Source organism: Acetomicrobium hydrogeniformans ATCC BAA-1850, from assembly GCF_000160455.2.
Lineage (GTDB): Bacteria > Synergistota > Synergistia > Synergistales > Acetomicrobiaceae > Acetomicrobium > Acetomicrobium thermoterrenum.
The window spans coordinates 630,001-687,671 of the sequence record NZ_ACJX03000001.1; the positions used below are offsets into that span (position 1 = coordinate 630,001).

The following is a 57,671-nucleotide window of genomic DNA, read 5'->3' on the forward strand; positions in this document are numbered from 1 at the left end:
AACATACTGTTCCGACGGGTTTATTAGGGCTTCCTCCCGATGGCCCAGCAATACCGGTAACAGAGACTGCATAGTCGGCTTTGAAAATTCTCATAGCACCGCTCGCCATGGCAAGCGCACATTCCTCGCTAACTGCTCCAAAACTATCCAATATTTTCTCAGGGACTCCCAAAATGATCTTCTTAGCTAAATTGCTGTAACATACAGCACTTCCCGCAAAAACCGAAGACGCTCCCGGAATTCTTGTAATGGATTCTCCTACCATACCACCCGTACAAGATTCGGCAAAAGCTAAGCTTGCGTTTAAATCTGACGCAAGTGCAATTATGGCTTCTTCTAAACAAGAAACATCGTCGAGAAGCACGTCATCCTCGAGAATTGTTTTAATTTCGCACAGAAGAGCGGACGTTAATTCCTCAGATCCCTTTATGACCAAAGTCACTACATTGGGTTCCGGCAAAAACATAATATAGTGGGGAAACTTTTTAACTAGGTCGCCTAGAGCTTCCTTCAGTTCACTTTCAGGCCATCCTACGACCTTGCATAAAGCAAGGCGTATGGAGGCACCCTTTTTCAGGCCACTCAGATATTGCTGCGCCATAGCCTTAAATTCCATCGGCACTCCCGGTAGGGCTAAAATTTCGGTTTTCCCAGCGTGGATCAAAAAACCTAGAGCAGATCCCACAGGGTTAAAAATCGCCTTTGAACCCAACGGAATGGATGCCTGCTTATCGCGACATCCTTCTAGATTTTTTCTAGATTCCAACGAATGCCGGGCAATGATGCTATCGTAAGTTTCATCATCCCTCACCAGAGGAACCTCTAGAAACTTGGCTACAGCTGCTCTCGTCCTGTCATCGTGTGTGGGCCCAAGACCGCCTGAAATAACAATGAGGTCCACTTTACCAACCCAATAATTCAGTAATTCTATAAGAATTTCCTCTTCGTCTCTAATGACTTCTAAAGCTCTTACATCATAATCTATAAGGGCCAACTCACTGGAGAGCCATGAAACATTGTCTTCCCTTTTAAGTCCTAAAACGAGCTCATCTCCAATAGCCACCAACAACGCCTTTTTTTTCAACATACTTTCCTACCTCGCTAATATGCTTACAAAACCACCATCAAAATAAAGCCACTTAACGGCACATAATATAAGATTGGCCATTACGCCACCCACAAAATCATCGGCCATTATACCCCAACCGCCGGGTGCTTTTTCGCTCCAGGAAATAGGAAATGGCTTGAATATATCAAGGACTCTGAAGAGAAAAAGGCCTGCTATTACATAACCGGTGGGGTGTCCATACAATGCTATCCAAGTACCTATGACCTCATCTATGACAACTTCCTTTGGGTCTTTCTCTTTTATCCTTTTGGAATATCGATCGGAGGCGATAACTCCAGCCAGCGCAATAACAATTATCAGCCACCAGGAAGGCCTTACAATAACAAAAACAGCTGCGGCTACGCATGATGCCAGAGTGCCAGGCATCGACGATACTCTACCTACTCCCCACAAAACAGCAGCTTCTTCAAATAAATTACCCTTCATCGACAACTACCTCGGCTTCCATATCGTGTTCTGTAACTGCATTAATTCTCACGTTTAGAAAGTCCCCACAAGGTACATCCTTCACTCCCTTTATTGCAATAACGCCATCAACCTCTGGAGCTTCTCTAAAGGACCTTCCTAATACACAATCCTCGTAGTTTCTTTCTTCTACGATGACCTTTAGCCTGCGACCTAAAAAGCGTTCCTGTCGGCTCAATGATATATCTGCCTGCAACTCCATCAACATGTCTAACCTTTTCCTTTTGACCTCGTCAGAAACCTGTTTCTTTATGCCAGCTGCCTTGGTGCCCTCTTCCGGCGAATACAAAAAGGCTCCAACTCTGTCTATCTCCATATCCTCGAGAAAGCGCAGAACTTTTTTAAATTTAACATTATCTTCTCCCGGAAAACCAACAATTATAGTAGTTCTCAGTGCAAAATCCGGATCTATTTTTCTTGCGTAGGAAAATATCCTTCGTAAATCCGATTCGGTCACATTTCTATTCATACACGAAAGAATCTCATCATCGACATGTTGGATTGGGATGTCAAGGTATCTTAGGACATTTTTATAGCTGGCGATGCGCTCTAGAAATTTTTCATTAACACGCATCGGATGAAGATATAAAGGCCTAATCCACATACCGTCGGGCACATGTTTTTCCAACAAATCAAGCAACTCAACTAAATGAGAGGAACCGTCCCAATCCATGCCATAGGCAGTCAAATCTTGTCCCACTAGGCAAATCTCCTTTGCTCCCTGCAAAACGAGATTTTCCGCTTCTTCTAAAATTTCATCAACAGGCCTGCTTCTCAGATGACCCCTAATAGAGGGTATGGTGCAATAGCTGCAGCAATTATTGCATCCTTCCGTTATCTTTAGATACCTGCTCCACGTTGTCGTCTCCGGAATAAAACCCCGCGAACAAGGCGAAAAGCTCGTGTCGTTTACGCCGAGACAGCTCAAAACATGTTCCCATTCTTCCGACCTTGCCCATATGTCTACCGTTGGGAACTCCCTTTTTAAGTCGTCACCATACCGGTTCAAGAGACAGCCTAAAACGCCAATTTTTTTAACCTTTCCCAAACCTTTAAGCTCTTCCAGGTGCAGGATGACATCGATACTCTCCTTAACTGCAGGCCCAATGAAGGCGCAGGTGTTCACGAGTATGATGTCGGCTGACTCGAAATCTTCCGCAAACCCAAATCCCTTTGAAGTCATTGCCCCGGCAAGCTTTTCGCTATCTACCTGATTTTTTGCACACCCTAAACTTACTATGAAAACTCTTTCTTTCATTAATCCGCCTTCACGACCTTCCCGTCTGCCTGATAAAGGACTGTAACCACGGAACCTCTGGGCATCTCTACCTTTGTTCCCATCCACGTTACATCCACTGCAGCCACGTTGCCAAAACGCACCTTGATAGGCTCACCAGTGGTCTCAAAGGTCTTCGTCTCGTTTAGCTGAAGAGTTCCTTCGTATATTTTTTCATCTCCCCTTGAAACTCGCACCCAACACCTTCCTCTGGAAGCCTTGATCTCCAATATCTTAGAAATTTCCTTTGCGGTTTCCTCTTTCTCTTTTTCTTGTGCTTTCATCGCTTCCCCGCCCTCGACGTGAGGCAATGTGGCTTGTAAAGAAACATCTTCATCTTGTCTTTCAACAATAATGGATTGTTCTTGATTATCTTCAAAGCCGTTTATTACAGCTAGGATATCCTCCGGCGAGGCGTCTGCGCCAACCCCCGTCTCCACTGACACGACATTTCTCGGCTGTTTAATTATATCTATAACATGCTCCCTGCGAAGATAGAGCAAACTCCCGCTTGCCCCCAAAAGCAAGATCAAGACAGCATATATCCACCACCTTGAGGTTGCCTTGAACCCTTTAGGCGGGGGGGAATAAGTACCCAGAACAGATGATATTTCGACCTGCTCGTCCATTGGAAGAAACGAATCATATTGAGACCACAACTCCGAAAGTCCGAGGTAGCTCAAATACTCCTTAATAAAGAAACGGGCAAATATCCTTCCTGGCAATCGATCCATTTCTCCGCTTTCAATAGCTAACAGATGACTGCGGGGTATTTTGGTATCCTTGGCTACGTCGTCCAAAGATAACCCCCTTTCCTCTCGCGTGCGTCGAAGAATATCGCCTAATTCCGAGATACTTTTGCTCTTGAGATCTTTATCCTTCGCCACCTATTGGAACACCTCCATTATCTTATCCCGCATGGTTTTTAAAGCAAAGGCAGGATCGCTATGGCCAAATACGGCGTTCCCGGCTACAATCACATCACAACCGTAGCGCACTGCGGTATGTACATTTTCCAGTCCTAATCCTCCATCCATCTCTATTAAAAAGTTAAAATTTTTAACTGCCCGTTCTCTGTAGAGCCATCCTGCCTTTTCCAAAACCTGCGGAATGAACTTTTGACCTCCAAACCCCGGATTTACTGACATAACCAAAACCATGTCCAGGAAAGGAAGGAGCGGAGCAACCCACTCCACAGGTGTTCCGGGATTAAGGGCAATACCACATTTTACACCGCTGTCTCTTATGCGTTGTAAAACTCTATGAGCGTGAGGGGTTGCCTCTATCTGTACCGTCAGGTAGTCGACACCTAGGGGAAGAAATAAATCTATAAAACATTCAGGCGGTTCGACCATAAGATGCACATCGATAGGAAGAGAAATGTTTTCATCACTTCTAAGTGCAGCCACCAAATTTGGCCCATAGGCCAAATTTGGCACAAAATGACCATCCATCACATCAATATGCAACCAGTCGCACTGCCCTTTAATTTTTTCAATATCACCCGCTATATCGAGCGGGTTAGCCGACAAAAGAGATGGAGCTAAAATAACTTTTCTCAAAAATACCTCTCCTCCCAGACAAACTCTCCTCCTAAGTATATAGTTACGACCAACTGCTCCGTGTACGGAATGTCGAGCGTTATATATTCGTTACCCTTTACCTCTTTACTCAAAATAGTGCGTTCTCCTCTTTTATCGGTTGCCTTAATGACTAACTCCAAAGGCCGCGATAAAGGAGGAACGGGATATCTAACTTTGGCCTGTTTCGTCTCCGCTTGCTGCTCATCGGTTCCTTTTTGTCCGGAAACATCTGCAGGTTTAGGTTGCGGTTTCTCGGTTTTTACCTCCTCTTGTTGTGTTCTTTCGCCTTCAGGTTTTGCCGGTTCCTTGGCTGCAGGTTTAGGGGGCAAAGCAACGACATCTTGAGAAACCGCAGCTCCAGGAACTCTGACTACTTCCTGAGAAGGTTGTTTTTGAGGAGCTTTCCCGCTGGATACTATCAAAGTGACTTGGCTCCCCCTCGCCACTTGCGTTCCGTCTCTAGGCTTGGTCGACATTACAACTCCCTGTTGAGTCGAAATTGTATCTACATATTCTATATTTTTTGCAAATAAGCCCACTTCGCTCAACACTTTTTTGGCCTCTTCAACGTTCATTCCCGTAACGTTGGGCAAGGGAAAAACGTTATTGTCGCCAACGTTAGGGCCAAGGCTGACCAACACGTTGACACGGGTTTTTGGCGGCACCCTGGCAGGAGCTGCAGGACTTTGGGCAATAACAACTCCAGGAGGAACATTGCTATCGTAAATGCGCAAGACATCTCCAGCAATAAAGCCCGATTCTTCTAGCTTACTCAATGCACTTTCATACTGCATTCCCCTGACATCAGGAAGTGCATGACGCTCGCCACCGCTACTCACTCGCAATATAACAACTCTGCCGCGTTTCACTTTATCTCCTGCTTCGGGCAATTGCCCCAAGACCACTCCAGGCATTTGATAGGAACCGACTTCCTCCACCTTGGGCAACAACCCCAATTGCTGTAGATTTTCCATTGCCACGATGGCACTTTTCCCTACTAAATCAGGCATCGTTACACTACTCCCACCGAAGAAGACAAAATAGAGCATGGTCAAACCGCTACAAACTAATACCAATAAGACAATCAGTAAAGAGAGGCTAATCCATCGCCTCATTTCTTTCCCCCCTCAGCGTTTCATTAAAATACATAAAAAGAAACCATCCACCCAAGGACTCCCGGGCAACAAGTAATAACCAAAGGGTCGCCCCCTCTGTAAAGGGAACCCTCCTCCCTCTATCTCAATTTCTATGATATCGGGGTTAGAGCAAAGGGCCTCGCCTATTACCCTTTCGTTTTCTTCTCTAAAGACGCTACAGGTGCTGTAAACGACAATTCCCCCGGTAGTTACCATGCCGATAGCACGTTCCAACAAATCCCTTTGAAGATCCGAATATGAGGATAACTTTCCCGGAGAAAGCCTCCATTTGCCTTCCGGATGCCTGCCCCAAGTCCCGCTTCCGGAGCAGGGAGCATCCAACAACACTATTTCGGGTGCCTCTTCTGGCGCTAATTTGAGAGAATCTCCAACCTTCCATATGGATCTGTTCTGCACGCCCAACCTCCGAAGCTCTCTGCGTCCCGCATATACTCTGTTTTTTGAAAGATCCCAGGCTTCGATTGTCACGTCTTGCGCTCTTTCCAAAATATGTCCTGCTTTTATGCCCCGTCCGGCACACATGTCCAATATCTTCCTTTTCCCCAGCGACGAAGACAGAGACAGCACTTTATCGGAAACAAAAATTGACGATTCAGTTTGAGGCGTCCACAGGCCCTCGTTGTAGCCTAGCATCGAAGGAGGATGTCCAAAAGAATTGCTTCTGAGAACATAGTTAAAATATGGAGACCTCCAGCTTTTCACACCCTCTTCAAAAAACTTCTCGCCCATTTCCCCAGGATCAGTCCGAGGAGACAACCTAAAAGAGAGATAGGGTTTTATCAGCTGTGATACAAATAGCTTCTTGGCCAGATCCTGCCCCCAACTCTCCATCCATCGCCTAGCTATCCATTGCGGTAAACCCCAGAATAAAGCCTGATTTATTTGGTTTGGGCTATTTTTCAACTCCTCTAACTTCTCTCTGCCATCGGATGCAATCTTGCGAAGGACGGCGTTGACTAGAGCGGCATCGGCCGGATTCTTCTTTTTAGTCGCCTCCACAAAGGCATTTACCAATGACTGCGGAACGAAGTGTTTAATCTCCAACAAACCGGCACAACCCAAGATTAAGATGTCACGAGTTTCAGCCTGCAAAGTCTCAAAGGGCCTTCTCAAAAAGGATCTTAGTATCTCTACCCAAAGATTGTAGCGGCGCATTGCACAATAGACCAATGTAGAAGCCAACTTGCGTTCACCTTCAGGCAAATCTTCCCCGAATCGTCTCAGAACCTGTGAGAGAAACAAGCCTTTACGAGTTTCCTCCCATATCGCTAAGGCCGCCTCAACACCCTTCACTAATCCACCACCTCAACGCTTAGGCCATCTTCCGGCTGTCTCGTCGAAATAAACAGCTCCGAAGGCATCATAAATTTCATCCCCAAAAAATTCACCGGATTTGACCTAACCTCTATCCCATCTATCGTCATGCCACTGACGTCTTGACTTGTTGTAATATAATATTGTGCAATTTTGCTAAAAAAAGCACCAAATGCATGGGCACAAAGTATTGCCAACAATATCGAAAACAAACTTAAATGCCCGGTAAGGAAAAGAAATCCAACAAATACGGCAGCAGCCACTGTGTTCGTCACAACGATAGTTGTCCCACACCTTGGATGCACGGCCAATTTTCTCTCGCCACGACTCATCCTGTACAACCCTTCCCTCGCTGCTGCCAACACTAAATGAGGATCCATAACGCCTTTCAAGGTAAATCCGTTCTCATAAGCCATCCCCGCAATATTGGTTGGACCATAATTCTCTTCAATGACGTTAACGGTGGCATGTTCCAGGGCATGGTTTCGCCTGACTTTTTTGTTAAACAATATACGCAACAACTGTCCCGGGCCCACGATTAACCATATAAAAGATTGAGCGGCAAAACCCAGGGGAATAAATACCAATAGAAATATGAGGAAAAAAACCAACAATAACCCAAAAGCCCAGGGAGCCACGAACAACAATATTAAAAATAACAATAAAATCGGCATGACCAGATCCTCCGCGTCGGATAATATAAGGGGTGGCAAACCACCCCTTATATTATCACAAATTAATTGCGATAAGCCCAAGAAAAGAAGACTTACCTTCTGTCCACCATATTCCTAAAAGCCAACAGACGCAAAAGCTGAGCCATCGCCATTACAGTAGCTGCCACATAGGTCAAAGCAGCCGCATTTAAAACAGCTCGTGCACCGCCAACTTCGTCTTGCGCCAACAACCCAGTATCGGTTAGGTAGCGCAAGGCCCTTGCGCTGGCATCGAACTCGACAGGCAGGGTGACAAGATGAAATATAATCACAGCGACGAAAAACAGAATGCCTATATCCATCAATACGGGCGCTCTAAAAAGCAACCCTATAAAAAAGAGCGGAAATGCTAAACCTGTACCCAAATTCGCCACCGGGACTATCGCATTTCGAACTTTCAATGGTTTGTAAGCATTGGCATCCTGTATTGCATGTCCAACCTCGTGAGCTGCCACTCCTATCGCTGCAATGCTTGGACTCGAGTAAACGCTCTCGGATAAACGCAACACCTTAGTCCTAGGATCGTAATGATCGGTTAGCGATCCAGATATTCTCTCTATAGGAACGTTTGAAAGCCCGAAACGATCCAATAGCGCCCTCGCGGCTTCGTAGGCCCTTACTCCCTTTCGTGAATATACCTTCGAAAATTGATTGAAGGCACCCTGTACTTTTATTTGTGCCCATATCGCCAAAAGAAGCGCAGGTATCAGAATTATAAAAGTTGGATCGAAAAACAACGGGAAATACATTATCGTTCACCTCCTCCGCGAACCAGTTCCCCCTCAGATATTATAATGGAAGATGTCATATACCACACCTCGCTAATTACTCCTGTAAAATTTAGCCATCGTATCCACAACGTATTCTTGCTCCTCAGGCAATAATTCCGGATACATCGGCAAAGATAAACTGTTTTTGCTCAACGCTTCGGCTTGGGGAAAATCTCCCATTTTGTATCCCAAAGAGCTGAATGCCGGTTGCAAATGTAAGGGCAAAGGATAATAAACCCTTGTCCCAACCCCATTTTCCGTAAGATATTTCATCAACTCGTCCCTCTTGTCGCATCTGACCACATATTGATGAAATACGTGATATCCGTCAGTGTCTTCATGGGGACTTTTAACGAACTCTGAAATGCCATATGTATCGAACAATATTCGATATCGCTCCGCTATGATCCTGCGTTGTTTGTTCCACTCGTCAACATGAGGCAACCTGCATCTTAAAATAGCGGCTTGGATTGCATCTAAACGACTGTTCATGCCCAATTCCTCGTGAACATATTCACCGCATAAACCATGAACTCTTAACTTTCTAATCCTGTCTGCAAGGTAATCATCATTGGTAGTTACTAAACCGCCATCACCATATCCGCCCAGATTTTTCGTAGGATAAAAGGAAAAACACCCAAAGGTCCCAATAGTCCCACAATACCTGATATCGTCGTCTATCTTGCGCCATGCTCCAAAGGATTGCGCGCAATCTTCTATTAAATAAATCCTTTTATCGCGCAAAAGGCCCTCAATTTTCTCGACCTGAGCCATATGACCAAACAAATGAACCACTATAACCGCTTTCGTCTTAGGTGTAATATGATCGTATATTTTGTCGATATCTATGTTGTAGGTTACAGGATCGATATCGACAAAGACGGGCCTGGCACCAAGCCTGGAAACCACACTAGCAGTTGCAAAAAAAGTATAGGGCGTCGTAATAACTTCATCACCTTCTCTTATTCCCAAAGCCATAAGAGAAAGCAGCAGGGCATCGGTACCGGAAGCACATCCCAGGGCATTACTTACGCCCAGATAAGAGGCAACTTCTCTTTCAAAACCCTCAACCTCTTCTCCCAATATAAACCTTTGTGATTCTAATACTCTGTTAACAGCATCTTTCAGCTCATCCTTCAACATTTCATAATTTCTTTTTAAATCAAAGGCCGGCACATTCATCATGTATTTATTATCTCCTTCCCAATATGAAATTAAACCATCTTTTTCCCATATGAAAATAAGAAATTTGACGTATTGATCATATGTTCCTCCATATTTTTTTCGGCCTTAGATACATCCCTTTCCCTGATCGCTTCCAATATTTTCTTGTGCTCGGAAAGGCTGGACTCCAGGATTTCATGTATTGGAGAATCGATGATAGCAGTATATATACTAATCCGCGCTATGCAGTTCTTTATAAAACTTTCTAAGACTTCATTGCCGCTAAGATGAGCTATTATGCGATGAAAGTCTTCATTCACTGCAAGATATTCTTCAAACTCGCCTCTCCGGATCGCCTTTTCTTCTTGCGCGATAACCTCTTCCAACTCTTCCAGGTTTGTTTCATCCATATTCTGTAAGGCAAACCTTATTGCCGTTGTTTCCAAAACACTACGCACTTTAAAGGTATCCTCGACATCCTTTTGAGATGGCGATACCAATCGGGCACCAACGTTCGGAATTATTTCCAACAGGCCTTGGCTTGCCAATCTGCGCAGAGCCTCTCTTACAGGAGTTCTGCTCACACCTAAGGCAACGGCGAGATTAACCTCAGCTAGGCGCTCTCCCGGCTTCATCTGTCTCATCAATATCTTATGAAGCAATTCGTCATACACATAATCCGATGATGTGGTATAAAGTTTTTCTTCTCTCAACATGGTTAATTCCTCCCAATTTGGATCCAAGATATACGAGATTGCATTATACGATAAACTAAATAGAAATGGACATATCGCCCGCCCTTTACTGTATAATGCAACCGAAATCCGAGATTTACCGTATTGTATCAGAGTTTTGAAATGTACACAACCCTGTATTTGAATAAGGAGAGCTGAATGTGAGGCAAATAATCTTAATTTTATCTATAGCTGCAACGTTCTTTATCGGTTATGCCGTGGCTGGCATAAGCACCTTTTTATATGGTTCCGGCAGAAGGGATCTGATTTTGATAGGATTATTGGGCGGAATTTCATGCGGCACCCTTGCCTTAATGCTGTGGAAGAAGCTCGTCATTCCAAGAACTACAGAGAATAGAGAGGACAAAAGAAATATCCGATAGCCTTAAAGAGCTGACAGAAAGCCTGACTGCTTCCACATCTTCCCCTTTAACCGAAAACGCAACCCCGGGGACAACTGAAACTCCTTGGGCCACCGCTTTGAGAGCCGCCTTGCTACCTTTAAGGCTTGGCAAATTAAGCCATAGGTAAATACCGCCTAAGGGCATCTCAAAAAGGGCTTGAGGCAGCATTTTCCTAAAGCCCTCGCACAACGATCTCATTCGCATGGAGATTTGATTTCGAACAAATTCCAGCGTTTCATACAACCCCCCTTCTTCAAGAAATGTAAGCACGAAATATTGGACCAAAGATGAAACAGAGCCGTAAAAAATCCTTTTTATGTCGAGGCAACTTTTCATCAAATTTTCAGGCAAAAGGAGGTAACTCATTCTGAAACCCGGGAAAAGCACTTGGCTGAAGGATCCCAAATATGCTATCTTTTCGGCATTTTCCATGGCCTTCAAAGCGGGCACGCTCTCCTTGCCGTACCTCAATTCCCCATAGGTATCATCTTCTATTATCAAAAGCGACTTCCTTTTTGCGATTTCCAATATCGAACTTCGCGTCTCTAAAGAAAGCGTGCGCCCCGTAGGATTGTGGAAACTCGGTATCAGATAAAGAACATCGCCCTCGGAGGCATCTTTTAAACTGTAGGCCGGATCGTTCAAAGATATGCAACAAACTTGCATTTTATTCTTCGTGGCCAACTCTACGACAGGAGAGTAGGTTAGTTCTTCGACAAATATATTTCTTACGCCCTGTTCTTTAATCGCTGCAATCAAAATGGCAAGTGCCTCCAATCCGCCGGCAGTAACCAGCACTTCATCAGATCGTGCTGGAATCCCCCTTAAAGCGGCATGCTTGACCAGTGCCCTTCTAAGTTCGGGAACTCCGGCCAAAGGCGCCGGCAAAATCAAATCTTTACCTACATTCAAAGACAGGTCTTTCAACATCTTGGACAAAAAACGTGTCGCAATCAGACTTTTATCGGGTAATCCAGAAGCTAGGTCCCATATAACTTTTTCTGAGCACATCACTTTTTCTCTTGATACACCGGCAACATTTTTGCGGCGGACATAACACCCGCTCTTTTTCTTCAACTCGACATAGCCCTCTGCTTCCAGAAGATGCATGGCTTCATTTACGGTAGTCCTGCTTACGCTCAAATCCTCGGCCAATTGGCGCGTTCCCGGCAGTTTATACCCCTCTGGAAGCGTACCGCTTTCGATCATGCGCTTCAGATGAAACGCTATCTGGTGATAAATAGGAGTTTTAGACCCGCGCTCCAGAGGTATCTCCAACATAACAACCATCCCCTTGAATAAATCGCCTGTCGATGTCAAACTAATTATGCTTGGAAGTATGATCTCTTAGATATAGCGACATTATATGTTTAATCATGCGATTCTCTCAATATATCGCATAAAATATATAACACCAAGACATGGGAGGAAATATGGACAAATTAAAAAAAATTCACGATGCCCTTATTTTCGACATGGATGGCGTGCTCATTGATGCAACCTTCTCTTATCCAATGGTCATAAGAATGGCTGTACAATGGGGGTGGCGCTACCTGCTCGGCAATGACGTAGATTGTACCGCCTTTTCTTATGGACATTTCTACATCAGCAAGACACATCCGGCCTTTAACGATGACTACGATATTGCATGGATTTTATTGTCCCTTGCAGCTTCAAAGGGAATAAGATCTTTAAAAAAGGCTTTTCCCACCCCAAAACAGTGGGAAGAAATTCTGCAAAATTTCAATGGCGACGATCCTTCGCTACTGCTTTCTGACAATTTTAACAATATCGTTCCCAGATCATCTGTGAGACAGTTATGCGAGGAGATCTACTTCGGTCGTGAGGAATACATTTCTTTACAGGGCAAAGAACCCAAATGGTACAAAGGAAAGGGACTTTGGCGAAGAGAAAGGGCTCTCATCGATGTGCATTGGAAAGATCTTCCCTTGCCCGTCTGCATTTTCACAGGAAGGTCGCGGAAAGAGTGTCTTCTTGGGCTAAAGCTTCTTGGCTGGGAAGACCTTCCAATGGAGAGGATATTCACTTTAGAGGACGGTATGCCTAAGCCTTCCCCCGAAGGCTTAGAAGTCTTGTCCGCAAGGGTGGGTGCCAAAAATCCGATATTTTTCGGAGATACGAGCAGCGATTTGGAATCGGCTAAAAGATTTGGCAGAGGAAAGTTCGTATATGTCGGCAAAACCCCTAAGGACTTACCTTTGGTCTTTAAAGATGCGCAAAAGGCACTGTCCGAACTGGGGTTTATCGATTAAATCATTGGCCTCCGTCGAAATAGGGCTTTAACTTTTCCCACTCGGGAGAATTCTCTATTTCTTCCGGAGTAACAGTGGCGGTACCCATCTTTTGTACGACCAGCCCGGCTGTCAAAGTAGCAAATTCACAAGCTACACGCCAAGGCAGCCTCAATCCAAGAGCAACGGCTATAGATGCGACTACCGTATCACCAGCCCCGGAAACATCGTAAACCTCCCTTGCACGGGCCGGGAAATGGATCAATTCATCCTTTGCGGCAAGTACCATACCCTGGTCTCCAAGGGTGATGACAACAGCCTCCATGGAAAGACGTTCCCTAAGCAACTGAGCACCCTCCAGAGGAGTGAAATTCCCATCAAAGACACGCCCTAAAAGCATTTCCGCTTCCAATTTATTGGGAGTCATAACAGTCGCTCCTATATACCGTTCTTTATGTTGCGGTTTAGGGTCGACTATAACGGGAATACCCCTTCCTTTGGCCCAATTGATGGACCCACTAGCCACTTTTTCGCTTACAGTACCCTTCGCGTAATCTGAAATGACCAATACATCGGCATCAAGAGTAGACAAAACTTTTAAAATATCTTTCGAAATATCGCATAAACGATCATCAATATAGTTATCCCAATCTACTCGTACAATCTGCTGAGAACGGGCAAGAATCCTCGTCTTACGTATCGTCGGCATGTTTAAAGTTATTGGAGAACATATGGCAACCCTTGTCTTATTCAGCAGAGACTCCAACAGGTCCCAGTAAATATCCTGCCCCTTGGGGGCCACTAAAACAGCATCGAATCCGAAAGCAGCAACGTTATTAGCCACATTAGCCGCTCCACCCGGCCGATAATCCTCCTCGATAACTTCAACTACCGGAACGGGGGCTTCAGGCGACAATCTGCTCGCACGACCAATGATATAATGGTCGAGCATAACATCCCCCACTACGGCAACTTTGCATCGCTTCGCTTTCACGGATACTCCCCTATCCTTCTCGCAATGCTGATCTTTTGGCCTTCCCCAGGGCAGTTTTGGGCAGGTTATCTACAAATTCGATGATCTTTGGGATTTTATAAGAGGCCAAAAGCCGTCTGCAATGAGACCATATATCTCTTTTTGCCGGCTGCTTATCTAATTTAGGCACTATAAAAGCTTTAACGATTTGTCCGCTCATGCTCTGGTTTACTCCAATAACGGCAGCTTCTTTTACTGATGGGTGTTTCAGAAGGATCTCTTCGACTTCTTCCGGAAATACTTTGAAGCCTCCAACCATAATTACATCGCTCTCACGAGAGTGAAGCCTTATGTAACCATCGTCATCGATCGACACTATATCCCCCGTATTAAACCAACCGTCTTTGAAGAAAGCGCCAGTCAACCCGTCGTCTTCGAAGTAGCCATCCGCTACTGAGGCGCCTCTAATCCAAAGCACGCCCTCATGCTCTTTGGGCAATTCCTTTCCCTCATGATCACATACTTTGGTTTCTACTATCGGAAGGGCAGGGCCTACAGTGCCAAGTTTTCTCGCAGAATAAGACCTATTAACGGCTACCACCGGCGATGCTTCCGTCAAACCATACCCCTCCAGCACGCCGATCCCTAAATACTTTTCGAGAATTTCGTCCAAAGCAAAGGGGAACTTATCTCCACCGGAGATTGCAGCTTTGATACGCCTTGGCAAGCTTTCTCCCTTTGATAGAGCTGATGTTATGAATTGATACATCATTGGCACGCCGACTAATACATTGGCCTCGGAGCTTCTAATCGCTTCCAATACGTTTTTTACGGGCATAAAACTGGACAACATGCATTGAGAAAGGTTTAACAGCAGTGGCAATAGACCACATATTGAAAATCCGAGAACGTGAGAATTGGGAAGAGCGTTAAGAAGTATATCCCCATCCTTTATGGGTTCTACTTGATCAATGCAACTTATGGCGTTCATATATAAAGATAAGTGACTTAATGGCACGGCTTTCGGCTTACCACCTGTCCCAGAAGTATAAAATATGACGGCGACGCCTTCTTGTCCGGGGTATTCAGGTAAGGCCTGAACGGATTCCTTAAAAGGTGCATCGTATAGGGCCAGCCCCCAAGGGATATGCTCACGATTCAGCTCGTCAACCAAATTGGAACGCTCTTTAGACAAGACGACCATAGAAACCTTTGCATGTTTCAAGGCACTTGTAACGGCATTTACCGGCTCGCGATGATTATATGGAACTACAGCACCCCCTAAACGCCATGCTGCCAAAACGTGGGCCCAAAAGGAGGGGCAGTTCGGCATCACTAAACCCAAATGCATCCCCGATTTAAATCCACTGTCGTAAAGCTTTTCCGTAACAGCTTCCACCAAACCCCAGAACGCTCCGCGAGACCACCAAACCCCATTAAACCAAATTGCTCTGTCCCAAGGAAATCTACGGCAGATGGATTCTATCTCTTTATCCAATCTATCCAATCTCATCTTCCCCCATAGAGAGCATGTTAGACAAACAAAAAGCAAGATAGGCTTCCAAACCTGCGGCAAAAGGAAGCAGGTCTTCCGGTACATCGTACTTCGGATGATGCAACCAATATTTACCTCCAGTCCCAAACAGAAGAAAACATGACGGAATGACTTGCGTGTAAAAAGCGAAATCTTCGCCGGCCATCAATGGTCTATCCAAAATCTCCAAGTTCTCGTCTCCAAAAGAGTCACGGGCAATCCTTAAAACTAAACTTGTAAGCCTTTCATCGTTTATAACCTGAGGGTAGTTACGATGATATTTAATAGTGCCAAGCCCCCTAAAGGTTTTTGCCAATAAAGGAACCATTTCCTCCAATCTGTTTTGAAGAAAATCGCGAACCTCTACGTTCAATGCCCTCAGAGAGCCCCACAGGTCTATTTGTTCGGGAATAACATTATGCGCTTCTCCTGCTTCCAGGTGCCCAAAGGAAATAACGGCGCTTTCCGTAGGGTCTATTTCCCTACCCACTAACGCCTGAGCAGCGAGTATTACATGGGCAATGATCGTCCAAGGATCTACCGCAAGATGGGGGGCAGCAGCATGGCCACCGACACCTTGAATAGATATGTGAAACCTGTCGGAAAGGGCAGTCATAATTCCGGGCTTCAACAATAATTTGCCGTACCCGTATTTGGGCCAAAAATGAAAACCCAAAGCATAATCAATATTATAGCTGTCCAAAAGACCCGCATCAATCAACCGTTTTGCCCCACCAAGACCTTCTTCGGCTGGCTGAAACACTAACACCACGGATCTGTCGAGCATCTCCCTTCTTTTGGATAAAAGGAGGGCCACGCCCAACAACACCGCCATGTGGGCATCATGACCACAACCGTGCATTACCCCAGGGATACACGAAGCAAATGTAAGATCGGTTTCCTCTTGAAGAGGCAGGGCGTCCATAGGACACCTGATCATTATTGCCCTTCCTTCCCTTTTGCCACTTATTTTTCCTATGACGGCGGTGGTTTCTCCAAAGGCCTGGGTAACTTCAACACCGGGCATGCTTTTGAGGATTTGGAAAACTCTGGAAGATGTTACCCTTTCCTCAAAGGCCAACTCGGGAAAAACGTGAAATCCTCTTCTCCATTCGACCAATTGATCGTAAATATTGGTTGCTTCTTCAAAAAGATCTTCTTTTGTCTTGAGCCTCTCTTGCTTCGATATTCCCACAACCATCACCGTCGTCAACTAAACATTTTTAGCATAATTTCGGGATTGCTCCAAAACTCCGGCTTCACCGCAAAGGCCGAAGCATTTCCATACACCCAACCGTCTTCCATCGGAGCTTGAGAACCCTCCTGCTTTACAATCCACGTCGGCATGCAATTAAAACCCTTCACCTCAAGCTTAACCCAGGCAGGCCAATATCCTCTCAATGATTTCCCGGTGCGTTTTTCGGAAGATATATGTTCGATATTGACTTTATGGCATGGGCCTGAACTCTCTGCATAATAACCCTTGAAAGGGAAAAATGACAAGCCCCTTATCTGATCCCCATTGGGAAGGGAAAAGGATTCTCCGAATATTGGAGATGATCCCCCTTCGATTAAGAGTTTTCCCTTAACGAGAACAGACGAGAAAGCTTTTGCTAAAGAGCGATTTTCAACGAGATCTTTCATAAACACATATCCTATGCCATGGGGAACATATATGAAGTCTAAGTCACTATAATTCGTTATTTCATCATATGGAAGTGATATTACGTCATATCCTAGGGCCACCAGCAACTTTTCGTTATTGTCCCCTCCCAAAGCAAGAGCAGGATGATGCACAACTCCAACCTTTCTCTTATCGGAACGATAGCTTATATCAAACTCCAACATTTCCACGTTCAATTGTGGTGCGCTACGAGCATGAGCCACAATTACCTCCCACTCGATTTGTCTTTCCATCGCAATGAGCCGAGCGGCTGAAGTTTTCAACGACAGCAAGGAACGGTTGCCCGACAATTGGCCAACTATGGACAAAAAATCTGGTTTTTGCTTGAAAATAAAACCCGGTATATAACCCAAAGCCGTCCATGGAAGATCTCTGCCAACAGATATTTCTAGAAGTTGATACTCCCTAGGGTTTAAGACGGAAGAGAAGGCGACAGCTTTTATCAAATTTGAAATGGAGTTAGGCAATTGCCGCGCAAACTCCAAAACGCGCCTTGCAGTTATGGCAGAAGAACCGCTGGAAAAAAACACGGGAATAATAGGGCATTTCAATTGCTCAGCCACAGACGCCAAAACAGGGTTAACTTTGAGTTTCTCCTCGCTACAACTTCCGAGGGAAGCAAAGAGTATATTTAAACAATCTTCCCGTGCCGCTGTGACGAACAGTTGTTTCAAGCGGTGTATATTTTCAAGCAAAAGCGAATCCAATACGGTTGCGGGCTCACCGAAAAGGACATACAGCAAAGCTGCCATATGCTCGTCGATGCCCACTACGAAGGGTTTTATCTTATAACCTGCTTGTTGCAACGCAATGGCCATAATTACACCTGGAGGGATCAACGATTCATCTCGTTCGTCTGCAAATATAACTCTTGGCATCGAAAAGGTTTTATTGTCACTCATGGATAAAGTTTATCACACTTGCCATAACTGACAAACTCTTCAAAATTAGATGGCGAATTGCAGATCAGAATTACACTTTTAAAAGAATAAAAAAACCATGGCCCACGAAATTATTATCTTTAGTGGGCCATGGTATCGACAATTTATTTACAGCCCGAGCATCCTGAAGTTGGAAGCATTGCAGACTTTACTATTAGTTTCGACCCCCAAATGGAACGCATTACTTGTATGTCTATGGTATCACTTTGAAAGGCCATGCCCTTAGGAACCCATAAATCGATATCCCCATCCTTAACCTCAAAGTAATCTTCGAGATTGACCGGCTTCCCGCCCTCAACGAGGGCCGCATAATAGGAAGATCAACCCCCTCCTATTCTTTTCACCGTAATGTATCCTTCGTTGCCCAACTCTTTTAGCTTTTTGCGAGCACCTTCAGATATAGAAACACCCAATTTAACTATATTTTCCACTAAATTTCACCCCCAGCAAGTATCTCATACAATATAAAACTATTATAGCATACCTATTATGGTATCTAAGGATAAATCAAAAAGATTTATCACAGCTGCCAGATCAGCCGGTAATGGAGCGCAAAATTTTTTGCCCGCCAAATAACTCAAATCATTCCCAAAAATTTCCAGAGAGTAGGCGTGCAGCATTGGCCTTCTTGCTTCTTTGCCGCTGTCGCCGTACTTGACATCGCCAACGATAGGATGCCCGATGTGCGATAGATGAACCCTAAGTTGATGGGATCTTCCGGTAATCGGCTCCAATGCCACCAAAGAGGCATGATTTCCTGCCGACAAAGACATGTATCGCGTGGCAGACCTCTTGCCTGCCCCTTTGTTTACCACCGTCTTGAGGAAACGTTCGTCCCTTTCAAGGGGAGCTTCTATTACGCCTTCTCCGGTTAGACGCCCCCTTACAACGGCCAAATATTTCTTGGCAACCCTCCTGTTTCTGAACATAGCTGTCAGTGCTCTTAAAGAACGAAAATTTAAGGCTAGGGCCATTACCCCGGATATATTTCGGTCTAGCCTGTGTGCCGGGGTCGGAATAAAACCTCCCTTAGTTTTATTGATCAAATTGAGTGCTCTATTAACGACCGAGTCATCCTCATTGGATGCCGGTTGGCTCAAAAGCCCTGCAGGCTTGTTTATTATCAAAACATTTTCATCCATAAATATAACTTCCAAAGGTTTATCCGCTACATTTAGCGAGGGCTTTAGTTTCGCAGGATCTTCAAAGGGTACGCTGACTTCGTCTCCCCTATATAAACGATAAGAGGGGTCTGTTTTTTCTCCGTTTACGGTGACCCTTCCTTTTCTGATTGCGCGCATAATGGCACCCAGGGGTACCTCGCTATATTTCTTTCGCAGGAATCTATCCAGCCTCACGCAATCGTAATCTTCATCTATCTTCCATATTTTCGCCATCGCACGTACCTTTTCTGACGGCAACAATTCCTATATTTCTTGCACAGTCCATATATACATCAAAGGACCCTTTGTATATTTTGATCCCCAGATCTTGCATTTTCTCGCAACATGTCGATTCAAACCACTCCTCCCTGAAGACATTCCCCTTCTCCCCTGCGAAGACCGGCATATAGAGAACGTTATCTATTTCCAGATCGGAGTAAAAATGGGTACCATAGGAAAGTTCGGGCATAAATCCCAACACGGGAATCCCAACCTCTACGATGCACTTACAGTTGGTTAATTCGCTATATTGAACAGGGATTCCTAAGGCAGGATTGCTCGATCCAACTCTACCGGGTGCCACCAAAATATAGGAATTAGGATACAACTTCTTATTGATCTCTCCTATGGCTCTCGCAATTTCATGCTTATTAGCCGCCGTCACGTATATTTTATGATCAACATATACTAGATATGGCACGTTCTCAAGCTGTCCGTCGGTGACCATTCTGTCTGCCTTGAGAATTACAAGCTTACCCTCCAGGTCCCTTTCATCAAATTTCGACTCACAGCAACCCGTCCAAAGAGGCCTGGCCTGCAGCAACTCCAATTTCCTTTCGCTCGGTTCGTAGGCAAACTCTATATCCACAGGGGCACCCATGGAATCTTCCAAATGCTTAAGAAGTTTTTGCATTCTTGTAAAGAAGTCAGGGTTGTGTCTCGTAAACCTTTCAAAGGTAATACAAACCTTGCTGTCGTCCTCCTGTTGCCTGAAATAAGATAAATCGAGGTTTTCCCAATAACCGTTACCGTCATCTTCACGATATACCTGGGCATACTCTCCAAGCTCTCTTCCGTAATGCGTCAACAAATAATCTAATATTCCCTTGTCGTTTATGTTATAAGTTACTATGTCTCCTCTATCTCCATCGATCATTTGAAAGCTCTCCTGGGAATGTCTCATTACGTTGTAAGGATGATTACCCTCCGGCCTAAGATTTGGATTGGAAAGCGAAAAAATTCTAGCGTAACCACGCCTAGTGCTCATTGTTCCAAGGCCAAATACCAGCCGCAATAAGCCATCTTCTACGTTCAGGCGAGTGCACCACCTTCTCAAGTTTAATGAATATCCGACTCCTGCTGTAGTTGGGAAATAATAGCGACCCTTCCATTTACCTGAGGCTCGCATGACAATTATTCCCATTTTGTCATCGCCCAATTTGTGTTTGTTGCGGTATTCCACAGCCGTTGGGAAAAAGGTCCTGGCGTATATTCGCTTTATTTCGTTCTCGATCGCCAAAACTCGTTCGTTTAAGTCTCCGCTGGCGTGCAGCAGCCGTGATCTGTATTTTCCGGCGAAGGAATATTTGAGCGAATCTTCCAGCATGGACGATGAACGTACTGCAATGGGGGAATCGATACATTCAAGAAATGAAGCTATACGTTCCCTTACATAACTGGGCAATTCAGCATCAAGAAACCTTTGCTCTATTCTTTCGGGCTCACCCTCCAAGACGTTGTCCAAATCATCTATTTGGCTTAAAAATTTATCGAAGGCCTCGATGCTTATAAAAATAGATTCCGGCATCTCCGTAGAAACAAGTTCATCGAAACCACTTTCGAGAAGGGATTTCATCCCAAAAAGAAGGGACCTTCCCTTTCCGCCGATATGACCGGCTCCCACGATCGAGCTTGCAAAACGATCATCGTTACATGGGTCCCAAGAAAAATAGCTTGCCAATTTATCCTCTCGCACTCTGCCAGAAACTTCAGAACCCACAACCTAAACCTCCTTTAGGTCTCGTCGACAATGACTCCTATTTCCCTTTCCCCATTTAAATACACTCCGAAATTTCCTTCGTAGATCCTTACGGCTTCATGTTCGCCCACAAAGAAGGGTGTCTTCTCAAACCACTGCTCGTTGCAAATATTGCCATGCTCTCCGCAAAAAACGGGCAAATAAAGTATCTTGTCTGTGTCGAGGTCAAGGAAGAAGTGAGATCCATAGGACAATTCAGGCACAACTCCGGCACTGGGGATACTTACTTCCACTATGCAGCCACATCCCGATATTTCTCCGTATGATACGGGTACTCCAAGCAAAGGATTTGTGCTGCCCCATCTTCCGGGGCCTACCAATATATACCTTTCTCCCGAAAGCTTTTCGTTTGCCTTCCCTACGGCTCGCGCAATCTGAACGAATTCCCTCATTTCCATATATAGTTTGGGGTCGACATAGACGAGATGGCGAACACCCATCAACTTTCCGTTGGAAATCATTCTGTTTCCTCGCAATACTATCCGTTCAGACGGTATTTGGGGAATCTCCACATCACCCCACTCTTCAAAAGTAGCAAGAGGCCTCATTTGCACTAAAGCGAGCCGATCATCTTCGGTCTCGTACGTAAACTCCAAATCCACAGCAAGTCCCGCTTTTTCCTCCATCAGCTTCAACAGGCAACATATTTTTTCAAAAAATGTGGAGAATCTGCGAGGAAAGTTGGAGAAAGTCATAACAGGCCACATTTTTTGAATATCAGAAACAATACCGCCATGCAGCATATAAAACATCTCTCCGTCGCTCAATTCCAAAAAGGAATAGGCATTTTTGTGGTGAGTAACTATGTGGTCTAAGGCCATATCTATTCTGTTGCTTAAAAAGAAACCTCTTTTTAAATCGATATAATCGAATTCGTCTTGAGCATGAGCGATGATATCGCTGGCCCTGTTGCCCTCGACTCTAAGTCCCGGCAGGCTTAAGTAAAAAACCTTGGCATTAGCCCTTGCTACGGCCCTGGTGCCAAGGCCAAAACACAGTCGCAACAAGCCCTCCTCTCTTTTTACTCTAGGGCTTGGGCGACGATATACCTTTGAGAAGGCTACTCCGGCTAACTCGGGGTAATACAATTGGCCTCGCTCTCTACCTACAATTGGCTGTATTATTATGGCCATCCTTTCCTGTGCCAGTTTAATACCGTGTCTTCTGCGATACTCCTTGGCAGATGGGTTGAAAGTGGATGCGTAAACTAATTTTATTGCCCTTTCAAACCTGTGAAGTCTGTACTCCAGATCTCCGCTATTTCCAAAAAACCTCGTCGAGTATTTGCCGGCAAAGGAAAAGGCAAGATCGTCTTCCAGAACTGACGAAGACCTGACTGCCACTGGAGTATCGATATCAAGCAAAATGTTAACAAGGGTATCGCGCAAGCTCTCAGAAAAATTGGCCGCTTCAAAAGCCCTCTCGATCTCCTCAAAATTTTCGGCACTTCTAACGACGGGCTCTAAATTATTGCGCACCATGAAGTCATTAAATACTTCTGTGGTAAGAACATAGGACACCCTGGGAAAATCTATACACTTCCCCAAAGGGTTGGTCTGAAGGGCTTCAGCAGCAAAAGCTACTCCCTTTGCCTTGCCCCCTATCTCACCTTCCCCTATGGACCATTTTTTTGATCGATAGAAGGATGCGCCTTCATAATGTGCATACGGTGCGCTTACCATTGACATTCACCAACTCCCGCTCACAAAAAGGTTTAGGCGCCGTACTTTGACAGTCTCAACCCGTGAGCCAACATTAAACCCATGAGATGATGGGCGGGCATAATTCCAAGCGCCCCCTTGGCACACTCCCTTTCGCCAAAGCCAGAGCAATTGCCGTAGCGAACGTATGGACTAACCAACAAAACAGGCACAGGATGCCAGGAATGGCTTTTTAATTGACTTGGGGTACTATGATCTCCGGTTACTACCAAGACATCGGGCTTAAGCTCCAATACCTTTGGTATCAAGGAATCAAGTTTTTCCAAAACTTCCTTTTTAGCCTCATAATTACCATCTTCGCCGAAGCTGTCGCTATACTTTACGTGGACGTAAAAGAAATCGTATTTGTCCCATTGAGAGGAAAGGACTTCGAAAAGTTCCTCTAACCCTCTGTCAGCCTCAACCACTTCCATGCCAACCAGACGGGCAATGCCTTTATACATGGGATAGGTGGCGATTGCGACGGGATTTATCTTATAGAGCTGAGATAAAGAAGGCATATGGGGAGCTTGTGAAAAACCTCTCAACAAACAACCGTTGGCCTGTTCTTCCTCCGCCAGCAACTCTCTAACCCTCTTTATAAATTCGTTCGCTACGCTCGCCATCAGATTTCCCCTTGAAGATGAAGGTTCTGCCCACCTCATAGGAAGACCATTCTTCTGGGGGTCAGCGTCCTCGACTTCCTCCGACAGGCCGTCACCGGAGAATACAGCCACGAATCTATGTTCTTCCCCAGGGTAAAGTTTTACTTTTACTCCCTTTATTTCCTCTATGTTTTTCGAAAGAAAGGCTATTAGCTCCCTGTTTTTTTCCGTGGATATACGACCAGCCCTTCTGTCGACAATAACATCGTCGGGGCCCCATGTAGCGAAGTTCCCCCTCACGCATACATCCTGTGGTGCTACTTTAGCCCCTACGCCCAAAGCTTCGAGGATTCCTCTTCCAATACGAAAGTCCAAGGGATCATAGCCGAATAAGGCCAGATGCCCGGGACCGCTGCCCGGAGTAATTCCCGGTTCTACCATCTGCAGCAATCCGGCTTCGCCCTTAGAGGCCAACTTATCAAGGTTAGGAGTCGAGGCGGCCTCTAACTCCGTTTTGCCGTTCTCCCCCGGCAAACCTCCTAGCCCGTCTATCACCAGTAATAATAGTTTTGTTTGGTTTTCCAGCACCAACTCGCTCAACAGATCTATTCTTTTCATGTGCCAAAGTCACCTCCTGCAATATTTGCATCCTATGTTTGTTTATGATATTTTACACCAATTTTATTATGCATGACGGTGCGAGCAGCAAAAAATCTTTGAGCATTCACTAGATTGCATGCTATAATATAATTACATTTTGTGGCAGGACTAACAAAAGTAGGAGGCGAGAGATAATGAGCGTTTGGGAAAAACTGTACAGCGAAAAGGTAAGTACTTTGAGGCCTTCGCCAATAAGGGAAATGCTGCACGTGATAAGGCAACCGGGAATGATCTCTTTTGCAGGCGGTAATCCTGACCCCCAAAGCTTTCCGGTGGATTTGTTCTATGAGTCTGCCAGTATTTTAAAAGAGCAAGGAAAAGACGTGCTCCAATACGGAACCACTGAGGGATATCCTCCACTCAAAAGCTTTCTCTGTTCTTGGCTTAAACCCAGATTGGGCAGGGCCATCGCGGAAGATGAACTTTTAATAACGACGGGATCCACTCAAGTGGTAGATCTCCTTTGTTGGGCAATTTTGGACAAGGGCGACTTGATCATAACGGAAGAACCCACCTTCGTAGGGACTACACTGACCATGCACAATCATGGCGCTCAATTTCTAACCATACCATGTGACGCCAATGGAATGCTTGTGGATCAGCTACCCGAAAAGATAGAAAAAGCCCTATCTCAGGGCAAGCGGATAAAGTTTATTTACACTATACCCAACTTCCACAACCCCCTTGGTTGCACTATGTCTTTAGAAAGAAGGAAGAAACTGGTCGAAATAGCCAACAAATACGAGATCCCCATCCTCGAAGACGACCCTTACGCATACATACGCTTTGAGGGCGAAGACCTGCCCACGCTCTTTTCATTAGATCAGTCCGGCCTTGTAGTCCATGCCTGCACTTTTTCCAAGATCCTGGCTCCCGGAACGCGCGTTGCTTGGGCTGTAGGCAACAAGGAAATAATAAGAAAAATGGCGATCTTCAAACAAGGCATCGATTTATGCTCAAGTGTAGTAGCCCAAGCGTTGGTATATGAATATTGCAGAAAGGGACACCTCGACAGCTACTTACCCAATATCGTTGATCATTATCGCAAGAAAAGAGACAACATGGAGGAATGTCTTAAAAAATACCTCCCCCTGGAAGAAGTTTCCTGGGTAAAGCCAATGGGAGGGTTTTTTTACTGGCTTGAGATGAAAAATTTAAAGACTGCCGATCTTTATGAGAAGGCCTTGCAAAAGAAGGTAGCTTTTGTGCCTGGCGAATCCTTTTACCCAAATCAAAACGGCGGCAAAAACTGCTTCAGAATGTGCTTCACCTTCGCTTCCCCAAGCGACATGGACGAAGGCATCAAACGTCTAGGAGAGGCTATGAAAGAGCTTTTGAAGTCCTAGCGAAAACAACTGCCCTCTCTTTCTGTTCCAAGAAAGAAGAGGTATAATTGTACGATCTTTTGGACAAGGGAAAGAATAACTGGTGTTGGAAAAAAGTTTTTTAAACTTAGATGACACTATCGCATCTATATCTACAGCTTGGGGTGAAGCCGGAATAGCCATAGTAAGACTTTCCGGCCCCCAAGCTCTTGATATTGCAGAAAAGGCATTTAGAGGAATCAAACCCCTTAAAGACACGCCCCCCAGATATATGCGAAACGGATTCCTACTCGACGAAAGGGGTGCCCCAATAGATGAGGTGTTGGGAGTTTGGTTTCGCGCGCCAAAAAGCTATACGGGCGAAGATGTGGTAGAGATCCACTGTCATGGCGGCTTGCTTGTTGCCTCAAAATGTCTCGAGCTCCTGACTGCTCAGGGTGCCCGCCTTGCTGAGCCTGGAGAATTTACACAGAGGGCTTTTCTGAACGGAAGAATAGATTTGACCCAGGCTGAAGCAGTGCTTGGTGTGATAAGGGCCAAAAGTGACGAAGCGCTCCTTTCTGCTGCAAGAACCTTGCGTGGAGAGCTGTCCGCCAGGGTCAATGGTATATACGATTCCTTGCTCAATATTTCTGCAACTTTAGAGGCTAACCTCGATTTTCCCGAGGAAGATATACCATATCTATCTCAAGATGATCTCTTCCAAAGTTTGAAAGCAATAGCTTTAAATCTCCAAGATGTGATATATCGCTGCAAAGTTGGCAAAGCGCTCAGAGACGGAATAAAGGTAGCAATAGTCGGCCGCCCTAATGTGGGGAAATCTTCCATATTTAACGCCCTTTTAGAGGAAACGCGAGCTATTGTAACTCCTATACCAGGCACAACAAGAGACATCATAGAAGGAAGCATAGTGCACAGAGGAATTCCCATCATATTTATGGATACAGCAGGCTTGAGGGCAACGGATGACCTAGTAGAAACAATTGGCGTAAGCATGGCTCAAAAGGCTTTAAGAGAGGCCGACTTGAGGCTATGGATAATAGATGGGAGCGAGCAACTCACCAAAGAAGAGATCGACATGGCAATGGAGCTTAAAAATCACTCCCATATCGTGGCGATCAATAAAGCCGATATCCCCCAAGTAATTTCACTTGAAGACGTTAAGCAAATGCTTCCAGAAAGCGAAATCATGGTCCTCTCCTCTTATGACAAAGAAGCCATAGGGGAATTAAAGGAACGAATTGTCAAGAAACTGTTCAAAGATTCGGCAATAAACGAGGGTTTCAACGCAACGGCAAGGCAAATAGAGACCCTAAAAAGCGTGTTGTCCTGTGTTGAAAATTCCATATCCTCCCTAGCATCCGGAGAGCCGCAAGATCTCGTCGCCTCCAATTTGCTCGAGGCGAGATACTATATTGACAGATTATTGGGACGTAATTTCGACGAAGACCTGATTCATTTGATTTTTAGCCAGTTTTGCGTGGGGAAATAATTAATACAGAGGTCATTAAGAAACGCCTTTCGTCGCTCGGAAATTCCCTCTTCGGTGATCGGATAAAATTACCAATTCACTGCCTCGACAAACTACCAGCGTGTGACGAGATCTCTCATAAGGCCGCGATGAATGGCGTCCAGGAAATACAAAAAAATCCCCGATACCACCAAATCTGCCGTCGTGCCTGGATTTCTTTTATTTCCTTTTTTACGGAGGAAGTTATCGAAATTATGAATAGATTTTCTTCCTCTTTCGGTCATAACCCCTCCCCTCTCCAAAACCTCGAAGGCCTTTCCGGAAATCTCTACCGCTTCCTCCCATCCCAGCTTGCGGAATATCAAAGTATCGGGAACCTTGGAAAGAATTGTCAAAAAGGCTTGCACAGCAGCATCTCGCAATCTCAACCCCCTCTCCAGCGCGTCGGCAAAGGATGGCAAGGAGAGCTCGAAGGTAATGGAAAAATCGGTCACGTATTCCCTTGCTATAGAATCTCTATCCGAAGCAGCAGCCATTGCTTCTCTCAAAGTGATTCCCTGAGGCATCTCATTTACGTCATATAGGTCCACCCGACCCATACCGCCTGCGCCCGACATCCTTATGGCTTCATATGTCTTGACGGCGTCGCTTTCGCTTAGACTGCCAAGAACACCTCTTAAGGAATTGCGAATAGCTTCGGTATCAGAATCGTTATCGCAACATAGGGCAGCTTTAGAAAGGGGAGCCAATAGCAATATAATGCCTAAATTCACATTTGCAGAGGTGAGCTTTGCTCTTGCTTTAATGCTTTCCAAAACGATTTCTCCCACGGACAATCTGTCAAGCTCTTGAAAGGCCGAACCCAGTGCGACAGCCCCTGCAAAAAAATCAAAGGGGTTAGTGTCGTGAAAAGATCTGTTTATATGAACGTTGCCAGGTTTCTTTGAGCATACTTCAACGATTGAAGCTAATTGAGCGGCCCAGATAATCTCGTCTATAGCATACATCATGTTTAATCACTCTATCATAATATAGCATCGACAATGGTCGATGCTATATCCGATCGCGCAACCTGCTGGAGCCCTCTCCAACCCGGTATTCCGTTAACCTCCAATAAGTAAAGCTCTCCTTCTTTAGAGGGCAAAATATCAACTCCTGCATAAAATGCTCCAACGGCCTCGACAGCGCGTAGGCTTAAATCGACTATACTGGTGTCCGGATCCAAAGGGCTAACCTCTGCTCCTAGGGCCACATTGCACCTCCAATCAGAGGAGTGCCTCTTCATCGCTGCTATAACACGCCCATTTATCACGAAGACCCTTATATCATTACCTTCGTGGGGAATGAACCTTTGAAGATAGTATACATATCTACATTGATATAATGCCATAAATACTCTATGAGCAGTCTCGGGATCCGTCACCCTTATCATACCTCTGCCTTCCGAACCAAAGAGAGGCTTAACCACTACATCACAGCCCAATTCCTTAAAGGCAGTCATGGCATCTTCATATCTTTCAGTAATGTAAGTCTCCGGAACTTTCAATCCTGCCCGAGAGAGCAAGGCTGTAGTATACATCTTGTCCACAGTCCTCTCCAAAGCCCGAGGGGAATTCACAATCTCTACGTCCTTAACTTCCCCCAGCACATGAAGCAAGTCCACCCTAAATATCACCTGTTCCAACGAACCTCCAGGCAAGGAACGTACTAAAACCACATCTCCAATATCTGTCCCAACGCCCGGACAAGCTATATCATCCTTTATAAAAGCCTTCATTTCTTTGGCGCGAAGAACGTTAACGACAACACCTCTTTTTTGAAATGCCCCTATCAGTGCCTCAACATGCCAGGCGTTTTCCGATCCCAATATCGTTACCTTCATTGTTCAAACCATTCGCGCCTCAGAAGCTCGAGGTTTTCTCTTCCGAAGTTCTGCCAACGCCCTGTAGCAATATTGTTTATTGATACGCTTGCCGGACTGAAAAGCATGGGATCTACTTGGTAAAAGTCGTAATTATATCTTTTAAAAAGCTCCGAAAAGGGTAAACCATAATCTTTAGAAGATGCGGAGGGCAGTTTTTCGGCGATGGAATCGATCGCAGAATCTTTGTCGCAGAGCGTAAACCACACCTTGCCACCATATAATACCGCATCGTTAGTCCAACCCATAGCAGTCATAAAATCTCCTGGTGTCGGGGAAATGGGGCAAATTCCGTAACCGTGGATGAGCATCGTCGTATCGTAACCTAGTTCGAATAGTTTATGAACCCCTGTTTCAACTACTCTCGATACGATCTGAACGGCTCCTGCCAAGGAATTGGTAGGTGCCACCAAAACGTACAGGTCCCTCGGATCGACGTCGCATTTTCTTGATATCGAATCCAATAAGCTTTCAGGGGGAAGTATAGATGATTCGATCGCCAGCACGGCAACGGGTGAAGTTTCTTTGTATTCAAGCACAGAATACAAGGGCTCGTTGCAGTAAAGCGACCTGGCGGGGCCGGAACCCAGTGCGAAAAAATCTCCCTCTTTCAGGGCCCAACCAGCATATTGCGAAGCAAGGCAGGCAACTGCAGGATTTGCAACCTGCACTGTAACGCTAGGGATCGATAATCCGGGATAGACGCCGAAACTCACCTCTCCAAAGCCTCCCATACAGGCCTCTGCGAAAAGTCTGCCCGCCTCATAAGAACCATTCGAACCTATGCCAACATCTAAAACTGTCGATCCTGTCTTTGTCTTAATAACGGATATGCCCAATTCATGAGATTTTTCGATCATTTCGCTTACGCGTTCATACGCTCCCTCATTAAGAGTTTTCAAGGATCAAAATCTCCCCCTTCCCCAGCGAAGACATATCTCCAACATGCCTTCTGTAAAGACCGTTAAAAATTTCATCGGTAATGGGAAAACCTCTATCCCATAAATACTTAAAATAAAGCTTCAGGTATGTGGGCGAATAAAGGCAACTATAGCCAAACGTTGAAAGCACTCTATCGGTTCCTCCTATCGATACTATGCTCCCCCTCTTCATGCCACCACCTGCGTTGAGCCCCATTTTTCCAAATACTACAATCGTGCCTGCTATCATGTTGGCTCCGGCAAAATCTCCGGCATCTCCCGTCACTGCTATGAGGCCTCTCCTCATCCCCTCTCCAACCCTGTTTCCAACAGAGCCGAAGACCATGATCATACCACCTCTCATGCCCTTGCTGTTTCCTGGAAGAGGAGAGCCTAGCATGGCCTTCGCATTGCCCTTTACGATTACCGTCCCGCCCGACATCTCACAACAGCACCGTGGCTCTAAATTACCATTAACGACAATCGTTCCGCCTTTCATACGTTGGCCCAAGTGCATGCCTGCATCTCCCTCGACCATGATCAGGCCCGATGTCATCCCTTCACCAATTCCTTTGACGTGTTTTAGTTCGCCCTCAAATATCAGCGCTTCGTCACCCTCGTATTTCACTTCAAAGACATCACCAAGGTCTGCGGACTCATTGCCAACGAATACTTTGAAGGAGGCGATTTCAACCGGCTCCTTGCCCAATACCGACTCAGGCAAAATCCCGTCCACCTCTATGGGAATTGCCACGCTTTTCTTTAAACTTAAGGTAACTCCCTTCACCTTTCCTGAGTAAGCCTTCCCCAACGTACAAAGGGCACAACTATGCATTCTCTTCACCTCGGCACTCTGTGTAAACTTACTGTAACTTATCCCCCTCCCAAAGCCTAAACTGTCCGACAAGGCTTCGAAGGGTTAATGCTAGTTCTTCCATATTGTTCGATTTGTCGCTCAACTGCGAGGCCGATTCGGCAAGGTCCGTCATAGCTTTCTTCGCTTCTACGACGAAGTCCTTTATCCTTTCCACCTCTCTAGATATGCTTTGTAGGGTGGCAGATATCTCTTCTGATGATGCAGCCTGTTCCTGAGAGACCGAAGACAAATCGTTCGCGGCAGAAGATATCTTTCTAAGGTATTCTAAGATATCTTCTATTACCTTCATGGTCGCCTGAGCCTTCTCGTTCGCATCTAAAGAGACATCCGATCCGACCTTTACCGAATTTACGACACTGTCTAATTTAAATGACATATCATTCATTTGATGGGCTACGTTGCCAGCGACATCGTTTGATTCATAAGCCAACTTCCTAATCTCTTCTGCGACCACGGCAAATCCCTTCCCTCCTGCACCAGCTCTTGCTGCTTCTATCCCTGCATTGAGGGCTAACATGTTCGTCCTGGTCGCTATTTTTGAGATGTTTTCCAAAAGCAAATTGATTTCTTCGATCTTTTGCACCAGTTCGTTTACTGTGTCTATATTCTTGATAGATTCCTGGGCTGCCTCCTTGATCTTTTCTCTCATCACCTGAATAACCCCTAGCCCTCTTTCCGCCGACCGTGAAGCATCAGCAATCTCCTGAGCTATATCCATAGTCCTCGATGCCGCTAATTGATTTCCAGAGGCTACTTCTTGAATTCCCTCGGTGATGGCATTCATATCGGAGACAAACCTCTCAACCATGTCCGACAATTTTGTAATTTCATTAAGAAGGTTACCTGCTACTCGATCATCTTTGTTTGCCATTTCGTGTACTATTTTGGATACATTTTCTATCTCAGTGGAGGAGTTGGATATTACTCCTATTAGGTCCTGAATACGATCTAGGAATTCATAGGTCGACTTGCCCACTTCGGCCATCTCATCGCGAGACCAAACATCGTATTCGAGGGTAAAATCTAATGTTTCCTTTAACTTTTTTAAAAATTTCCTATATTCGTCTATTGGAAGGGTTATAGAGAACAAGAGGGTTAAGCCACCTATTATTGTAAATAGAATTAATATCGTGATGAAAATTATCAAAAGATCAAAGGACTCCACGACATTTAAATGCACATACCCTATTGCACATTCAAACACTAAAAGTATTGTTAAAAAGACCATAATACGTGATTTTATCGATATTTTTCTTAATAACTTCGAAATTTTCACGATCAACCACCCAATCACATATTCTTTAAAATTTCTAGCAAGTGGAATTTATATTGTCCCAGGTTTCCCCCATAATTTCCTGCAGTTATCGAAATTACGTTGCATGAAGTTGCAGCTAAAAGGCCGTAGCCCATCGCATCTCTTACAGACTTTTCATCCAAACCGTCTATGACTATTTCATAAACGGCATTCACTTCCTCTGACAACGAAGTCTTTACTTGCCTTTTCAGGGTGGGACAAAAAGAAACATTAGTGGAAGCGTTCAAAAAAGGGTATGTAGAGCTAACTTTACTACCGCTTCGGACGATACCGCCGGGAAAGGGAAGAATTATCCCTGGCACTTTCTTCATGGACTTTACGGCCCTTTGGGCAGCTTCGAGACAAGAGGTAACGTCTTTAGCCAAAATCAACAAGTTCCCGCCACCCACGCCTTTCTTCACGCAAAACTTTTGCTCGACCAAAAACTCCCCATCCATTACGGGAATCCTCCAAAATCTCCTCTTGTCGAGAAATTTGCTCGATTGATAAGAATCCCCGAAATATCTGAGTTTTCCGCCAACGTCTATCTGCTCTCCCTCATCAAGTCCGTTGTAGCAGGCCGTAGTGGGACAGGTCATTATGGATTGGCCTATTCTAGAGATGAGCTGAGACTCCAAAGCTGACTTGGAAACGCCAAAGATCAAAATGCTTGTTCCGGGACGGCCGTCCGGTGTCTGAGTGCTATTCAACTCCGCCTCTATTCCCGCCTCACAGCCACAACCAATGACGGATGTGGCAAATCCCGTGGCAGACACCGCTGCCGTCATGGCCCATTCAGGGGTATCTGCCGTAACTACGAGCCGGCTTCCCCACATTGAAAATGCCTCTGCGTAAGTATCTTCGACATTAACTCCATTATAAATCATTAAATCGATCCCCTCTCACTTCCACGCATGCCCCTTCCTGCGCACAGGAAGTAACAAATATCAACGAGCCATCTCCAAATGTGTCTTTAAGCTTCGCGCAAATAACTCGTGCAGTCCCTTGATCTTGTGTTATGCCGTAAACTGTTGGCCCCCACGAACTTTGCCCGATGCCTACAGCTCCTTCTTTTTTCATACAAAGCGCCATGTCCTCAGACAGTTGCGAGTTGAAATTCCCCCCTTGTGCTTTAGAAAAACAACGGCCAATCAAATCCTGTATTCCTGTAACAGCTTCACCGAAGCCACAGATTTCTTTTTCTACAATGGAAGGCAACAGTTTCATCAATGTAATTCGACATATATTTGAAGACAACTCCTCGTGTATGCTTAGGGATCGAAATTTTTCGTCCTCTTCAGCACCGCTTATTCCTTTAAGAAACAAAGGTATTGCAACGACAAAGGCCCACTCGCGCGGAAGCAGGCTGTGAAAGAGCAAAGGAGGAAAACCTGTTCCGCCCCACCTTTTGTGCCCCCCATCCAAGACAAACCCTCCTCTTTCAAACGTTACGGTACCGACACTTGACCTTTTGCTTCTTCCCATTATGCCTGCCAAATCCTTCACCGATACGTCTATCCCAAAGAGGACAGAAAGGGCCCTGCCTACTGCTAAGGCCAATCGCGTTCCCGATCCCAGCCCGACGTGGGAGGGTATGGAGGAAATGATTTTTATGTCGACACCCCCTTGAATGCCGAAGAAAGACAAAAACTTCTCTGCGTATTGCAATGCCCTTTCAGCATCCGGTCCCTCTACTGTCAAAATGTCGTTCAAGGAGACATCCAGCACTACCTTTGGCTCGTTTATGCCCACGCCTATGCCGCCGAAAATTCTTCCAAGGCTCCCGTTTAAATCAAGAAAACCAAAATGCAGTCTGGCGCCTGTTTCGACGTGAACAACCCTCAACTAAATACCCCCTTAAGATAATTATCTATGACGGCAAGCGCTTCCATTTCCCGCTCTCCTCCAGTCTTTTCTACTATGATCTTCGCCTCGAATATGCACCTATCAAAAAAACTCTTTTTATAAAATTGATATCTTGTTGCTGCTATCAAAAGTTCCATAATTGAACATTTAGCTCTATTATAGCCCTTAAAGGGACGCCCTATTCCATAATAAAGAACGGAACAGAGAAAGCTTCCTCTATCTGTCTCTTCGCTCACCTCGAAGGCTTCAAATTCAATCCAGGAACAAACATCTACATATACAAACCCGGCTATTTTTTGAGCTTGTCGGCATTGAAGATCAGGATCATCCAGGGCGCTAAGGCAAAAGGATAAAATGTCATCTGTGATATTGGCTACAAAATAGCCAAATCTCAATAGATTTCTGTATGTATGGCTGGATTTATAGGGATACAAAAAATATCGACCTTCACTTTCTTTTAAGCCCATGGGTGCCCAATTGGGAGATCCGTCGGCATTCAAGGTGGAAACTATAACTTCATAAATCATCGTCTGACAAATAGCCCCAGTCCAAGGGGCGCTCCTGCATATATTTTTTGCCCAATTTCGCGGCCAAAAAAGCTTTTTCGAGCTCTCTCCCTAAATAAAAGGCATGACCCGGATCGTTAACACCGATGGATTGAAAAAGCATATTAATATCTTTGCCCTTCAAAAATATCGAATTGTTGAAAATATATATATACCCATCTGCTACAAAAATACGGAAGTTTTTATCCGTTACTTTTTTATGAATGTCGATTATCTCCTCTTCGCTATAGACCTCGAAAGGAGTATCCTTGGCTGTCACTAATCCCAGGTTAAAACCCTTGGGCAACATCCCCGATTCCCTTGCACTTTCGTGCATTAAGCTCGCCAGGTATGTTTCCCTTACTGCACCCCTAGCCCAACTTGTCACTTCAGTTGTCAAGACATAATTGATCTCAAGCTCCGCACAAATTCCCAAAAGAATGGCATTTATTCCGGTAGAGTCTGCTTCCGTAAGTTCTGTCAAATTTCCGATCCCCATAAGCATCTCATCATCAGGGAAGCGTCTTCTGTATTCTACGTAGCGTCCGATCGACTCGGAAAGGCCAAAGGGAAGGGGGTCAAGAATTGGATCAACCAGATATTTCTTGCCTCTATCCCTTAATCTGGCCACGTTCCTTTCCAATGAATTAAGGTTTTTGTCTTCAAAATCGGGTATTACAACCACCGGACATGACAGCCTGAAGGCAAGATCTATGTTGAAACTGTTGACACTCAAATAAAGGTCGATGCCGAATTTATCAGCTTCTAGGGCTGTCTTTTCGTCAAATGTGTCAAGGCTAACGCATAAGTTCAACTCCTTTAAAACCGATACAATGTCGCCAATGTTGGGGATAGACCCCTTATTTGGTCCGCCAATGTCAATTATCGTTGCTCCCTTGGCTTTGTAATCAAGTGCTTTATTGACAATTTCATTTAGCGTCATTTTATGAGCATCAACTATCTCGGCCAATATCCTTATATTGGGCTTTGTCTTTTTCAAATGCGTCGAAAAACCGAAAAAGCCGGGGAGGTCTTTTAGATCCTTAGGACCCCTCTTGACTTCCACGCCCAACGCTTCGGCAAGAACCTTCTCATCGCCCTGACACAAGCCTGGCAAAATGACGACATCAGCATCCCCTGCGCTCCTCAGCTGCGACATAACCCAGGTAACGTTCATAAGAGCCGCAACGGAGATAGGCAAAACGGACACTTCATAAGAAAAAGGAGGGTCCATGTTCTTCAGGATATTAAGCAAGGCGTTATGGGCTAACCTGCCAGTTACAAATAAAATCTTAGACAATCTTTCAACTCCCTGAGATCATTTGCTACCCCTACTCCCGGAAAAGTCTTCAGAGTCCGGAGGTGTTGCAAATCGATGGGCCTGGGGTACACCATAATTTTTCTTCCCGTTGGCGTAAGAGACTCTATCCTTGGAGATACGTCGCTTGGTAAAACCAATATCGGGACTTTTGATTTTCCAGCCTGGGAAAATAGATTTGACGGAAGGGAATCGGCTATCCCTAAAGCGCACTTAGCCACTGTATTCGAGGTCGCAGGCGCTATGACCAAAAGATCGTATCTTCCGGCAGCAAATGCTCCACAGGATGGCGAGCTCGACTTGTAGTCTTTTACTATGTTGATATCCCTACGTTCTAAGAAATCGCCGTATTTGTACATCTTTATTACTTCAATGCCGGCGCATGATAAAAAAAGGTCTATTTTGTCTTTGTTTTTTTCGACAATTTCCAAACATTCTTTTAGAAAATGTCCTGCCCCGGTAACAACCCATGCGACTTTCATAGCTTCAACCACTCTTCCAAAGTAACACTTGAACATAAGATATCATCTTTTAAGCGTATTTCACCTCTTATATCGCCCAGTAATCCGCTTCTTTCCGCAAAGGCATTATGTTGATGGATGCTTTCCAAGCTCTCCTCTCTAGCCAATACAAAAGTATCATCGGGAAGATCGGGGTAAACTTCCACTAAATTCAACAGCATATGCCTAACAACGTCCTCAGCAAACCTGGCATTTTGATGAGCTTTATTGACAACAAAAAACTCATCAGGCCTCTTAAGCAGTTCATATGTCTCGGAACTCATTGATGCCTCTATAATATGTACCAGATGCTCCGCTCGAACGGACATGTCAGAACCGACGAGCAGCGTCCCCCTTGCCCTCTGATTATGAGTGGCCATCGGGATCAAACTGACGATCTTTGCTGCTTCCTCTGAAGTATAACCTGCTTCCTTAAGCAACATCCTCGAATGTGAAGCCATCATGTCTTGAGCGCAGGGACAGGCAGTCATCCCTTCAACTTCTACGCCAATAACCCTGCGAGACATTTTGCCGTCAGTGGATGCGATACCTATAAATGTAAATAATTCCTCGGTCTTCTTGGCCGAAATCGGAGTCACCCTTTCCATTGGATACTTCGCTTTTATCCGCACCTCAGCTTTCTTAGCTCTCTGAGACTGAACAACCTGAAGGGCAAGCCTCTCGGCAAGGCTTTCAATATCCGGAGAAGGTTCCAGGGAAATCTCTTCTACTATGCCTTCCAATACATCTGTAAATCTTGACATGTGCACACCTGCTTTGTATGGATCGAGGTAGGCAAAAAAATCAAGCGTGGCGTAAAAAAGCTCCGCCTTACCCTTAACCCCCAACCTTATTACCCTATTCAAATTTGTAATGCCCACCCTGGACAAGCCGACATTAATAGAGGGTCGACCACCCTGTATATCGCTTTCCAGTTTGAATTTAAGGCTTCTGTCTACCTTTTTCACAGTTGAAGCATCTATTTTTTGAGACATATCTTTTATCGTCTCGTTTGTAAGGGGGTGAACGTAGTCTGGAGCTATTTCCGCCAAGGGAATTAGAGTAAAAGCTCTTTCCTGCATTCTAGGATGAGGTATCCATATATCACTTTCCTTTATTATGAGATCATCGTAAAATAAAAGATCTATATCTATGGGTCTGGGGGCATTTCTCTCAGCAAAGGTGCGTCCCATCCTCCTCTCTATCCACTTCAAAAAAGCCAACAGGTCTTTAGGCGAATCGTCGGTGGTAATTTGACAAGCCATATTCAGGTACTTCGGCTGGTCACTTCCGTCTAACGGCTCCGTTTCGTAGAAAGAAGATACCCTTTCTACTTTCGCTCTTACCTGGATATATTGAAGCGCCTGCAAAATATTGCTTTGTCTGTCGCCTAAGTTGGCTCCTAAAAGGATAAAGGCAACGTGTCTCTGTTCCTGTAAGTTCACTGGCAGGCCACCCCTTTAGTGTCTTTTAAGTACTCTTCCTGGACGGGATAGTTATCAAAAGAAAGGGTATAATATCTCTCAAAATCTTCTCTTATTTTATCTACGATTAGCCCGTCATAAGAAGGATTCACCCTATATACCACCCCGGGGATATCCCTTAAAATCGCACCATCCCTCACGACTATTTCTCCACCCTTTATAACCCATGACGGAAAATCAAGGGCTCGGCGACAAGGTTTAAAGCTGCAGAGACACTTTCTTTTTCCGAACTGATTAGGATCATATACCGCCACGTCTCCATCGGCTCCAATGCCCAGATGTCCCTTTTCCGCCAAGCCTAATATCTTTGCTGGAGCAGCTCTCGTTATTATCGCTATTTCATAAAGAGTATACTCTCGATTCAATTCCCTCAAGACCGACCCCCTGAAGGCCTTCGGAGGCAATAAGCTTATAAAGTGATCCCTGTAATCTTTATCCATCAAAAGCCTTACAACTTGAGGATAACAGAAGAAAGGCCCTGCATTGGGATGATCTGTCGTGAGAGCCAACTGCCACGGATCTTTAGTCAGTAAAAAAAGCTCCATACCAGTAATCCATTGAACTGCCGACGAGACCGATTTAATTTTATATTCCAAAGGAACTATTCCGCCACCGGTCTCACACTCCACATCATCATTACACCACTTATGGCCCGTCATTTTTTGTATTCTATACTCAAGAGGTCCATCGGACGTCATAGTGACGGCATTGCCGAAAACGATCTGGCCGACGTCCATTGTCACGTTGGGATGCCCATTTAAAACTTCGGCAACAGCCCCGGCGCCACTGCGTAGCCCACCTTTTTTGTTCCTTCCATAGCTCATAAACTGCAGGTGACAGAGGTGAAGTCTGCCGGGGATATCTTTTATGATCTCCACTGTCGTATCGGCGTTTCCGGGCAACCCCAAGTTTATTCCGTGTAGATGTACCGAATGGGGGAGGTTGAGTTCATCAACTATAGTGACTAGACTATTTATCAATTTTCTCGATGTAATGCCAAAATGTCGCACTTCGTCATCCCAACTTTCCACATTACCTCCCCACTTCCAGTTCTCAACTCCGCCTGGATTTACTACTTTAACGCCATAACCTCCAGTCGATTTCAGCAGCCAGGCCACGATATCTCTTGCTTCGTCGATTTTGCCCTGCGAAATCCTGTCCATCAAAATTTCGTTATTACCCATGGTAATTAATATCGCTTTATCCAAAGAAGGCATGTCTCTTAACTCTTCGTGAGCATGACGTGTCACCAGGGGGGCAGATGCAGCCTCTACAACCGTAGTGTACCCCATCTCGACATATCTGTAGGCAGTCATGAATGTCGTAGGCACTCTGGAGCCGACGCCGGACCTCAATCCCCTTTCGGCAATCCTAAAATGCTCATAATGATCTTCAGGACAAAGCTTTCTGCCCATATTAACTTTGGACCCTGCAATATGTGCATGCATATCAATACCGCCCGGCATCACAATCATGCCGTCTGCATCTATTGATATTGCATCTTTAGGGATGTGATCGGGCTTTTCAACAATCTTGCCGCCTTCAATGTAAATGTCCCTAACTTCTCCGTCTATATCGTTTATTGGGTCATACACCTGACCGTTTTTTATAACTAACATTCTTTCACGCCCTCAAAGATAGCTTCCAAAACCTCTTCGTCACTCTTTCTCTGTCGTTCCAAAGGAGCTTTCAAACGCAATGGCACACTGTCCATTCTATATGCAGTACCTTCGCAGTCTACTCCATACATAGCAGTCGGAAAATAAACAGTAGCGATTTTCGCGGTCAAGCTCTCCACTGGATCTATCACTATGGATGGAATTTTCTCGATATGTCTTGTCGCCCCGGCAGGAAAATGTGCAACCGGATCTGATGCTATGACCAGCAAAGCGTCTGCCTCCCCGCCGGACAATAGATCGACAGCGGTAAATTCGCCGGGGCCGTACCTGGGATACCCCTTTGAAAAGTTGATGGCAAAAGGAAACCCGCATAGCCAGGACATAACCTGATCCGCTCCGGTCACGTTACCGTGACCTCGCATCGGCAAAGCAGAAAATCTCGTATAATTATTCAACTCCCTGACCAGAGAAAAGACCTCGCGAACGTTTAAATCCCTACCTTTCGTCATGGTCAAACCCATTCCGAAAAAGATGACACCATAACGACATGACTTCATTGTATGAACAAATTGTTGTAATAGTTCTGTCGGAACCCCTCCAACCTCGGTTGCGCTTATAGCCTTACCTTTTACAAGGGCCTTTATCGCTAAAAGAACTTCGTAGTCATATCCTTGCCTTATTTGTATAAATAGGTCTGCCGCCTTGGCCGTCTCTGAACGACGGACATCAACGACTACAACTTTGCGGTCTTTCCTCCCTTCTGAGATAAAACGCCCCTTGGGCATGGCTGAATACCTGGCAAAGTGTCTGCTATGAGATACAAGGGGGTTGCAACCCCAAAATACGAGCAAATCTGCCCTATTTTTTATCTCCCCCAAGGTGCAGGTCGGCTCTCCAACGGATTGCATGGCCAAACCCGTGGGCCCATGGCATACAGAAGAAGTAGAATCTATTGAAGCACCGATAGTTTCTGCGAGCTGCACCGAGATGCGTTGCGCTTCGATCGATGTGGAAGATAAACCATATATTAACGGATACTTAGCAGAGGAGAGGATGTTCGAGGCTTCTTTTATCGCCTCAAGAAAGGTAACCTCCTTTCCGTTAACTCGAGGCGCACGGAAATGAGGATCGTAACCCTCGAACAAACCTCTTCCGTTGGCACATGCCTTCTCGACCTTGGTTATGTTGTTGTTCTCAATAGTTAGGGTTATATCGTCACACAGACAACCGCAAAAGGTGCATACGACGTTCTTCTCGATCTTCATAGCGCCTTGTCGACCTCCACCTTTAAGCCCTTAAAGGATGGCATACCCGTTCCCTCGGTCTCAGGTCCTACCAGAAGGTTAACCATTGGGCCCATGGGCATGAAAACTACATCTTCGGGCAATCCCATGTCTGCGCACGTCTTTACCCGCACACTTCCATAGGGAGTCGTCAATAAAATCTCCTCTCCCTCGCTTAAACCAAGTTTTTCCAGAAGCAGGGGCGATAAAAAGGCCTTTTCAACTGCTTTTTTATAGCCGTCACTATTTTTACCGCCATGCATGCCCTTGGCCTGCTCCAGCGTCCGTCCGGATATCAAAGTACAAACTTGCACATCAATCTTTCCGCCTTTCATGATAAACGTCGCTTCTTAACTCTCGATATATCTCATTTGCCCTTTCATATAAATGAAAAAGGCAGCCTTCTTCGCTTATACCTCTACCAAATACGCTACATACAGGAGAACTTTTGGGGATGCTCTCGCCGGGAAAGGGAATGTCGGCATGCACCCCGAGCCAACTGGATGTATCGGGGGTCATTGAATCTGCTTTGGCATAAACTATGCCTTTAGAAACGATTTCAGACGGATTGACCAAGGATACCTCTTCCAGCTTGCCCTCGCAGGCCAATTTGTGGAGAGAGAGTAAGGGCATGTTGACATAGGGTTCAATCAGCTCCATAGAAGCTGTGTATCGAGGATTGATCTCCACTAAACAGGGCCTTTCGTCTCCGCCTAATATAAAATCTATACCGAACAGGCCTTTCAGGCCAAAATGACCCACCATTTTCTCTCCCCATTGTGATATCACATCTGCCAGACCAGCAAAATCAGGCGAAAGGGGAAACACGTTGCCGCACCACTTAAAGCCAGAACCCCCAAGCAATTCATCACCTATAAGCTGTCGTGTCATGCCTAGAAGTCGACAGCCCTTTCCGTCAGACAAGAAAGACGCTGAGGCAGGAAGACCTGACACAAACTTTTGAACATAAAATCCTTCTCCTATTTCCTCCCCCTCATAAAAACGGATACCAAAACCGCTTCCACCATACACCGGTTTCATCAACCATCTTTCATTAAGATCCATATTGCTCGTTTCATCGGGCAGCAAGGTCGTTGGGAAATTAATCCCCATTGTGTGACAGGCGTCGCGCAATGTTACAGGATCTCTAATGTCGCGCAAAACTTCGGAATCGTTGCCCAACAATAACTTGTCTTTCGAAATAAAATGTATAAGAGAGGGCTTGATATCTGCTCCCCCGGTGTAGATAACAGCATCATATTCGATCAAGGAACAAACTTTAATGATCGACTCCTCGCTAAAAGGAAGACCAAAATCCCTTCCTACTGCCAAACTGGGAATTATGAGCCTTTGATCAAGATCTCCGAAGTAGTCTACAGCAATAATCTTTAAGTCCGCCTTTAACGCAGACTGCGCTAAAGCCCTTGTGCTCACTCCTACGAGTAGGACCCTCAATTAAGAAAGCTCCTTGGCCATCTCTAATATCGATTTTGCGTCAAAGACAATGTCGTTTTTCTCGAAAAGTTTTGCAACGCATGCCCTGTGCACTCTCATCTTGAGTCCGCCGATTCCCATAGAACCAAATAATACCTTCCCCTCTACCACTTCTCCGTTGAAAGAAGATTTCATCCCCTCCACGCCAAGGGGTGGCACAGCGTTGACGTCCCCAAGGACTCGCAAAGTAGGATGACCCTTCCACAACTCCTCCCCGATTAAAGTAACTCCGGGCGCTCCGGTGCAAAGAGCGGCTACAGCACCATCCAGGGCTTCTTTCGTGCTTTCATCGTCGAAGGCGGCACATGCGTTTACTTCCAAACCAAACATAGCCTTTATCTCTTCCGCAGACCTTTTTGCCTTTTCCAGCTTCCTGGATGTAACAAAGACCTTTGCCCCTTCTATGGCAAACATCGCTGCAGCCCGTTGTCCTACGGGACCGGTACCCGCCAACACAACTACCTTTTGCCCCTTGACGTCGCATTCTTTGGTCATCTTTGCAACTGCAGCAGCAGCTGTGGTATTGCAACCGCTGGGATCGAACATTACAGAATTCCTCACGTTACCGAAAAATGTACTTTTGACTATTTCAAGTATTTCAGCAGCCTCAATCACCTTGGAACCGCCTATAAAAATGGCGCTGAATTTTAAATTGTCTCCTCCGCGGGTAAACATAACTCCATAAACTAAATCTCTGACGTTTTCTTTCGTTACATTTCCATATTGCAGGACGATATCAGCTCCGGCGTCATAAGCTGTTACGGCATCGAAAACGCTGGGCAAAGAATCGCAATCCAATTGAAGCAGGATTTTTTTCAAGACATTTACCCCCTTTGCATATTAAGGGGGCCGGAATTTCTCCGAACCCCCCATTCTACAAGACTCTAGCTAAACAGCTCTATACCATTCACAGTATCCGCAGGGGCCTGCCCCTTCGCCTTTGACGTAGGGGACGTTTCTCTTGATGAGCTTCGTCACGGCACATCCTTTGCAGGCTCTAACAGGAGCACCGGGCATACCGGGATTCTTGGCCACGATGTTTGTCATCAAAGTGGCGGTAGTGCATTCGGGTGTCAAGTAGCACGGAAAATCTGCCAGTGCCATCAAAGCAGCAAACCTCTGAGTTATAGCGCAGGCAGGATAGGTGTACCTTTGAGGATTGCTCACTATTTCGTGTTTGTCAATTGGCGAAAGGTCTACCTCGATTCCCTTAATTTTACCACCTGCTCCAAGGGGACTGATATCCAAAATTTCTTCCCCTCTCAATATTACGTCCATGAAATCCACGTTGTGGAGTTCGTCGGCCTCCCCTCTCTTCGGGTTCATGGCACAATAGTTATAGAACCGCTTTGTAAGAAGGTCAATTACCATAGGAACAGTGAAGCTATCAAGCCATAGGGTATAAGCCACGGCGCATGCCGGGGCCCCAGTAGCGACTGCCAAAACGTCCCACTCGCTTTTGAAAGCCCCTTCTTTCAAACCCTTCTTAAGGGTATTTTCAAAGACCTGCATTACAGCATCGTATATCCCAAAGACCATGTCGTTTTTAAACATATTGTACGCCGATTGTGAAATGTGATGTCCCACATCGCCGACACAATAAGCCGGAACAGCCGTTATGTTGGCCGGATGCACGCCGGCCTTCAAGGCAGCCACAACATAGGGACGCATTCTTTCTTTATATTGTGCCATATACTTTCTCACATCGAAGGAGCTGTGAGGACCGTGTCCACCTAAGTTATGAGTCTCCATGAGCCTTGCCTGAGCTTCCACAGGTTCCTTATATATGAACTGGAACTGTTTTACCTCTGCATCTTCCGCCTCGGCAGCCGATTTCCCTGCCTCAATGGCAGCTCGAAAGGCAGCACCAAAGCCATAGGATGTATTCATGCCCCAGGATTTGCAAGCAAGGATTGTCTTTTTGTCTTTGTCCGGAATATCTAATCCGAGTAAAATTTTGTTCACAAGATTAGGCACGGAACCTACGGACATCGCAAAATCAACAACACATGTAGGGCCGTACATGCCGCCATATCTGCGAGCCGCTTCGCGCCCTATCAATGCCCTGTTTTCGCCGATAGCCTCGATGAACTTGTCCATTGATTTTTTGAAATCGGGGTCTTCCTCATAGAGTATTTCGAGTATGGGCGGGGTTTGATAATGTTCCACAAAGGGATCATCTTCCGGCCGAATATAATCGGTCAGCCCTTTTAAAATTTCGTAATGGGCATTGACCGACTGGACGTGAAGATCGATGACTTCCTTGCACTGACCCTCGCCTACGGACATCTTGTTGACCGCATCGACATAGGGCTTGCAGTCATCCAGCCTAAACTGACCACCGCGTTTTTCTTTTATCACAAGAAAAACGGACTTCGTGGCATCAATTGCTTCATTAAGCATCTTTTCAATTAAAGTAACCATGAAACCCTTCCCCCTCCTCAGTTTTTAAATTTCTCTCTAACAGAATATGGGCCCAATTTTATCTCCCATTTCTCACCCCCTCTGTTTTGAATGAATTAATAGACATACTGCCTTATTTTAATTCTCGCAGGGCATCCCTACTTTGTCAAGAAGTGCTAATGAAATGATATATCCATTTGTTATTCAGTGCTCTCTTACCTGGCGGTCTCGCGGGCAAAGATGTGAAAAACACAGGCTATACATATAACAAATGAAGCGTTCAAAAGTATCGGTGTCGAAAAACCTCCCCTATCGGCAAGCCAACCCAACATAACCGGCCCAACCACGAAGCCAATATCGCTTATTGCCCTATACAATCCCATACCTATCCCGTATTCCTCCCGCGACAGGGTATCTGCCACGTAAGCAGATATAACGGGTCCCGCTAAGCCTATGCCGGTACCCATAACCATAGCACTAACGATTAACGACCAATAGCTTCTGCTGAAGGCCACCAATGCCAATCCTATGCCCAAAGCAACGCTCCCGGGCGTTATTAAAATTTTCCTGGGAAGTCTGGCGGATAACCTGCCAGCGACAAGCAGTGCCAAAAACTGAAAAATTGTTACCACAGTCAAAACTGTACCTATAAGCGAGGCCGAAAGGTCCAATCTATCTGCTCCAAGCAAGGGTATGAGTTGGTTTTGCGTGCCGGTACGGGTGAAAAATATACCGAAGGTCACAAGCGAACCAAGCAGGAATTCTTTCTTTTCAAATAACTTCAATATGCTTCCCATAAACGTTGCTCCAGGCCTGGCATCTCCGCTTTCATCGATAGAAATGTCGTCGCAAATCTCCCTTACCGTCTTAGGGGACTTAGTTTCAGGTAGTTTAAAGTAAGCCCAGGCTGTAGCGAAAACCGCCATGAAGGCATAGACTATGAAGGGAGCTCGAATGCCCCATATATCAGCTATGTACCCCCCAAGAGTCGGACCAAGCCCTGCACCGATTAATATGGCGCCTTGATAAAAACTCATCATGGGACCTCTGGTCCTGACGTTGCTAATATCGGCAAGCATGACCATCGCGGCTGTTGTATATAAACCGGAGCCCAGACCCTGCAAAAATCTGAAAAACAACAGCTGCGGGTAGGTCTTGGCCAGGGCGCAAAAAAAGGACGCTCCCCCAAGTAAAGCAGGCCCGGCAATCAACATGGGCCGCCTTCCCAATACCTCGACCAATCTTCCGGCAGGAATATCCACCAAAATTCTTGCAACGCCAAATCCTGTAATCAAAAGTCCGACCATGGCGATATTTACTCCAAATGACCTCGCATAATGCGGTAATATAGGACTAACAATTCCAATACCTATCATCATGATTATCGCTATTGTACACAACACGATCAATACTTCTTTTCTCTTCCTCAACATTACACCTCCATAAAATCTATCTATTCGCTTAAAAACAATCACATAAATAAATACAAAAAAATGTTTTTACCACTTGACAATATTTATTAGGCCATGATAAATTCTACCCAACCTGACGAAAGGGGCAATAGCAATATGATAATACTTAATAATCACAATATAAAGAACAATAATTGGTGGTGGCAGGCTCGCTGAGTCTGCCTGCCGCGGCCTAGATAAATTTTAGGGAGGGCCAGGGAGGCAGATCCCACAAGGATCAGTCTTCGTGGCCCTCTGTTTATATCCAAGTGTAATAAAACCGGAGGGCCCTCTAAAGAGGACTCTCCGGTTTTATTTTTAGAGATTAATTTTACGAATATGAGGAGTGATGAGAAATGTATGTGCAAAGAAAAAAGTCACTGGCGACAGTTTCAGACAATACAAACCTCAAATCACCATACGATAACTTAATAGTCGAAGATAAAAGGGGTTTATGCGAGATATTGAAATACTACGAACCGTCTTTTTTGATGGAATTCAATGATTATATCGTTATTGGCACTTCTCCAAAAAGAATCTTTCAAGCTAAAAAAGACGAAACTATCGTATTAGACCAGGATGGGCGAGAGAGCAAATTCCCCAAAAAGGACTTCTTCAAAATAGTCGATGAATACCTTAAAGAAAAGAGACCCTGTCCGAACAACTACGCGCCCTTCGACGGAGGACTTTTAGGATACATAGGATATGACATTATATCGGACTCGCGCTCATCTTCGCCCTTCCCCGATGCCTTTTTATTCGAGCCAGGGGTTTATTGCGTTGCAGATAAGACTACCGGAAAGATTATCTCTTCCAACCAAAGGGCGTTCTTCGATGAATTGCACTCTGAAACAGCCTTTGAAGCTCACGGATATGAAGATGTGCCTTTAGAGTTAGAGTCCATCCCGTCGAAGGAAGACTTCATCAGCATGGTTTCCGAAGTATTGGAACGAATAAAAAAGGGCGAGGCAACTCAGGTCGTCCTATCAAGACAAATCAAATCCAAAGACGTTTTTTGCCCTCTCTCGTTGTACAAAACATTAAAAACCGTTAACCCCTCCCCCTATATGTTCATCATGAATTTCGACGGGAAAAGTCTGATCGGGTCCTCTCCGGAACTTCTTTTAGGGATCAAGAATGGAGTCACCCTTACCAGACCGATAGCAGGCACCAGGCGGCGGGGCAAAGATCTCGATGAAGACAATTTCTTCGAGATGGAGATGTTGTTTGACGACAAGGAACGGGAGGAACACATGCTTTTGTTGGATCTCTCGATGGAGGAGTTCAGAGGAATATGTCTGAAGGAAAGCATCAAAGTGTCTAAGTACTTTGAGGTGGAAAGGTACAGCAAGGTCATGCATCTCGTCTCTCAAGTAGAAGGTAGGCTCAGAACTGATATCAGCGCAATCCAGGCTCTGCAAGCCTCCTTTCCGGCAGGGACGGTAACGGGAACGCCTAAGGAAGTCGCCATAAAAATTATAGGCGAGGCGGAGCCCTTTTCGAGAGGTCCCTATGGTGGCGCAATAGGATACATAGGGTTTAATGGTAACTTAGAGATGAGTATTGCCATTAGGTCCTTCATGCAAACCGATGAAGGGCTGACAATTCAGGCCGGAGCAGGAATAGTCGCGGGTTCCGACCCGAAAAGAGAGTTTTTAGAAACGCAAAACAAAGCAGCAGGCTTGATCGAAACTTTAAAAATTGCGAAAAACAGGAGGGATAACAATGCTTAAAAACTATATTGAAAAACTTACCGTAGGAGAAAACCTATCTTTCGAAGAGATGCACGAAGCCGTGATGGCAATCCTCAACGGCACCGCATCCCAAATAGAGTCTGCAGGTTTTTTAGTAGCTCTTAGGAGTAAAGGTGAAACCGTCGAAGAAATCACTGCCGCAGCAAAGGTAATGCGGGAAAAGGCAACTAAAGTCACCGCCCCCTCTACGGCCATAGACACCTGCGGCACGGGCGGAGATGGGATGGGCACGTTCAACATCTCAACTATCGCGTCTATCGTGGTAGCTGGCGCCGGCATTCCTGTGGCCAAGCACGGAAACCGCTCCGTTTCGAGTAAAAGCGGTAGCGCCGATTTGATTGAAGCTTTAGGAATTAAAATTTTGTCATTTCCCGAAATGATAAATGAAGCAATATCCAAGGTTAACTATGGGTTCCTTTTCGCTCCTAACTTTCACAGGGCTATGAAAAACGTGGCTAGAACCAGAAAGGAACTGGGTATCAGGACACTTTTCAACCTACTCGGCCCTTTAAGCAACCCAGCCTTCGTAAACTACCAGATAATGGGCGTATACGACGACTCTCTGACTCGACCGATTGCAGAGGTCCTAATGAACCTGGGGCTTAAAAGCGGAATGGTGGTTCACGGCCATGGAGGACTGGACGAACTGTCTCTCAGCGGCCCGAATCACGTCGTCTATTTCAAGGGAGGACAAATGAAAGAATTTTACCTCGCTCCCGAAGACGTAGGATTGAAAAAAGCTCCCATAACAAGCTTATTGGCTAACTCGCCCCAGGAGAACGCAAAAATTGCGTTGGAGATCTTCAACGGCAAGGAATGCGGCCCTAAAAGGGACGTAGTTACGCTGAATGCAGGTGCTGCCCTTTTCGTTGTCGGAGCAGCCGGCGATCTCGCCGAAGGAATAAGGCTCGCCGCAAATGTTATCGACGAGGGCCTTGCTGCAGATATACTTTACAGAATTGTTAAATTCACAAATAGCTTCGGTGAGGCTGCATGATACTAAATCAAATTGCAAGAGAAAAAACTAAAGAACTGATAATTCTCAAAGCCCCTAAAAGATCGCTTTATGAAGCGTTGGACAAGCCTGGCATCTCAATAATTGCCGAGATCAAAAGGGCCTCGCCCAGCGCTGGCACGATCTTGGAAGATATCAATATTCCGTTGCGAGTCAACCAATACGAGATCGGAGGAGCAAGCGCTATTTCGGTAGTCACTGAAAGGCATTTTTTCAAGGGAAATATAGGCATGCTTAAAGAGGCCAAGAAGGCGACTCCCCTGCCAGTTCTCCGAAAGGACTTCATTATAGACAAAATCCAAGTCTATGAAAGCCTGTTTGCCGGGGCTGATGCCCTTCTTTTGATCATCTCTCTGATCGAAGAGGAGAAGAAATTAAGGGATTTGTTAAATCTAGCCTATGAACTTGGAATGGAAGCTCTCGTGGAAGTCCACGACGAAGAAGAACTGATAACAGCCCTGAAATGCGATGCCAAGATCATAGGGTTTAACAACAGAAACTTGAAAACCATGACCGTTGACGTCAACCGATGCGAGCACCTTATGTCTTTTTTCAAAAAGCTCGACCCAAAAAGCAAGAGGAAGGTAGTGGCAGAAAGCGGGATGAAGACAAAGGAAGATGTAAAAAGGCTAAAGGAACTGAACTTCGACGGTCTTCTTATCGGCGAAACTTTGATGCGCTCTTCTTCTCCAGACAAGACCATCAGGTCCTTACTAGGTGGGGAATAACCATGAGGGTAAAGATCTGCGGACTGACCAGAAAAAATGACGTAGAGGCCACTCTAAGGGCGGGAGTAGATGCAATCGGCTTTATATTGGCACAAAGTCCGAGGAAAGTAGATTTAGACACAGCCAAAAAACTGGCCTGCTGCATTCCGCCTTTCGTTTCAGTCGTAGCTGTAGTAAAAAATCCGACAATTGGATTTTTGGATGAAGTCATAAAGTCCAAAATCTTCGATATGGTCCAGTTTCACGGAGAAGAAGATCCAAACATCATATACGATTGCCCCCTTAAGACGATTAAAGCCATACCCGTAAAAGATGAAAGAGACCTCCAAGCTATATCTCGTTATGTCCATGTTACTAATTTTTTTCTCTTCGATGCTAAAGCGGGACCCTTTTCGGGAGGGACGGGCAAAACCTTCGATTGGCGAATAATCAAAGGCATTGACCCGGGTAAACCTTTTATACTGGCAGGCGGCATAGGGCCAGAAAACATAGAAGAGGCCATCGAATTTGTAAATCCACATGCAATTGACGTTAACAGCGCCGTCGAATCTTCTCCGGGAATTAAAGACGAGAAGAAAATTTACGGACTCATGGAAAAGTTAAAAAAACTGGAAATATAAATTTTAGGAGGGATAAAATTGGATCTTAAAGGATATTTCGGAAGATTTGGAGGAAGGTTCGTACCGGAGACACTAATTCCGGCCCTGGAGGAATTGGAAGAGGCCTTTTATGAAGCCATAAACGACGAGGCCTTTATGGCACAATATCGATATTTGTTGAAGGATTATTCCGGAAGACCGACGTCGCTTTATTTTGCCGATCGCCTCTCGAAGCACCTTAGCGACATCAAGCTTTACCTCAAGCGCGAGGATTTAAATCACACGGGAGCTCACAAGATCAACAACGTCCTTGGACAGATCCTTCTAGCTCTTCGCATGAACAAAAAAAGGATAATAGCCGAAACCGGCGCAGGACAACACGGCCTGGCCACGGCCACGGCGGCGGCCAAGTTTGGCCTTGAATGTCACATCTACATGGGATTGGAAGACATGCATCGCCAAGCCCTAAACGTCTACAAGATGAGGACTTTGGGGGCCGAGGTCATACCGGTTACTTCAGGCACGATGACGCTCAAGGACGCCACCAACGAAGCCATCAGAGATTGGGTCACAAACGTGTCGACCACTCACTACGTCATAGGCTCCGTCGTCGGCCCCCACCCCTATCCCATGATGGTGCGCGAGTTCCAACGCGTAATAGGAGATGAAACGAAAGAACAAATACTGCAAAAGGAGGGTCGCCTTCCCGACCTTTTGGTTGCCTGTGTCGGCGGGGGAAGCAACTCCATGGGAATGTTCTATCCCTTCGTAAACGATAAAGATGTGAAGATGGTCGGAGTCGAAGCGGCAGGATACGGAATAGAGACAGGGCAGCACGCCGCAGCACTCACAGGAGGTAGCGTTGGCGTGTTGCACGGATCGCGCTCTTATATCCTTCAGGATGAGAACGGCCAAATTGTTCCTGCAGTTTCCATATCGGCAGGCTTGGATTACCCGGGGGTAGGTCCTGAGCACAGTTTTTATCATGAGACTGGCAGAGTTCACTATACCCATGCCACAGATGACGAGGCCATAGAAGCCTTCAAGCTCTTATGCGAAACGGAGGGCATAATCCCGGCGTTGGAAAGCGCCCATGCCCTTGCATTCTTAGTGAGAGAACACAAAAACATCGAGCCGGGAACGCTCGCAGTCCTATGCCTTTCCGGTAGAGGAGACAAGGATATGGAAGCGATAAAGGGAAAACTTTTCGAGGAGGAGATGTAATTATGAGGACATTAAGCGAGGCTTTCGATGCCGGCAAAATACTCATACCCTACATAGCAGCCGGCGACCCGGACCTTGATACGACTGCCGAGATCATAGGGGAGCTGGACAAATTAGGGGTGGGGATCATAGAAGTGGGTATGCCTTTCTCAGATCCGCTTGCAGACGGACCGATTATCCAGGCGGCATCCCAGCGCGCATTAGCCGGCGGAACTAATATATCGAGGATATTTGAGATGTTGGAAGAGTTAAGGGACGTCAAAACACCCATCGTCTTAATGGGATATTTTAACCCCATTATGAAGTATGGCGAAAAAAGCTTCATCGAAGATGCCCTCTCCTGCGGAGTCTCTGGCGTGCTAATACCAGATCTTCCCTTCGACGAAGGCAAAGAATTTTACGATATTTGCTCTGAAAAGGGCCTGTGCCCCATCTACATGGTAACGCCAAACACCAAAGAAGAAAGGCTGTCTCAAATCGAAAGGAAAGCACGGGGATTCCTGTACTGCGTGTCTCTCCTTGGCATAACAGGAGATAAAAGAGGACCCATAGAAGGGATAAAGTCCTACATGGAGAGAGTAAGAAGCCATGTCTCCGTCCCCCTTGCCTTGGGTTTCGGCATAGACAGCCCCGATAAAATAAGAGCAGTAAAGCCCTACGTCGACGGAATAGTAATAGGAAGCGCAATAGTGAATATCATCTCTGAAAAGGCTGATATGGGAAGAAAGGCCATCGTCAACGAAGTATCGGTCTTTACATCCGCACTCATCGATGCCCTGAGAACAGCTTTGCAACCTTAAACGCCTGATCATACCTAAAGACCCTTCTCTCCACACATTAAAAGGAGCGAGGATAAAAAGATCTCGCTCCTTTTAAAAACTCCTTAAAATATGGCGTAATCGGAATCCTTTGGATCGCATACAAACATATGTCCAGGAGCATGAGTTATTGCAAAGGGAGGCTTGCTTGCCATTAAGGCTGCCTGAGGAGTAACGCCGCAGGCCCAAAAGACGGGTACCTCTCCTTGGTTTATAGGAACGGGATCGCCAAAATCGGGTCTGTTTATGTCTTTTATCCCTATGACAGAGGGCTCGCCAATGTGTATGGGAGATCCGTGAACTGCGGGAAAACGTCCCGTGGACAAGACGGCCTTTGGCACCTGATGAGCTGGAATTGGCCTCATGCTAACTACCATTGGGCCGGAAAGCCTCCCGGCCGGCACGCACTGGATGTTCGTTATGTACATCGAGACGTTGCAGCCGCATTCGATATGACGCACAGGGATTCCGGCATCAAGCAAAGCGGATTCGAAGGTAAAGGAACAACCCAACAAAAAGGCAACAAGGTCATCTCTCCAACAAGAGATAATATCTGTCGGTTCGTCAACTAATTCGCCTCTTTCCCAAACCCTATACTTGGGCAAATCGGTGCGAAGGTCGGCTCCCCTTGCTACAAGCTTGGGCTCGGGATCCCCAGGTTCCGTAATATCGAGTACAGGGCAAGGTTTCGGATTACGTTGTGCGAACACGAGAAAATCGAATGCCCAATCCTTCGGCAATATGACCAGATTTGCCTGCACGTGCCCCTTGGCCATCCCGGCAGTGGGACCCGTCCACTCCTTATTTCTGATCGCCTGTCTGACTTCTTTGGGGCTCTTTGAGGCGTAATCTATGGCTTTCATCGTCTAATCACCTCTGATATGGGCATTATCTCTATACCTGCCGCCTCTAAACCTTTTCTGATTTCGGTGGCCATTTGAACGGCCTTGGGCGAATCTCCGTGCAAACATATGGAATGGGGCTTAAGGTCTATGACATGACCGTCTATGGTCTCGACTTTGCCTTCCTTAACCATGCGAACTACCCTAGCCACTGCCAAGCTGACGTCATGTATCATAGAACCCTGGACCTTACGTGGCACCAACGTGCCATCCGCTTGATAAGCTCTATCGGCAAAGGCCTCCGCTGCATAGGGCACGCCAACTTCCGCTGCCGCCTTGTCGAATTCGGAATTAGCCAAACCAAGCAATATCAGTCCTTCTCCTGCATCCTTGACAGCCTGTGCTATGGCGACAGCGAGTGCACGATTTTTGGCCGCTTGGTTGTATAAAGCTCCATGGGCTTTTACGTGCTGCAGTTTAGCGCCGACGGCATGGCACGCTGCCTGCACGGCACCTATCTGGTACAGAGTGTAGGCATAGACTTCATCTGGCGTTACGTCCATATTTCTACGTCCAAAGCCAATTAAATCGGGATAACCGGGATGGGCTCCTATGGCCACATCCTTTTCTTTGGCAGCCCTCACTGTTGAAAGCAACACTACGGGATCCCCGGCATGAAAGCCGCAGGCTATATTGGCAGAACTGACGAACTGCAACACAGCATCGTCATTACCCATCTTCCAGGCCCCAAAGCTTTCGCCAAGATCGCTGTTTAAATCTATGGCATACATGAAACACACCTCCTCAGAACATCTTTATAAAATTCAATCGACCTCTTCAACGGTTACATCATAAGTCACTTCTTGAATCTTCAGCCTCATGCGATAAGCTTCTTTCCTGACCGTTCCCTCTCCCGGAAAAACCTTGCGAGTCCTGTAAGAAGCTCGAAGCCTTAAAAGCTCATCTATTTGTTCCCTTCCGACCTTCACGACAGCTATGGATTCCTCAAGGGTTATAGACTTAAAACGTACCTTTTGTCCCGGCATTCGCTGCGCTAAATTGGCTATATCGGGGGTGCAAAGCACTGCTATTTTTGCATAGCCTCCAGTAGTCTGTCTGTCGGCCAACATGCAGATAGGCTTGCCATGCCCGGGAACCTGAATTGCCCCTAAGGGGATGGCATCTGAGATAATATCCGCTCCGGATTTGTGCTCTATAGTCTCTCCCTCAAGCCTATAACCCATTCTGTCCGCCTCGTTAGTTATGGTGTACTCCGATTCCAAAAAGGTCTTGATTCCCTTTTCCGTGAAGGCATCGTCTTGTGGCCCCAGGACCACGCGCAATGGAGAATCTTCGCTTCTGTCCGGTCTCAGATGCTCGGGGCATTGAAAATCAGCAGTCTGCCATGTCAAAGGTTTAAGAGGGCCCGTGGAAAGGGTGTCTTGTGCTTTAAGAGGGCGCCCTTCCAAGCCGCCTACTTTGATAGGTAGATTTGCTTCCCATTACCACCGGGACATCGATGCCGCCCGATAAGCAAAGGTAGGCTCTGCAACCTCTTCCCTTGGGTGAAGCGACTAAAATTTCGTCACCGGATTTTATCCTAATCGATTGCCACATAGGCGCAGCGACACCGTTAATATTAAACCCCAGCTCCGCTCCAACTAAGGCAATCAGCCCTTCCCCTTCCGTCACAATCAATTTAGGTCCCATGGCCGTAATCTCCAAAGCAGCTTCCTGAGGATTGTTTCCCACCAATATATTCCCTATCTGCAGGACCTGCGGATCCATTGCCCCCGCAACCGGCATCCCCTTTCCCTGATATCCCCATCGGCCTAAATCCTGAACGGTCGTCAGCAATCCCGGAGTTTGCACTTCCAATATCATGCTACATCACCGCTTTTTTGCAATATTTCAGGCTTGTAAGTTCTCGAGGCTACTTCGGATGCAATTTCGTCGTATTCCTCCTTACCGATGCCTTTAAATCTAACCCACATACCGGCATCGATCAAAAAAGGTTGTTCGCCTTGAGGATCAAAAAGCCTCAAGGGCGTCCTTCCAATCAGTTGCCATCCTCCAGGGCTATCTATGGGATATATGCCGGTTTGCTTTCCCGCGATTCCCACACTCCCCGCGGGAATCACCTTTCGAGGCTCCTTCAACCTTGGAGTAGCGAGACTCTCGTCCATCCCTCCCAGATAGGAAAAGCCAGGCGTAAAACCCAACATATAACAATAGTAATCCGGAGCTGTATGTCTGCGTATAATTTCTTCTTCCGAAATCCCCGTATGGCTTGCAACATTTTCCATATCGGGCCCAAATTCCCCGCCGTAACAGACGGGAATTACTATGACAAGTCCTCCTTTGGAAACTTCTCCTTTGGTCCTTTGGGCCATACTTTTGAGCTTTTCAAAGAAGAGGCCTATATCGCCTACAGCAAGAGGATCAAAATAAATTGCCAGGGACCTGTATGTTGGGACCAGCTCTACAATGCCGTAAAGATGTGAGTTTTCAATGTATCGGCGAAGCTGTTGAACCCTGGCGTTTATTTTCATATCTATACTGTCCCCGAATTCAATAACTACTGCACTATCACCGGCACACATGATCTTGGGTTCAAGATATTCGGCCAATTAAACACACCCCTTAATGCCCTAAAATAAAGGGCAGAAGGTGCTAATGGCCTTCTGCCCTTAACAATCCTATCCGAACATAGTAAATATTCTGCCCAGCGAAATAACGCCCATCCACAACGTGATGGCCACCATGAGGTACCCCGTAACGGTCAACCATTTAGGATGTCGATACTCGCCAACTATATCCTTTCTGTGGGCGGCGAGCATGACCGACAACAAGGCCAAAGGAAGGATCAATCCGTTGACCGAACCGGCGAAGATCAACAGCGTCACGGGTTGACCTACTGTAATTAGAACTACAGTAGAAGTAACGATGAATCCTATGATCCACCAACGATTATTCTTCTGAATTCCTTTAAATAAAGTCTGCAAGAAAGATATGGACGTAAAAGAAGCGCCTACGACGGATGTGATCCCGGCAGCCCAAAGTACCACTCCAAAAATTCTATAGCCAATCTCGCCTGCCCCCAACCTAAAAGCAGAGGCCGGAGGATTTTGCGGATCTAAAGTGTGACCTGCCCATACAACGCCAAGGATTGCCAAAAACAGGAGTATCCTCATGATACCTGTTATAACAATACCGTTAGTTGCCCCTCTCGTCACGTCCTTTATATGCTCAACACCGCATATTCCGGCGTCCAAAAGCCTATGAGCCCCGGAAAAGGTGATATACCCGCCGACGGTGCCTCCGATTAACGTAATGATGACCATCCAATCAATTTGGGAGGGCATGAAAGCTTCTTTAACCGCTACCCCAACAGGCGGTTTAGTAACAAAGACTGTATATAAGACCAAAGCTATCATGATAAAACCAAGTATTTTAGTGAACTGATCCATAGCTCGTCCCATTTCTCTGTATAAGAATAACATGATGCCTATACTGGCACTAATAACTGCTCCCCATGCAATGGGTATCCCTGCTATTACATTTAAACCCATAGATGCTCCGGCAACGTTTCCTATGTTAAACACCAATCCACCCAAAGCAACTAAAAAGGCTATAAAATATCCTAGACCGGGAAAGACTTTGTTTGCCACGTCTTGGGCACGCATCTTAGATACGGCTAGTATTCGCCATACATTTAACTGGACTATCAAGTTAATAATAATGGAAATTAAAATTGCAAAGGCAAAAGAGGCTTTAAGCTGGTTAGTGAAGACCGCCGTTTGCGTAAGAAACCCCGGACCTATCGAGGATGTGGCCATCAAAAATGCGGCACCCAACAGTATGCTTAACGTCTCTTTTCTACTCCTTTGCCCTACATCGTCAATGCCATTTTGAGATTCTATCTGTGACAATTAATCCACCTCCCAATAGTTTGCATAGCTTTTCAGGAAACTATTTCTTCTAGTGCTTCGGCAAAAACCTGATAGGGCTCATCTCCATATAGATATATGGCAATTTCTTTTAGCGATGTATCCTCTTCTTCTATGTAATACATCATTTCTTCCAACATTGCCCTCGCACACGTCTCGTAGTCGATGGAACCAACGCCCGTACCCAAAGCCGGAAAGGCAACGCGCTCGATCTTCAATTCGTCACAACGCATTAGCGCGCTTTGAGTGGCCTCTCTTATCGACCGCTCATTTGTTTTAAGATCTTGATCCATCACCACAGCATGAATTACATAGTCAACTTTCAGTTTTCCGGCCCCGGTAACCACCGCTTCCCCCACTTTTACCGGCCCTTCGGAGACTGCTTCTTTCTCTATTGCGTCACCCCCTTTTTTCTTTATCGCTCCAGCAACCCCAGAACCCATCCAAAGGTGATTGTTCGCAGCATTGACTATGGCATCTCCATCGTATGAAGTTATATCTCCTTTATAAAGCCTTATCGTAACAGCTTTAACCTTTGCTTCTGTAAGCATCTTTCTCCCCCCAAGGGAAATATTAGATAGTATTTAACTATATGATAGTACACACATGACAATAGACTCAATTATTATCGAAGCTCGCAATAACTTTAAACTATATATAAAACATCTGCCGCCTATTGCACAGACAAAAATATTTCCATATAGCTAATAG

General features: G+C 45.7%; 53 protein-coding genes and 1 pseudogene (2 of these 54 only partly in view). 9 read left to right on the forward strand and 45 right to left on the reverse strand.

What is annotated here, in order from left to right; translation table 11 throughout:
* The 12 genes from HMPREF1705_RS03080 to HMPREF1705_RS03135 form a co-directional block, all read right to left on the reverse strand.
* A protein-coding gene (locus HMPREF1705_RS03080; RefSeq protein ID WP_009202380.1) for a nicotinamide-nucleotide amidohydrolase family protein crosses the window boundary here: on the reverse strand, positions 1–1,087 show its 5' portion. Its footprint begins 143 nt before the window's first position; only the first 1,087 of its 1,230 coding nucleotides appear in the window; its start codon is at positions 1,085–1,087; its stop codon lies beyond the left edge, outside the window.
* A gap of 6 nt (positions 1,088–1,093) precedes the next feature.
* Positions 1,094–1,555: a phosphatidylglycerophosphatase A family protein gene (locus tag HMPREF1705_RS03085; RefSeq protein WP_009202379.1), complete on the reverse strand. Its 462-nt coding sequence runs from the start codon at positions 1,553–1,555 to the stop codon at positions 1,094–1,096.
* Positions 1,545–2,852, reverse strand: a complete 1,308-nt coding sequence (gene rimO / locus HMPREF1705_RS03090; RefSeq protein ID WP_009202378.1) for a 30S ribosomal protein S12 methylthiotransferase RimO — start codon at positions 2,850–2,852, stop codon at positions 1,545–1,547. Before rimO ends, HMPREF1705_RS03085 begins: the two co-directional genes overlap by 11 nt.
* The gene (locus tag HMPREF1705_RS03095; protein WP_009202377.1) at positions 2,852–3,757 is read right to left on the reverse strand and encodes a helix-turn-helix domain-containing protein; all 906 of its coding nucleotides are present in this window, start codon (positions 3,755–3,757) and stop codon (positions 2,852–2,854) included. The genes rimO and HMPREF1705_RS03095 overlap by 1 nt, the downstream gene beginning before the upstream one ends.
* Entirely contained in the window at positions 3,758–4,432 is a 675-nt protein-coding gene (gene rpe / locus HMPREF1705_RS03100; RefSeq protein WP_009202376.1) for a ribulose-phosphate 3-epimerase, read from the reverse strand.
* Positions 4,429–5,568, reverse strand: a complete 1,140-nt coding sequence (locus HMPREF1705_RS03105; protein WP_040348850.1) for a PASTA domain-containing protein — start codon at positions 5,566–5,568, stop codon at positions 4,429–4,431. Before HMPREF1705_RS03105 ends, rpe begins: the two co-directional genes overlap by 4 nt.
* A 12-nt stretch (positions 5,569–5,580) precedes the next feature.
* Entirely contained in the window at positions 5,581–6,903 is a 1,323-nt protein-coding gene (locus tag HMPREF1705_RS03110; RefSeq protein WP_009202374.1) for an RsmB/NOP family class I SAM-dependent RNA methyltransferase, read from the reverse strand.
* Positions 6,903–7,598: a DUF6391 domain-containing protein gene (locus tag HMPREF1705_RS03115; RefSeq protein ID WP_009202373.1), complete on the reverse strand. Its 696-nt coding sequence runs from the start codon at positions 7,596–7,598 to the stop codon at positions 6,903–6,905. Before HMPREF1705_RS03115 ends, HMPREF1705_RS03110 begins: the two co-directional genes overlap by 1 nt.
* A gap of 92 nt (positions 7,599–7,690) precedes the next feature.
* Positions 7,691–8,386, reverse strand: a complete 696-nt coding sequence (locus HMPREF1705_RS03120; protein WP_009202372.1) for a zinc metallopeptidase — start codon at positions 8,384–8,386, stop codon at positions 7,691–7,693.
* 72 nt (positions 8,387–8,458) lie between these two features.
* Positions 8,459–9,592, reverse strand: coding sequence for a DegT/DnrJ/EryC1/StrS family aminotransferase (locus tag HMPREF1705_RS03125; RefSeq protein ID WP_009202371.1), 1,134 nt, complete (start codon positions 9,590–9,592; stop codon positions 8,459–8,461).
* 29 nt (positions 9,593–9,621) lie between these two features.
* Positions 9,622–10,287, reverse strand: a complete 666-nt coding sequence (locus tag HMPREF1705_RS03130) for a GntR family transcriptional regulator (RefSeq protein WP_009202370.1) — start codon at positions 10,285–10,287, stop codon at positions 9,622–9,624.
* A gap of 329 nt (positions 10,288–10,616) precedes the next feature.
* Positions 10,617–11,990: an aminotransferase-like domain-containing protein gene (locus HMPREF1705_RS03135; protein ID WP_040348848.1), complete on the reverse strand. Its 1,374-nt coding sequence runs from the start codon at positions 11,988–11,990 to the stop codon at positions 10,617–10,619.
* Positions 11,991–12,142: 152 nt separating this feature from the next.
* Between HMPREF1705_RS03135 and HMPREF1705_RS03140 the strand changes: the two genes are divergently transcribed.
* Positions 12,143–12,982, forward strand: a complete 840-nt coding sequence (locus HMPREF1705_RS03140) for an HAD family hydrolase (protein ID WP_040348846.1) — start codon at positions 12,143–12,145, stop codon at positions 12,980–12,982.
* A gap of 1 nt (position 12,983) precedes the next feature.
* On the opposite strand, the gene HMPREF1705_RS03145 is transcribed toward HMPREF1705_RS03140, so the two are convergent.
* The 8 genes from HMPREF1705_RS03145 to HMPREF1705_RS03180 all read right to left on the reverse strand — a co-directional run bounded on the left by HMPREF1705_RS03145 (position 12,984) and on the right by HMPREF1705_RS03180 (position 24,217).
* Positions 12,984–13,955: a bifunctional heptose 7-phosphate kinase/heptose 1-phosphate adenyltransferase gene (locus HMPREF1705_RS03145; RefSeq protein ID WP_009202367.1), complete on the reverse strand. Its 972-nt coding sequence runs from the start codon at positions 13,953–13,955 to the stop codon at positions 12,984–12,986.
* A gap of 10 nt (positions 13,956–13,965) precedes the next feature.
* Positions 13,966–15,447 (reverse strand): AMP-binding protein, encoded by a 1,482-nt coding sequence (locus HMPREF1705_RS03150; RefSeq protein WP_009202366.1) that lies wholly within the window; start codon positions 15,445–15,447, stop codon positions 13,966–13,968.
* A complete protein-coding gene (locus HMPREF1705_RS03155) occupies positions 15,434–16,669 on the reverse strand; it encodes a M20 metallopeptidase family protein (RefSeq protein ID WP_009202365.1) in 1,236 nt (411 codons plus the stop codon). Before HMPREF1705_RS03155 ends, HMPREF1705_RS03150 begins: the two co-directional genes overlap by 14 nt.
* 8 nt (positions 16,670–16,677) lie before the next feature.
* Positions 16,678–18,054 carry a hypothetical protein gene (locus HMPREF1705_RS03160; RefSeq protein WP_009202364.1) on the reverse strand — a complete coding sequence of 459 codons (1,377 nt, stop codon included), beginning with the start codon at positions 18,052–18,054 and terminating at the stop codon, positions 16,678–16,680.
* A 512-nt stretch (positions 18,055–18,566) separates the two neighbouring features.
* Complete coding sequence (locus HMPREF1705_RS03165; RefSeq protein ID WP_009202363.1) at positions 18,567–19,490, reverse strand: RluA family pseudouridine synthase; 924 nt, start codon at positions 19,488–19,490, stop codon at positions 18,567–18,569.
* The gene (locus HMPREF1705_RS03170) at positions 19,465–21,255 is read right to left on the reverse strand and encodes a PEP/pyruvate-binding domain-containing protein (protein WP_111089543.1); all 1,791 of its coding nucleotides are present in this window, start codon (positions 21,253–21,255) and stop codon (positions 19,465–19,467) included. The genes HMPREF1705_RS03165 and HMPREF1705_RS03170 overlap by 26 nt, the downstream gene beginning before the upstream one ends.
* A 14-nt stretch (positions 21,256–21,269) precedes the next feature.
* Positions 21,270–22,982: a PEP/pyruvate-binding domain-containing protein gene (locus tag HMPREF1705_RS03175; RefSeq protein WP_242603508.1), complete on the reverse strand. Its 1,713-nt coding sequence runs from the start codon at positions 22,980–22,982 to the stop codon at positions 21,270–21,272.
* 26 nt (positions 22,983–23,008) lie between these two features.
* Positions 23,009–24,217 carry a 2,3-bisphosphoglycerate-independent phosphoglycerate mutase gene (locus tag HMPREF1705_RS03180; RefSeq protein WP_009202360.1) on the reverse strand — a complete coding sequence of 403 codons (1,209 nt, stop codon included), beginning with the start codon at positions 24,215–24,217 and terminating at the stop codon, positions 23,009–23,011.
* A 176-nt stretch (positions 24,218–24,393) separates the two neighbouring features.
* Between HMPREF1705_RS03180 and HMPREF1705_RS03185 the strand changes: the two genes are divergently transcribed.
* The gene (locus tag HMPREF1705_RS03185; RefSeq protein WP_009202359.1) at positions 24,394–25,605 is read left to right on the forward strand and encodes an aminotransferase-like domain-containing protein; all 1,212 of its coding nucleotides are present in this window, start codon (positions 24,394–24,396) and stop codon (positions 25,603–25,605) included.
* Positions 25,606–25,687: 82 nt separating this feature from the next.
* Positions 25,688–27,076, forward strand: a complete 1,389-nt coding sequence (mnmE, locus tag HMPREF1705_RS03190; protein ID WP_009202358.1) for a tRNA uridine-5-carboxymethylaminomethyl(34) synthesis GTPase MnmE — start codon at positions 25,688–25,690, stop codon at positions 27,074–27,076.
* 92 nt (positions 27,077–27,168) lie between these two features.
* Here mnmE and HMPREF1705_RS03195 read toward each other — a convergent pair whose 3' ends face one another.
* The 18 genes from HMPREF1705_RS03195 to HMPREF1705_RS03280 form a co-directional block, all read right to left on the reverse strand.
* Entirely contained in the window at positions 27,169–28,065 is an 897-nt protein-coding gene (locus HMPREF1705_RS03195; protein ID WP_009202357.1) for a triphosphoribosyl-dephospho-CoA synthase, read from the reverse strand.
* A 14-nt stretch (positions 28,066–28,079) separates the two neighbouring features.
* Positions 28,080–28,937: an ATP-grasp domain-containing protein gene (locus HMPREF1705_RS03200; protein ID WP_009202356.1), complete on the reverse strand. Its 858-nt coding sequence runs from the start codon at positions 28,935–28,937 to the stop codon at positions 28,080–28,082.
* The gene (mch, locus tag HMPREF1705_RS03205; RefSeq protein WP_009202355.1) at positions 28,934–29,878 is read right to left on the reverse strand and encodes a methenyltetrahydromethanopterin cyclohydrolase; all 945 of its coding nucleotides are present in this window, start codon (positions 29,876–29,878) and stop codon (positions 28,934–28,936) included. The genes HMPREF1705_RS03200 and mch overlap by 4 nt, the downstream gene beginning before the upstream one ends.
* Positions 29,865–30,731, reverse strand: a complete 867-nt coding sequence (locus HMPREF1705_RS03210; RefSeq protein ID WP_009202354.1) for a formylmethanofuran dehydrogenase subunit C — start codon at positions 30,729–30,731, stop codon at positions 29,865–29,867. Before HMPREF1705_RS03210 ends, mch begins: the two co-directional genes overlap by 14 nt.
* A gap of 28 nt (positions 30,732–30,759) precedes the next feature.
* Complete coding sequence (locus HMPREF1705_RS03215) at positions 30,760–31,863, reverse strand: methyl-accepting chemotaxis protein (protein WP_242603510.1); 1,104 nt, start codon at positions 31,861–31,863, stop codon at positions 30,760–30,762.
* Positions 31,864–32,063: 200 nt separating this feature from the next.
* Entirely contained in the window at positions 32,064–32,954 is an 891-nt protein-coding gene (gene fhcD, locus HMPREF1705_RS03220) for a formylmethanofuran--tetrahydromethanopterin N-formyltransferase (protein WP_009202352.1), read from the reverse strand.
* Positions 32,944–33,912, reverse strand: coding sequence for a beta-ribofuranosylaminobenzene 5'-phosphate synthase family protein (locus tag HMPREF1705_RS03225; protein ID WP_009202351.1), 969 nt, complete (start codon positions 33,910–33,912; stop codon positions 32,944–32,946). Before HMPREF1705_RS03225 ends, fhcD begins: the two co-directional genes overlap by 11 nt.
* The gene (locus tag HMPREF1705_RS03230; RefSeq protein WP_009202350.1) at positions 33,909–34,460 is read right to left on the reverse strand and encodes a DUF447 domain-containing protein; all 552 of its coding nucleotides are present in this window, start codon (positions 34,458–34,460) and stop codon (positions 33,909–33,911) included. The genes HMPREF1705_RS03225 and HMPREF1705_RS03230 overlap by 4 nt, the downstream gene beginning before the upstream one ends.
* Positions 34,450–35,778, reverse strand: coding sequence for a DUF6513 domain-containing protein (locus HMPREF1705_RS03235; RefSeq protein ID WP_009202349.1), 1,329 nt, complete (start codon positions 35,776–35,778; stop codon positions 34,450–34,452). The genes HMPREF1705_RS03230 and HMPREF1705_RS03235 overlap by 11 nt, the downstream gene beginning before the upstream one ends.
* Positions 35,757–36,314 carry a flavoprotein gene (locus HMPREF1705_RS03240; RefSeq protein WP_242603511.1) on the reverse strand — a complete coding sequence of 186 codons (558 nt, stop codon included), beginning with the start codon at positions 36,312–36,314 and terminating at the stop codon, positions 35,757–35,759. The genes HMPREF1705_RS03235 and HMPREF1705_RS03240 overlap by 22 nt, the downstream gene beginning before the upstream one ends.
* Complete coding sequence (gene mptA, locus HMPREF1705_RS03245) at positions 36,275–37,741, reverse strand: GTP cyclohydrolase MptA (protein WP_009202347.1); 1,467 nt, start codon at positions 37,739–37,741, stop codon at positions 36,275–36,277. The genes HMPREF1705_RS03240 and mptA overlap by 40 nt, the downstream gene beginning before the upstream one ends.
* Positions 37,738–39,399 (reverse strand): formylmethanofuran dehydrogenase subunit A, encoded by a 1,662-nt coding sequence (locus HMPREF1705_RS03250; RefSeq protein WP_057940672.1) that lies wholly within the window; start codon positions 39,397–39,399, stop codon positions 37,738–37,740. The genes mptA and HMPREF1705_RS03250 overlap by 4 nt, the downstream gene beginning before the upstream one ends.
* Complete coding sequence (locus HMPREF1705_RS03255; RefSeq protein WP_057940673.1) at positions 39,393–40,664, reverse strand: formylmethanofuran dehydrogenase subunit B; 1,272 nt, start codon at positions 40,662–40,664, stop codon at positions 39,393–39,395. The genes HMPREF1705_RS03250 and HMPREF1705_RS03255 overlap by 7 nt, the downstream gene beginning before the upstream one ends.
* Positions 40,661–41,017, reverse strand: a complete 357-nt coding sequence (locus HMPREF1705_RS03260) for a molybdopterin dinucleotide binding domain-containing protein (RefSeq protein WP_057940674.1) — start codon at positions 41,015–41,017, stop codon at positions 40,661–40,663. Before HMPREF1705_RS03260 ends, HMPREF1705_RS03255 begins: the two co-directional genes overlap by 4 nt.
* Complete coding sequence (locus HMPREF1705_RS03265) at positions 40,998–42,137, reverse strand: ATP-grasp domain-containing protein (protein WP_057940675.1); 1,140 nt, start codon at positions 42,135–42,137, stop codon at positions 40,998–41,000. Before HMPREF1705_RS03265 ends, HMPREF1705_RS03260 begins: the two co-directional genes overlap by 20 nt.
* Positions 42,138–42,995, reverse strand: coding sequence for an NADP-dependent methylenetetrahydromethanopterin/methylenetetrahydrofolate dehydrogenase (locus tag HMPREF1705_RS03270; protein ID WP_009202342.1), 858 nt, complete (start codon positions 42,993–42,995; stop codon positions 42,138–42,140).
* A 69-nt stretch (positions 42,996–43,064) separates the two neighbouring features.
* Positions 43,065–44,600: a DUF2193 domain-containing protein gene (locus HMPREF1705_RS03275; protein WP_009202341.1), complete on the reverse strand. Its 1,536-nt coding sequence runs from the start codon at positions 44,598–44,600 to the stop codon at positions 43,065–43,067.
* 194 nt (positions 44,601–44,794) lie between these two features.
* Complete coding sequence (locus HMPREF1705_RS03280; protein WP_370739589.1) at positions 44,795–46,012, reverse strand: MFS transporter; 1,218 nt, start codon at positions 46,010–46,012, stop codon at positions 44,795–44,797.
* 374 nt (positions 46,013–46,386) lie between these two features.
* Between HMPREF1705_RS03280 and HMPREF1705_RS03285 the strand changes: the two genes are divergently transcribed.
* Genes HMPREF1705_RS03285 through trpA form a run of 6 tightly spaced genes read left to right on the forward strand, consistent with a single transcriptional unit; the run spans position 46,387 to position 52,150 of the window.
* Positions 46,387–47,763 (forward strand): anthranilate synthase component I family protein, encoded by a 1,377-nt coding sequence (locus HMPREF1705_RS03285; protein WP_009202339.1) that lies wholly within the window; start codon positions 46,387–46,389, stop codon positions 47,761–47,763.
* Positions 47,756–48,781, forward strand: a complete 1,026-nt coding sequence (trpD, locus tag HMPREF1705_RS03290; protein ID WP_009202338.1) for an anthranilate phosphoribosyltransferase — start codon at positions 47,756–47,758, stop codon at positions 48,779–48,781. The genes HMPREF1705_RS03285 and trpD overlap by 8 nt, the downstream gene beginning before the upstream one ends.
* Positions 48,778–49,527, forward strand: a complete 750-nt coding sequence (gene trpC, locus HMPREF1705_RS03295) for an indole-3-glycerol phosphate synthase TrpC (protein ID WP_009202337.1) — start codon at positions 48,778–48,780, stop codon at positions 49,525–49,527. The genes trpD and trpC overlap by 4 nt, the downstream gene beginning before the upstream one ends.
* 2 nt (positions 49,528–49,529) lie before the next feature.
* On the forward strand, positions 49,530–50,147 hold the full coding sequence (locus HMPREF1705_RS03300) for a phosphoribosylanthranilate isomerase (protein WP_009202336.1): 618 nt from the start codon (positions 49,530–49,532) through the stop codon (positions 50,145–50,147).
* Between the two features lie 18 nt (positions 50,148–50,165).
* On the forward strand, positions 50,166–51,350 hold the full coding sequence (trpB, locus tag HMPREF1705_RS03305) for a tryptophan synthase subunit beta (RefSeq protein ID WP_009202335.1): 1,185 nt from the start codon (positions 50,166–50,168) through the stop codon (positions 51,348–51,350).
* A gap of 2 nt (positions 51,351–51,352) precedes the next feature.
* Positions 51,353–52,150, forward strand: coding sequence for a tryptophan synthase subunit alpha (gene trpA / locus HMPREF1705_RS03310; RefSeq protein WP_009202334.1), 798 nt, complete (start codon positions 51,353–51,355; stop codon positions 52,148–52,150).
* Between the two features lie 83 nt (positions 52,151–52,233).
* Here the strand turns inward: trpA and HMPREF1705_RS03315 are convergent, their stop codons facing one another.
* The 7 genes and pseudogenes from HMPREF1705_RS03315 to proS form a co-directional block, all read right to left on the reverse strand.
* Entirely contained in the window at positions 52,234–53,031 is a 798-nt protein-coding gene (locus HMPREF1705_RS03315; protein WP_009202333.1) for a putative hydro-lyase, read from the reverse strand.
* Positions 53,028–53,801 (reverse strand): LamB/YcsF family protein, encoded by a 774-nt coding sequence (locus tag HMPREF1705_RS03320; RefSeq protein WP_009202332.1) that lies wholly within the window; start codon positions 53,799–53,801, stop codon positions 53,028–53,030. The genes HMPREF1705_RS03315 and HMPREF1705_RS03320 overlap by 4 nt, the downstream gene beginning before the upstream one ends.
* A 33-nt stretch (positions 53,802–53,834) precedes the next feature.
* Positions 53,835–54,894: pseudogene (locus HMPREF1705_RS11240) on the reverse strand (5-oxoprolinase subunit C family protein).
* Positions 54,891–55,613 carry a 5-oxoprolinase subunit PxpB gene (pxpB, locus tag HMPREF1705_RS03330; RefSeq protein WP_009202329.1) on the reverse strand — a complete coding sequence of 241 codons (723 nt, stop codon included), beginning with the start codon at positions 55,611–55,613 and terminating at the stop codon, positions 54,891–54,893. The pseudogene HMPREF1705_RS11240 and the gene pxpB overlap by 4 nt, the downstream one beginning before the upstream one ends.
* A 96-nt stretch (positions 55,614–55,709) precedes the next feature.
* Entirely contained in the window at positions 55,710–56,942 is a 1,233-nt protein-coding gene (locus HMPREF1705_RS03335; protein ID WP_009202328.1) for an NRAMP family divalent metal transporter, read from the reverse strand.
* Between the two features lie 32 nt (positions 56,943–56,974).
* The gene (locus HMPREF1705_RS03340) at positions 56,975–57,511 is read right to left on the reverse strand and encodes a macro domain-containing protein (RefSeq protein ID WP_009202327.1); all 537 of its coding nucleotides are present in this window, start codon (positions 57,509–57,511) and stop codon (positions 56,975–56,977) included.
* Between the two features lie 153 nt (positions 57,512–57,664).
* Positions 57,665–57,671, reverse strand: partial view of a proline--tRNA ligase gene (proS, locus tag HMPREF1705_RS03345; RefSeq protein WP_040348845.1) — the end only. It continues 1,433 nt past the right edge of the window; only the last 7 of its 1,440 coding nucleotides appear in the window; the start codon falls outside the window, past its right edge — the gene reads right to left on this strand; it ends in the stop codon at positions 57,665–57,667.

Coding starts and splice junctions, on each gene's coding strand:
- HMPREF1705_RS03085 (WP_009202379.1), bottom strand. CDS start 1,555: ATGAAGGGTAATTTATTTGAAGAAGCTGCTGTTTTGTGGGGAGTAGGT.
- rimO (WP_009202378.1), bottom strand. CDS start 2,852: ATGAAAGAAAGAGTTTTCATAGTAAGTTTAGGGTGTGCAAAAAATCAG.
- HMPREF1705_RS03105 (WP_040348850.1), bottom strand. CDS start 5,568: ATGAGGCGATGGATTAGCCTCTCTTTACTGATTGTCTTATTGGTATTA.
- HMPREF1705_RS03115 (WP_009202373.1), bottom strand. CDS start 7,598: ATGCCGATTTTATTGTTATTTTTAATATTGTTGTTCGTGGCTCCCTGG.
- HMPREF1705_RS03120 (WP_009202372.1), bottom strand. CDS start 8,386: ATGTATTTCCCGTTGTTTTTCGATCCAACTTTTATAATTCTGATACCT.
- HMPREF1705_RS03125 (WP_009202371.1), bottom strand. CDS start 9,592: ATGATGAATGTGCCGGCCTTTGATTTAAAAAGAAATTATGAAATGTTG.
- HMPREF1705_RS03130 (WP_009202370.1), bottom strand. CDS start 10,287: ATGTTGAGAGAAGAAAAACTTTATACCACATCATCGGATTATGTGTAT.
- HMPREF1705_RS03135 (WP_040348848.1), bottom strand. CDS start 11,990: ATGTTGGAGATACCTCTGGAGCGCGGGTCTAAAACTCCTATTTATCAC.
- HMPREF1705_RS03140 (WP_040348846.1), top strand. CDS start 12,143: ATGGACAAATTAAAAAAAATTCACGATGCCCTTATTTTCGACATGGAT.
- HMPREF1705_RS03150 (WP_009202366.1), bottom strand. CDS start 15,447: ATGAGATTGGATAGATTGGATAAAGAGATAGAATCCATCTGCCGTAGA.
- HMPREF1705_RS03155 (WP_009202365.1), bottom strand. CDS start 16,669: ATGGTTGTGGGAATATCGAAGCAAGAGAGGCTCAAGACAAAAGAAGAT.
- HMPREF1705_RS03160 (WP_009202364.1), bottom strand. CDS start 18,054: ATGAGTGACAATAAAACCTTTTCGATGCCAAGAGTTATATTTGCAGAC.
- HMPREF1705_RS03165 (WP_009202363.1), bottom strand. CDS start 19,490: ATGGCGAAAATATGGAAGATAGATGAAGATTACGATTGCGTGAGGCTG.
- HMPREF1705_RS03175 (WP_242603508.1), bottom strand. CDS start 22,982: ATGTCAATGGTAAGCGCACCGTATGCACATTATGAAGGCGCATCCTTC.
- HMPREF1705_RS03180 (WP_009202360.1), bottom strand. CDS start 24,217: ATGAAAAGAATAGATCTGTTGAGCGAGTTGGTGCTGGAAAACCAAACA.
- HMPREF1705_RS03185 (WP_009202359.1), top strand. CDS start 24,394: ATGAGCGTTTGGGAAAAACTGTACAGCGAAAAGGTAAGTACTTTGAGG.
- HMPREF1705_RS03195 (WP_009202357.1), bottom strand. CDS start 28,065: ATGATGTATGCTATAGACGAGATTATCTGGGCCGCTCAATTAGCTTCA.
- HMPREF1705_RS03200 (WP_009202356.1), bottom strand. CDS start 28,937: ATGAAGGTAACGATATTGGGATCGGAAAACGCCTGGCATGTTGAGGCA.
- HMPREF1705_RS03210 (WP_009202354.1), bottom strand. CDS start 30,731: ATGCATAGTTGTGCCCTTTGTACGTTGGGGAAGGCTTACTCAGGAAAG.
- fhcD (WP_009202352.1), bottom strand. CDS start 32,954: ATGATTTATAATGGAGTTAATGTCGAAGATACTTACGCAGAGGCATTT.
- HMPREF1705_RS03230 (WP_009202350.1), bottom strand. CDS start 34,460: ATGATTTATGAAGTTATAGTTTCCACCTTGAATGCCGACGGATCTCCC.
- HMPREF1705_RS03240 (WP_242603511.1), bottom strand. CDS start 36,314: ATGTTCAAGTGTTACTTTGGAAGAGTGGTTGAAGCTATGAAAGTCGCA.
- HMPREF1705_RS03250 (WP_057940672.1), bottom strand. CDS start 39,399: ATGTTAGTTATAAAAAACGGTCAGGTGTATGACCCAATAAACGATATA.
- HMPREF1705_RS03255 (WP_057940673.1), bottom strand. CDS start 40,664: ATGAAGATCGAGAAGAACGTCGTATGCACCTTTTGCGGTTGTCTGTGT.
- HMPREF1705_RS03260 (WP_057940674.1), bottom strand. CDS start 41,017: ATGAAAGGCGGAAAGATTGATGTGCAAGTTTGTACTTTGATATCCGGA.
- HMPREF1705_RS03275 (WP_009202341.1), bottom strand. CDS start 44,600: ATGGTTACTTTAATTGAAAAGATGCTTAATGAAGCAATTGATGCCACG.
- HMPREF1705_RS03280 (WP_370739589.1), bottom strand. CDS start 46,012: ATGTTGAGGAAGAGAAAAGAAGTATTGATCGTGTTGTGTACAATAGCG.
- HMPREF1705_RS03285 (WP_009202339.1), top strand. CDS start 46,387: ATGTATGTGCAAAGAAAAAAGTCACTGGCGACAGTTTCAGACAATACA.
- trpD (WP_009202338.1), top strand. CDS start 47,756: ATGCTTAAAAACTATATTGAAAAACTTACCGTAGGAGAAAACCTATCT.
- trpC (WP_009202337.1), top strand. CDS start 48,778: ATGATACTAAATCAAATTGCAAGAGAAAAAACTAAAGAACTGATAATT.
- HMPREF1705_RS03300 (WP_009202336.1), top strand. CDS start 49,530: ATGAGGGTAAAGATCTGCGGACTGACCAGAAAAAATGACGTAGAGGCC.
- trpA (WP_009202334.1), top strand. CDS start 51,353: ATGAGGACATTAAGCGAGGCTTTCGATGCCGGCAAAATACTCATACCC.
- HMPREF1705_RS03315 (WP_009202333.1), bottom strand. CDS start 53,031: ATGAAAGCCATAGATTACGCCTCAAAGAGCCCCAAAGAAGTCAGACAG.
- HMPREF1705_RS03320 (WP_009202332.1), bottom strand. CDS start 53,801: ATGTATGCCATAGATTTAAACAGCGATCTTGGCGAAAGCTTTGGGGCC.
- pxpB (WP_009202329.1), bottom strand. CDS start 55,613: ATGTGTGCCGGTGATAGTGCAGTAGTTATTGAATTCGGGGACAGTATA.
- HMPREF1705_RS03340 (WP_009202327.1), bottom strand. CDS start 57,511: ATGCTTACAGAAGCAAAGGTTAAAGCTGTTACGATAAGGCTTTATAAA.